The 44,853-nt window shown below is 70.3% G+C and carries 44 protein-coding genes and 1 riboswitch; of the genes, 14 read left to right on the top strand and 30 right to left on the bottom strand.

Annotated elements, in window-relative coordinates; translation table 11 throughout:
- Window positions 1-44: 44 nt before the first annotated feature.
- The 4 genes from cbiE to cobO form a co-directional block, all read right to left on the bottom strand.
- Complete coding sequence (gene cbiE, locus OU415_RS28755) at window positions 45-1,247, bottom strand: precorrin-6y C5,15-methyltransferase (decarboxylating) subunit CbiE (protein ID WP_270952475.1); 1,203 nt, start codon at window positions 1,245-1,247, stop codon at window positions 45-47.
- A gap of 207 nt (window positions 1,248-1,454) precedes the next feature.
- Entirely contained in the window at window positions 1,455-2,732 is a 1,278-nt protein-coding gene (locus OU415_RS28750; protein WP_270952474.1) for a cobalt-precorrin-4/precorrin-4 C(11)-methyltransferase, read from the bottom strand.
- A gap of 402 nt (window positions 2,733-3,134) precedes the next feature.
- The gene (locus OU415_RS28745) at window positions 3,135-4,499 is read right to left on the bottom strand and encodes a cobyrinate a,c-diamide synthase (RefSeq protein WP_270952473.1); all 1,365 of its coding nucleotides are present in this window, start codon (window positions 4,497-4,499) and stop codon (window positions 3,135-3,137) included.
- Window positions 4,493-5,107: a cob(I)yrinic acid a,c-diamide adenosyltransferase gene (gene cobO, locus OU415_RS28740; protein WP_270952472.1), complete on the bottom strand. Its 615-nt coding sequence runs from the start codon at window positions 5,105-5,107 to the stop codon at window positions 4,493-4,495. The genes OU415_RS28745 and cobO overlap by 7 nt, the downstream gene beginning before the upstream one ends.
- 124 nt (window positions 5,108-5,231) lie before the next feature.
- Here cobO and OU415_RS28735 point away from each other — a divergent pair, with 124 nt between their 5' ends.
- Window positions 5,232-6,389 carry an MFS transporter gene (locus OU415_RS28735; RefSeq protein WP_270952471.1) on the top strand — a complete coding sequence of 386 codons (1,158 nt, stop codon included), beginning with the start codon at window positions 5,232-5,234 and terminating at the stop codon, window positions 6,387-6,389.
- A gap of 57 nt (window positions 6,390-6,446) precedes the next feature.
- Here the strand turns inward: OU415_RS28735 and OU415_RS28730 are convergent, their stop codons facing one another.
- From OU415_RS28730 to OU415_RS28685, 10 genes are all read right to left on the bottom strand, one after another.
- On the bottom strand, window positions 6,447-7,721 hold the full coding sequence (locus tag OU415_RS28730) for a WXG100 family type VII secretion target (RefSeq protein ID WP_270952470.1): 1,275 nt from the start codon (window positions 7,719-7,721) through the stop codon (window positions 6,447-6,449).
- A 4-nt stretch (window positions 7,722-7,725) separates the two neighbouring features.
- Window positions 7,726-8,031 (bottom strand): type VII secretion target, encoded by a 306-nt coding sequence (locus OU415_RS28725; protein WP_270952468.1) that lies wholly within the window; start codon window positions 8,029-8,031, stop codon window positions 7,726-7,728.
- A 15-nt stretch (window positions 8,032-8,046) separates the two neighbouring features.
- On the bottom strand, window positions 8,047-8,466 hold the full coding sequence (locus OU415_RS28720; RefSeq protein WP_270952467.1) for a YbaB/EbfC family nucleoid-associated protein: 420 nt from the start codon (window positions 8,464-8,466) through the stop codon (window positions 8,047-8,049).
- A 20-nt stretch (window positions 8,467-8,486) separates the two neighbouring features.
- A complete protein-coding gene (locus OU415_RS28715) occupies window positions 8,487-9,515 on the bottom strand; it encodes a DUF6346 domain-containing protein (RefSeq protein ID WP_270952466.1) in 1,029 nt (342 codons plus the stop codon).
- Between the two features lie 266 nt (window positions 9,516-9,781).
- Window positions 9,782-11,800 carry a putative cobaltochelatase gene (locus OU415_RS28710; protein ID WP_270952465.1) on the bottom strand — a complete coding sequence of 673 codons (2,019 nt, stop codon included), beginning with the start codon at window positions 11,798-11,800 and terminating at the stop codon, window positions 9,782-9,784.
- A gap of 41 nt (window positions 11,801-11,841) precedes the next feature.
- Window positions 11,842-12,020, bottom strand: a riboswitch (cobalamin riboswitch).
- Between the two features lie 290 nt (window positions 12,021-12,310).
- Window positions 12,311-13,171, bottom strand: a complete 861-nt coding sequence (locus tag OU415_RS28705; protein ID WP_270952464.1) for a sugar phosphate isomerase/epimerase family protein — start codon at window positions 13,169-13,171, stop codon at window positions 12,311-12,313.
- A gap of 53 nt (window positions 13,172-13,224) precedes the next feature.
- Entirely contained in the window at window positions 13,225-14,475 is a 1,251-nt protein-coding gene (locus OU415_RS28700; protein WP_270952463.1) for an MFS transporter, read from the bottom strand.
- 172 nt (window positions 14,476-14,647) lie between these two features.
- Window positions 14,648-14,776, bottom strand: coding sequence for a hypothetical protein (locus tag OU415_RS28695; RefSeq protein WP_270952462.1), 129 nt, complete (start codon window positions 14,774-14,776; stop codon window positions 14,648-14,650).
- A gap of 80 nt (window positions 14,777-14,856) precedes the next feature.
- Window positions 14,857-15,324: a GNAT family N-acetyltransferase gene (locus tag OU415_RS28690; protein ID WP_270952461.1), complete on the bottom strand. Its 468-nt coding sequence runs from the start codon at window positions 15,322-15,324 to the stop codon at window positions 14,857-14,859.
- Between the two features lie 151 nt (window positions 15,325-15,475).
- Window positions 15,476-16,282 (bottom strand): S1 family peptidase, encoded by an 807-nt coding sequence (locus OU415_RS28685; RefSeq protein ID WP_270952460.1) that lies wholly within the window; start codon window positions 16,280-16,282, stop codon window positions 15,476-15,478.
- A 285-nt stretch (window positions 16,283-16,567) separates the two neighbouring features.
- On the opposite strand from OU415_RS28685, the gene OU415_RS28680 reads away from it, so the two are divergent.
- Window positions 16,568-17,200: a LysE family translocator gene (locus tag OU415_RS28680; protein ID WP_270952459.1), complete on the top strand. Its 633-nt coding sequence runs from the start codon at window positions 16,568-16,570 to the stop codon at window positions 17,198-17,200.
- On the opposite strand, the gene OU415_RS28675 is transcribed toward OU415_RS28680, so the two are convergent.
- A complete protein-coding gene (locus tag OU415_RS28675) occupies window positions 17,114-18,340 on the bottom strand; it encodes an MFS transporter (protein WP_270952458.1) in 1,227 nt (408 codons plus the stop codon). The two genes, OU415_RS28680 and OU415_RS28675, sit on opposite strands and share 87 nt — an antisense overlap.
- 129 nt (window positions 18,341-18,469) lie before the next feature.
- Here OU415_RS28675 and OU415_RS28670 point away from each other — a divergent pair, with 129 nt between their 5' ends.
- A complete protein-coding gene (locus OU415_RS28670) occupies window positions 18,470-19,369 on the top strand; it encodes a LysR family transcriptional regulator (RefSeq protein ID WP_270952457.1) in 900 nt (299 codons plus the stop codon).
- 275 nt (window positions 19,370-19,644) lie between these two features.
- Here OU415_RS28670 and OU415_RS28665 read toward each other — a convergent pair whose 3' ends face one another.
- The 4 genes from OU415_RS28665 to OU415_RS28650 all read right to left on the bottom strand — a co-directional run bounded on the left by OU415_RS28665 (window position 19,645) and on the right by OU415_RS28650 (window position 22,991).
- The gene (locus OU415_RS28665; RefSeq protein ID WP_270952456.1) at window positions 19,645-20,451 is read right to left on the bottom strand and encodes a S1 family peptidase; all 807 of its coding nucleotides are present in this window, start codon (window positions 20,449-20,451) and stop codon (window positions 19,645-19,647) included.
- A gap of 409 nt (window positions 20,452-20,860) precedes the next feature.
- Window positions 20,861-21,772, bottom strand: coding sequence for a D-isomer specific 2-hydroxyacid dehydrogenase family protein (locus tag OU415_RS28660; RefSeq protein WP_270952455.1), 912 nt, complete (start codon window positions 21,770-21,772; stop codon window positions 20,861-20,863).
- The gene (locus OU415_RS28655; protein ID WP_270952454.1) at window positions 21,769-22,029 is read right to left on the bottom strand and encodes a beta/alpha barrel domain-containing protein; all 261 of its coding nucleotides are present in this window, start codon (window positions 22,027-22,029) and stop codon (window positions 21,769-21,771) included. The genes OU415_RS28660 and OU415_RS28655 overlap by 4 nt, the downstream gene beginning before the upstream one ends.
- Window positions 22,026-22,991: a sugar kinase gene (locus tag OU415_RS28650; protein ID WP_270952453.1), complete on the bottom strand. Its 966-nt coding sequence runs from the start codon at window positions 22,989-22,991 to the stop codon at window positions 22,026-22,028. Before OU415_RS28650 ends, OU415_RS28655 begins: the two co-directional genes overlap by 4 nt.
- A gap of 200 nt (window positions 22,992-23,191) precedes the next feature.
- Between OU415_RS28650 and OU415_RS28645 the strand changes: the two genes are divergently transcribed.
- The 4 genes from OU415_RS28645 (at window position 23,192) to gdhA (ending at window position 27,869) form a co-directional block, all read left to right on the top strand.
- Window positions 23,192-23,737 carry a YbhB/YbcL family Raf kinase inhibitor-like protein gene (locus OU415_RS28645; protein ID WP_270952452.1) on the top strand — a complete coding sequence of 182 codons (546 nt, stop codon included), beginning with the start codon at window positions 23,192-23,194 and terminating at the stop codon, window positions 23,735-23,737.
- 211 nt (window positions 23,738-23,948) lie between these two features.
- Window positions 23,949-24,962, top strand: a complete 1,014-nt coding sequence (locus OU415_RS28640; RefSeq protein ID WP_270952451.1) for a VanZ family protein — start codon at window positions 23,949-23,951, stop codon at window positions 24,960-24,962.
- Between the two features lie 14 nt (window positions 24,963-24,976).
- A complete protein-coding gene (locus tag OU415_RS28635) occupies window positions 24,977-26,374 on the top strand; it encodes a mycothione reductase (RefSeq protein WP_270952450.1) in 1,398 nt (465 codons plus the stop codon).
- Window positions 26,375-26,528: 154 nt separating this feature from the next.
- Window positions 26,529-27,869: an NADP-specific glutamate dehydrogenase gene (gdhA, locus tag OU415_RS28630; protein WP_270952449.1), complete on the top strand. Its 1,341-nt coding sequence runs from the start codon at window positions 26,529-26,531 to the stop codon at window positions 27,867-27,869.
- Window positions 27,870-27,953: 84 nt separating this feature from the next.
- Here the strand turns inward: gdhA and OU415_RS28625 are convergent, their stop codons facing one another.
- A complete protein-coding gene (locus OU415_RS28625) occupies window positions 27,954-29,216 on the bottom strand; it encodes a CynX/NimT family MFS transporter (RefSeq protein ID WP_270952448.1) in 1,263 nt (420 codons plus the stop codon).
- An 88-nt stretch (window positions 29,217-29,304) separates the two neighbouring features.
- On the opposite strand from OU415_RS28625, the gene OU415_RS28620 reads away from it, so the two are divergent.
- Window positions 29,305-30,012 carry a FadR/GntR family transcriptional regulator gene (locus OU415_RS28620; protein WP_270952447.1) on the top strand — a complete coding sequence of 236 codons (708 nt, stop codon included), beginning with the start codon at window positions 29,305-29,307 and terminating at the stop codon, window positions 30,010-30,012.
- Window positions 30,013-30,193: 181 nt separating this feature from the next.
- Here the strand turns inward: OU415_RS28620 and OU415_RS28615 are convergent, their stop codons facing one another.
- Window positions 30,194-30,436, bottom strand: a complete 243-nt coding sequence (locus tag OU415_RS28615; RefSeq protein WP_270952446.1) for a type II toxin-antitoxin system Phd/YefM family antitoxin — start codon at window positions 30,434-30,436, stop codon at window positions 30,194-30,196.
- A 51-nt stretch (window positions 30,437-30,487) separates the two neighbouring features.
- A complete protein-coding gene (locus OU415_RS28610; protein WP_270952445.1) occupies window positions 30,488-32,008 on the bottom strand; it encodes a cobyric acid synthase in 1,521 nt (506 codons plus the stop codon).
- Between the two features lie 116 nt (window positions 32,009-32,124).
- Between OU415_RS28610 and OU415_RS28605 the strand changes: the two genes are divergently transcribed.
- Genes OU415_RS28605 through OU415_RS28590 form a run of 4 tightly spaced genes read left to right on the top strand, consistent with a single transcriptional unit; the run spans window position 32,125 to window position 34,623 of the window.
- Window positions 32,125-32,559 (top strand): YbaB/EbfC family nucleoid-associated protein, encoded by a 435-nt coding sequence (locus OU415_RS28605; protein WP_270952442.1) that lies wholly within the window; start codon window positions 32,125-32,127, stop codon window positions 32,557-32,559.
- Window positions 32,556-32,873, top strand: coding sequence for a type VII secretion target (locus tag OU415_RS28600; protein ID WP_270952441.1), 318 nt, complete (start codon window positions 32,556-32,558; stop codon window positions 32,871-32,873). The genes OU415_RS28605 and OU415_RS28600 overlap by 4 nt, the downstream gene beginning before the upstream one ends.
- Window positions 32,857-33,966: a WXG100 family type VII secretion target gene (locus OU415_RS28595; protein ID WP_270952440.1), complete on the top strand. Its 1,110-nt coding sequence runs from the start codon at window positions 32,857-32,859 to the stop codon at window positions 33,964-33,966. The genes OU415_RS28600 and OU415_RS28595 overlap by 17 nt, the downstream gene beginning before the upstream one ends.
- A 9-nt stretch (window positions 33,967-33,975) precedes the next feature.
- A complete protein-coding gene (locus OU415_RS28590; protein WP_270952439.1) occupies window positions 33,976-34,623 on the top strand; it encodes a DUF6346 domain-containing protein in 648 nt (215 codons plus the stop codon).
- Window positions 34,624-34,720: 97 nt separating this feature from the next.
- Here OU415_RS28590 and map read toward each other — a convergent pair whose 3' ends face one another.
- From map to dxr, 8 genes are all read right to left on the bottom strand, one after another.
- On the bottom strand, window positions 34,721-35,578 hold the full coding sequence (map, locus tag OU415_RS28585; RefSeq protein WP_270952437.1) for a type I methionyl aminopeptidase: 858 nt from the start codon (window positions 35,576-35,578) through the stop codon (window positions 34,721-34,723).
- An 89-nt stretch (window positions 35,579-35,667) separates the two neighbouring features.
- On the bottom strand, window positions 35,668-36,063 hold the full coding sequence (locus tag OU415_RS28580; RefSeq protein ID WP_270952435.1) for a type II toxin-antitoxin system VapC family toxin: 396 nt from the start codon (window positions 36,061-36,063) through the stop codon (window positions 35,668-35,670).
- Window positions 36,060-36,332 carry a type II toxin-antitoxin system Phd/YefM family antitoxin gene (locus tag OU415_RS28575; RefSeq protein WP_270952434.1) on the bottom strand — a complete coding sequence of 91 codons (273 nt, stop codon included), beginning with the start codon at window positions 36,330-36,332 and terminating at the stop codon, window positions 36,060-36,062. The genes OU415_RS28580 and OU415_RS28575 overlap by 4 nt, the downstream gene beginning before the upstream one ends.
- Window positions 36,333-36,603: 271 nt before the next feature.
- Entirely contained in the window at window positions 36,604-38,391 is a 1,788-nt protein-coding gene (locus tag OU415_RS28570; protein WP_270952432.1) for a penicillin-binding transpeptidase domain-containing protein, read from the bottom strand.
- A 232-nt stretch (window positions 38,392-38,623) separates the two neighbouring features.
- Window positions 38,624-39,460: a GNAT family N-acetyltransferase gene (locus OU415_RS28565; RefSeq protein ID WP_270952476.1), complete on the bottom strand. Its 837-nt coding sequence runs from the start codon at window positions 39,458-39,460 to the stop codon at window positions 38,624-38,626.
- Between the two features lie 192 nt (window positions 39,461-39,652).
- The gene (gene ispG, locus OU415_RS28560) at window positions 39,653-40,801 is read right to left on the bottom strand and encodes a flavodoxin-dependent (E)-4-hydroxy-3-methylbut-2-enyl-diphosphate synthase (protein ID WP_270952430.1); all 1,149 of its coding nucleotides are present in this window, start codon (window positions 40,799-40,801) and stop codon (window positions 39,653-39,655) included.
- Window positions 40,802-41,168: 367 nt separating this feature from the next.
- A complete protein-coding gene (locus OU415_RS28555) occupies window positions 41,169-42,452 on the bottom strand; it encodes a M50 family metallopeptidase (protein ID WP_270952429.1) in 1,284 nt (427 codons plus the stop codon).
- 3 nt (window positions 42,453-42,455) lie between these two features.
- Window positions 42,456-43,694 (bottom strand): 1-deoxy-D-xylulose-5-phosphate reductoisomerase, encoded by a 1,239-nt coding sequence (gene dxr, locus OU415_RS28550; protein ID WP_270952428.1) that lies wholly within the window; start codon window positions 43,692-43,694, stop codon window positions 42,456-42,458.
- A 99-nt stretch (window positions 43,695-43,793) separates the two neighbouring features.
- On the opposite strand from dxr, the gene OU415_RS28545 reads away from it, so the two are divergent.
- Entirely contained in the window at window positions 43,794-44,066 is a 273-nt protein-coding gene (locus tag OU415_RS28545; RefSeq protein ID WP_270952427.1) for a GlsB/YeaQ/YmgE family stress response membrane protein, read from the top strand.
- A gap of 185 nt (window positions 44,067-44,251) precedes the next feature.
- The gene (locus OU415_RS28540; protein WP_270952425.1) at window positions 44,252-44,536 is read left to right on the top strand and encodes a DUF2631 domain-containing protein; all 285 of its coding nucleotides are present in this window, start codon (window positions 44,252-44,254) and stop codon (window positions 44,534-44,536) included.
- Window positions 44,537-44,853 lie beyond the last annotated feature (317 nt).

Here is a 44,853-nt window from a genome sequence, read left to right as displayed (position 1 = left end):
CGATTTCAATGGAATTTGCGCCCCCGGGGAAGGAAGACGACGGGTCAGTGCTTCTTGTGGCCGGAGATGAGGACCACCGGGTTCGCTGATTCGAGGCGGGACGCTCCGTCCGAGAGCTCCGCGAGGCGGGACGCCGAGAGCTGGACGCCCTCGACCTCGTAGCCCGCGGTGCGCAGCGCGTCGCGGGTCGGGCCGATCCGGTCCAGCGCCGCCAGCGCGACCACGACGCGGGTCGCTCCCGCGTGCGCGCACGCCGTGACGACCTCGGTGCCGCCTGCTCCGACGAAGATCGAGTCCGGCCGGGGCAGGTTCCGCAGCGCCTGCGGCGCTTCGCCCTCCTCCACCCGGACGTCCACGCCGTGGCTGGCCGCGTTGGTGATCAAGCGCATCGCCTGCGCTTCGTCGGACTCCACCGCGATCGCCGCCGCGCCCAGCCGGGCGCACTCCACGGCCACCGAGCCGGAGCCCGCGCCGACGTCCCACACCAGGGCTCCCGGGCGCGGCGCGAGCTTGGCCAGCGCCACCGCCCGCACCTCGGCGCTGGTGATCACGCCGTCGCGGTGCGAGAACTCGTCCTCGGACAGCGCCCAGCCGGTGGCCGGCGGGACCGGCTCGCCGCCGACGATCCAGCCGCGGTGCGGCACGTCGTCCAGGTCGGCCAGGGACAGCACGATGTTCGGTTCGCGCCAGGTCCGCTTGGCCGCCTCCGCCGGGTCCACCGTGACCACCGATTCGTAGGCGCCGCCGAGGTCCTCGGCGACCACCATGGTGCGCCGCCAGCCGGTCAGCCCGGACCCGATCTGCGCGGGTCCGGCCTTCGGCGCGGTCGTCAGCACCGCCACGGCCGGGCGCGCGCGGCAGACGTTGATCGCCTTCGCCAGGTCCTGGCCGCTGGCGTTGACCACCACCACGTCGTCCCACGACCGGCCGACGCGGGCCATCAGCTGCTGCACGCTGGACGTCGACGGCAGCACCGTGCACCGGATGCCGCGCTCGCGCAGCGCGCGCACCGCGCCGAAGAAACCGGGGTCGCCGGAGGCGAGCACCACGCCGTGCTCCTCGCCGGACAGCGCGGACAGCGCGTTCAGCGCCGGTTCCAGCGGCCCCAGCTCGAACTTGCGCGCGTGCTCGGGCGCGTGCGCGTCCAGGTGCCGCTTGCCGCCCACCACGAGCCGCGCCGACTCCAGCTCCTGCGCAGCACCCCTGGGCAGGTCGCCGCCGTCGATCCCGATCACCGTGACTGCCACGTCACCCACCTCACCTCGGCGACCGCGACCGCGTGTTCCACCGGCACACCCCGAACACGCGACCGGCGGCCGCATTCCTCGCCGAACTGCTCCAATACTGCTGCCACCGGCTCCCGGAGCCGGTCCGCACACGCCGACGCGGTGCGCTGGTGGCGGCAGCGATCCCCCGACCGAGCCCCACCCCACGTCCACTTCGGACGGCCGGCATCACTCGCCGGGCTCGTCCGCCTTCGCCGTGGACTTCCGCTTCGCGGCGGGCTTCGCCTTGGCCGCCGTCCGCTTCGCGGCGGTCGTCTTCGCGCTGGTCGACTTCGCCGCAGCGGTCTTCTTGGCGGTGGTGCGCTTGGCCGGGGTCGCCTTCGCGGTGGCGCGGGTGGTCGTCCTGCTCGCCGCGGACGTCCTCTTCGGCGCCGCCTCGACGGCCTCCTCGACCGGACCGGGGACGGCGGACTCCTCCACGGCGGGGACGACCTCGGCGGGGACCGGCGCTTCGAGGGTGTCGACCGCCACCGGCTCGTCGACGAACAGCTGCGACTGCGCCTCGTCCACGCGCCGGGCCGACGCCGGACGGGTCGCCGCCACGCGCGCAGCTCCGCGCGCGCTCTCCTGCCAGTCGCGCACGGCCCACCAGGCCACGTCGGACTCCTTCACCCGCCCGTTGCCCGCCGCGGGCTCGGTGCTGCGGCGCCGCGATGCGCTGGGGCGCTCGGTCCGCACCGTGCGCCGGACCGCCGGTTCCGCACGGCGGTAGGTGTGGAAGTAGGGCTGCGGACGGCTTCCGCTGCCCTTGAGGCTCTTGCCGACGATGAACAGCAGGTTCCGCCAGAGCTTGCGCTGCTTGACGGTCTTCTCCAGCTCGCCGAGCGTGGTGCGCAGCAGCGTCTCGTCGGGCCAGCTGACCTTGTAGGCCACCAGCACCGGGGTGTCTTCCGGGTAGCCGCCGGCGCGCAGCTCCTCGACCAGCTGGCCGGTGCGCGAACCGGCGAGGGACAGCGCCATCGTGGTGCCGTGCTTGGCGAGCTCGCGCACCTCTTCACCCGCGGGCGTCGGCGCCTTGCTCTCCATCCGGGTCACCACCAGCGACTGGGCGACCTCCGAGGTCAGCTCGCGGCCGATCGCGGCGGCCGCCGCGGAGAAGGGCGCGACGCCGGGCACGATCTCGGTTTCCACGACCATCCGGGTGCAGGCGTCGTGCTGCTCCTGGACGGAGCTCCACATCGCCGGGTCACCGGAGTGCAGGCGGACGACCTTGAGCTTGTCCCGCTCGGCGCGGCGGTAGACCTCCAGCGCCTGCTCGTGGGTGAGGCGGGAGGAGTCGATCAGCTCGGCGTCGGTGCTCGCGTGCTCCTGGACGCACTCCGGCGCGACCAGGCTCGCGTCCCACAGCACGACGTCCGCCTCGGCGATCCGGCGCGCGCCGCGGACCGTGATCAGGTCGGCAGCGCCCGGACCGGCACCGATGAACGAGATCCGGCCAGTCACCATTGCTCTCCTCTTCCGCCTCGGGGTGGAAGTCCTACCACTGTGGACAGATGCGGCGCGTCGTCCACTTCGGACGCATCCGGCCGCTCGGCCGGTGCGCCCAGGTGCCCGGTGCGGACCGAGCGCCCCGGGGCTCCGCGTGCGGCGCGCGGTTCACCCGACCGGCGCCCGCCTGTGTAGGCAATGACCGTACCGCGTGACCGCACCACCTACGGAAGGGCGGTCACGTCCCGCACAGCGCCTGTCACCACCCGTGACGAACGGGATTCACCGGGCACCGCACGGGCCCGCGCGACGATCCACGACGCGCGGCACCGTGGCCAGCTCGATCTCGATCATCAGCGCGCGCGGGCCGACCGCGGAACCGCCGGACGTCGAGTGGCGAAGCCCACGCTGCCGCCCCGATCACGCGGTTCCCGCGCACCTGGCCGCGAACCGTCCGATCGAGCCGGGCTGCCCGGCGGGATGGGTGTGCAGGTAGGACGCGTGCACGCCGCCGACGACGAAGCCCTCGCGCTGGACGCCCTCGCTCCGCCAGATCCAAGCGGCCTGCTCACCACGAGCGGGCTCCAGCACGGTGCGGTGGAACTCGTGCCCGCTCACCCGCGATCCTTCGGGGAACAGCGCGGAATCGGTCGCGGCCACCGCATCCCGGTAACCGAGCGTCAAGCGCGAGGACATCCGCGCCTTCGCCGGGAGCACTCCGCACAACGGATGCCCGTCCAGTTCCTCGGCCAGGTACAGCAGTCCGCCGCACTCGGCGTGCACCGGCGCCCCGCTAGCGGCGAAGGCCGCGATCTCCCTGCGCAGCGCGGTGTTCGCGGACAGCGCGGCGGCGTGCTGCTCCGGGAACCCGCCCGGCAGCACCAAACCCGCGGTGCGCTCCGGCAGCCGTTCGTCGTTGAGCGGGTCCACGACGGCGACCTCGGCACCTGCGGCTTCGAGCAGCTCGACGTGCTCGGCGTAGGCGAAGGTGAACGCCGGTCCCCCGGCCACCGCGACCACCGGCGAGCCCTGCGGTTCGACCTCGTCCCGAGGGTTCCAAGTCGGCCCGGGGAGTTCCGGCGCCGAGCGCGCGAGAGCGGCGATCGCGTCGAGATCCACCGAGCCGGCAACGATTTCGGTCATCGCGTCCACCGCGCGGACCGCCTCGGAACCGTGCTCGACGGCGGTGACGAGACCGAGGTGCCGTGACGGAACGGCGAGGTCGTCGGCGCGCGGGATGGCGCCGAACACCGGCAACCCCGCGGCGTCCGCGGCATCGCGCAGCACCTGCTCGTGGCGCGGCGAACCGACGCGGTTCAGGATCACCCCGGCCACCCGGACTTCCGGCCGGTAGCTGCGGAAACCGTGCAGCAGCGCGGCGAGGCTGTGGCTCTGGCCCCTGGCGTCGACGACCAGCACGACCGGCGCGTCGAGCAGCTGCGCCACGTGCGCGGTGGAGCCGGTCGCCAAGCCCTCGCCGGGGCCGATGCGACCGTCGAACAGCCCCATCACGCCTTCCACCACGGACAGCTCCGCCGCCCCGTGCCGGAACAGCGGCGCGACCCGCTCCTCGCCGACCAGCACCGGGTCCAGGTTGCGCCCGGGCCTGCCTGCGGCGATCCGGTGGTAACCGGGGTCGATGTAGTCCGGACCGACCTTGAACGGCGCGACGTCGGTGCCGCGACGGCGCAGCGCTCCGAGCAGCCCGGTCGCCACCGTCGTCTTGCCCTGCCCGGAGGCCGGGGCCGCGATCACCACGCGGGCGTGCGAAGCGGACGTCACCACTCGATGCCCTTCTGGCCCTTCTGGCCGGCGTCCATCGGGTGCTTGACCTTGGTCGTCTCCATCACCAGGTCGGCGGCGTCGAGCAGCGCCTGCGGGGCGTAGCGGCCGGTGATCACGACGTGCTGGTGGCCGGGGCGGTCGCGCAGCGTCGCCACCACCTCGTCGACGTCGATCCACCCCCAGTGCAGCGGATAGGTGAACTCGTCCAGCACGTACATGCCGTGCTGCTGCTCGCCGATCCGCCGGGCGATCTCGCGCCACCCCTCCAGCGCGGCAGCGGCGTGGTCCTCCTCGGTGCCCTGCTTGCGGGCCCAGGACCAGCCCTCGCCCATCTTGTGCCACTCGACGGGGCCGCCCTCGCCGGTCTCCTCGTGCAACCGCCCCAGCGCGCGGAACGCGGATTCCTCGCCGACCCGCCACTTCGCGGACTTGACGAACTGGAACACGCCGATCGACCAGCCCTGGTTCCACCCGCGCAGCGCGAGTCCGAAAGCGGCTGTGGACTTGCCCTTCATCTCACCGGTGTGGACCACGACCAGCGGCCTGTTGCGGCGCTGGCGGGTCGTCAAACCATCGTTGGGCACGCTAGAAGGCTGTCCCTGAGGCATACCCGAACCCTATCCGCCGCCGCCCGGGGAGATCAGCTCCCGGGGACGGGTGGTCAACCTCACTGATCTCGGGACCGCGCGGTCGGCGAACATGGACGGGCGTCCCAGACCGCAGGAGCCGCTGATGCCGTCCACCAGGCCACCGCTGGTGCTGTCCGCCGCCACGCTGATCGCCAACTTCGACCGGTTCGCGGTCACGCCGATGCTGGTGCTCCTCGCGCTCGGGATGCAGGTCCCGCTCGCTTCGGCGGTGGCCGCTGCCAGCGGTTACTTCCTCGCTTACGGCCTCACCCAGCCGCTCTGGGGAATGCTGTCGGACCGGTTCGGGCGCATCGTCGTCATGCGCGGCACGCTGTTCGCCGCAGCGGCAGCAGGTCTGGTGTCCGCGCTGGCACCGAACCTGGCCGCGCTGATCGCCGCGCGCGTGATCACGGGCGCGTGCGTGGGCGCCATCGTCCCGGCTTCGCTGACCTACGTCGGCGACACGGTTCCCCCGGAGCAGCGGCAAGGCGCGCTGTCCGACCTCATGGCGGCATCGGCGATGGGCACCGCGCTGGCCACGGCCGTGGGCGGCGTGCTCGCGAGTTTCCTCGACTGGCGCGTGGTTTTCGCGCTCCCAGCGCTGTGCGCCGCGCTGTGCGCGATCGTGATCGGCAAGCTCCCGGAGCCGGAGCGCGCTCAGGTCGGCGGCGTGCGCGAGCACTTGGCGCTGGTGCTGACGAATCGCTGGGCGCTGCTGGTGTTCGGCCTGGTCTTCGTGGAAGGCGCGGTCCTGCTGGGCATCATGACGTTCCTCCCGTCCGCCCTGGTGCACCACGGCGTCGACGTCGCGGTCGCAGGCCTGGCCACCGCCACCTACGGCATCGGCGTGTGGTTGTTCTCCAGGCTGGTCAAGGCGTTGGGACGGCGGCTGGCGGTGTGGCAGCTGATCGCGATCGGCGGTACTTCGATGGCGCTCGGCTACCTGGTCGTGGCGCTGCGCACGGACATCGCCTCGGTGGTAATCACCGCGCTGCTGCTGGGCGGCGGCTGGTCGTTCATGCACTCGTCCCTGCAGACCTGGGCGACCTCGGTGGTCCCCGAGGCCCGGGGCCTGGCGGTGTCCCTGTTCGCGTCCGCCCTGTTCCTCGGCAGCGCGGCAGCATCGGCAGCGGCCGGTTACGCCGCGGACCGGGGCGAGTACACCACCCTCTTCACCATCGCCGCAGCGACCGCGATCCCGCTGCTGATCACAGCGTCCGCCTGCCGCTACCGCTACCAGTCCCGCACCGCACCCGTGTGAACGTCGTGCGCGGCGATGGCCGCTCTTGCCACCATCGCCGCTCACGACCGGAAGCGATTACTCGGGACGCGGCGCGTCGCGGTAGCCGTCCCGACCGTGGTCGCCGGTGTACTGACCACTGCCGTTGTAGCCGTCGTAGTACGAACCGGAGTCCTCGTCGTAGTTCTGCTCGTGGTACTGCTCGGCGCCGAGCCCACCACGGATGACCGCGCTCTCCGGCTTCGTCACGTTCGAAACCTGGTCCATGGCGTCCTCGTAAGCCCCGCGGTACCGGCCCTTCTCGATCGCGTTGCCGACGCCCTCCGCGGCCGACCGGCCGGCATCGTCAGCACCGTTCGCCCAGCGCAAGCCGGTGCCCGCCAGGTTCTCCGAACCGCGGGTGATGCCGGTGGCCGCGTCCGCGGTTCGCCCGGCCGCCCCGGTCAGGCCGTCCGCCGCACGGGTCATGCCGGAGGCCGCCGTCCCCAGGCCGTCCGCGCCCGCCGTCGCCGCGCGTCCGGCCGCATGCGTGGCGCCACCGAGCGCCGGGGATGCGGGGAACACCTTCGCGCCCGAAGTGACCAGGTCCGCACCGATCTTCGAGCCGACCTTGGCCATGTCGTCCAGTGCTCGCGCCATCAGCGCACCCGCCTTGCCGAGCTTGGCCAGCAGCTGGCTGATCTTGGCGGTGATCTTGCCGATGGTCATGCCGATCCGCCCGGCCGCGTAGGCCAGGTAACCGGCGACCGTCGCACCGAAGCTGACCACCGAACCGGCCAACGCCGCGAGCGCACCCTTGATCAGCTCCGCGACGATCGCGGCGATGATGTCGCGGATGATGCCGCGGCAGGTGGCCACCATCGTGCCTGCGGTGGCGATCGTCGCCGAAGCGCTACCGGCGCTGATCGACAGCGCCTGCAGACCGTCGGTGTACTCCTTGACCTGCCGCGAATACGCGTCCTTGGCCTGACCGGACCACTCGCTGGTCTGCTGCTCGGCCTGCCCGGGCAGCTCGTCGGCGAGCTGCTGCAGGTCCTCCTTGATGGCCTGCCAGGTGTCCGCGCCCTCCTTGATCGCGTTCGGATCACCGGCGACGAAGTCGAGCAGCTCGCGCAGCGGCGCGAGGTGCTCCATCAGCCAGCCGACGCCGGCGGCCAGCACGGATCCGACCGGGTCGATCGCCATCAGCAGCCCGTCGAGGGCGAGCACACCGCCGCTGGCTGCGAAGTCGCCCCAGTCGCCGCTCTGCACGGCATTGGCGGTGGCGCGGGCGGAGTCCACGAATCCCGCCCCAGCGCTCCAGGTACCCGATTCCAGGGACGGCGTCTCCGTATCGACGAACATCGACGACATCAGCTCACACCTCGATCTTTCCGATGGAATCGGCGTTGCGCTGGTCGTCGCCTTCGTAGTCGGCCGCGCACGCGTTGACGTTCTCGCCGAGCAGGTCGGTGTTCTGCGAGAAGGTGCGGATCTGCTCGGCCGCCTGTTGCGAGGTCTCCCGCGCCTGGGTGGCGAACATCTGGCCGACCAGGCCGAAGGAATCCACGCCGAAGCTGACCCCGCTGGCCTTGTCCGCGGCGGCCGAGATCTTCCCCGCGAGTTCCGACAGGTAGTCCGAATGCGACCGCAGCGCGGCGGGTTTCACGGCGAATTGCGACATCGTGCTTGCTCCTGGTCAGCGAAGGAAGGTCTGCGGCGGTTCGTCGTCGTAGTCGTCCGGCGCAGGGCGCCGGGTCGCGGCCGCTTCGGGCTCCGGCTCGGGCGGGAGCTGCGAACGCAGGAAGTCCATCCCGGCGGCGCCCGCCACCGGCTCCACCGCGCTGACCACGCGACCGGCCACCGCGGCCTGCGCCTGCCCGGCGAGCTGCAGGATCGTCGCCTGCAGCTCCGCCGCGCTCCGGCGCATCGCCCGCTGGTCGATCTGCAGATCCTTCAGCGCACCGTTGGCGCCGACCGTGACCGACACCGCACCATCGGGATCGCTCGCCGTCTCGGCCATTTCCTGCATCTGCTGCTGGATCTGCTCGGACTGGCGCACCATCTCGTCAGCCCGTTCCTGCATCATCGCCAACCACTGCTCCGGCGACTGCTCCACTGAATTTCCTCCCGTTGCCCCTACGACGTCCGGTTTGACGCAGTTTCCGCCAGGTCGGTTCCACCCGATCGCCGGTTCGCCACCAGACTCAGCCGCCATCCCACCGCGACCACGGCCAACGGCACCGCAACAGCGCTGATGACGTTCAACCACTCGGGGAAGGCCGTCACGGCGCTCAAGACGGCCGCCGCGCAGCCGAATATCACCAGCAAACGCCCGACCTTGCCGAACCGCCGCGTCTGGTCCGGCGGCAGCACTTTCGGCTCGAGGACGCCGTACTTCCGCCGCCCCTGCGATACGAACCAACCAGCGATGAGCGCAACGAAACCGAATACGATCACCAGCACCGAACGGCCCGTCGCGGCCGATGCCGTGCCCAGTCCACCCGCGACGACCAGGCCCCAGCCGATCGGCAACGCCAGCGGCTGCCACCACTGCAGACGGACCCGACGACGCCGTTCTGCACGTCGCTCAGCAGGCATCGGCGGCAAGCCGGGAATCCGCACCCCGTAGAAGGTCGCGAACACCAACGCGATGAACAGGGCGTAGCCCAGTCCGACGAACGGCATCGGCTTGTCGACCGCGATCTGGTCCGCCGAGTTCCGCACCTTCCGGTACACCACGGGCTCAGGCCGGGTCTCGTTCTCCGGCGTCAATTCCGAGTTCAGGAATTTCTTCCGCGTCTCCGTCCCGTCGGACCAGGTGATCTGCGCATCGCAGGCCCAGTACCAGCCCAAACCGGCTCGACTGACCGGACCGGTCGACTCGCAGTGGGTGGCCAGCGCAGTTCCCCGCTTCGCCACGGAACCGTCGGAGCTCAGCACTCCCGTGTTGGCGGCAACGGTGAGCAGCACCAGTGCAAGTAGTCCGCGCACCGCCACTTGCGAAACCACGTAGGCGATCCGCCAAAACCGCTCCTGCCCTGGCAGGTCTGCCCAACGCCCCACGCCGGGCAGGCTCGTCCACGGCTCCCGCCACGGCGGAGTGCGCGGGTTGCGGGCTGGTTCCCCCTTCAGGTCCGGAGCGTCAGCGGCCGACTTCGCGCCCATGTCCCTCCTGCGTTCAGCGTTGCCGAGCCCTTCGGCGAATGCATCCTCGCATTCCGAAACCCGGCAAATCACCCGCACCCGGGACACCGGCGGAGCGAGCCGCGCTGGGCGAAAAAGAGCCCCCGCACTCGACCGGCCTGGGGGTCGCCGGGAGCGCGGGGGCGCTTCGCAAGTCCACCCCTGGGGGTCAGGTGGACGGCAGTCACCGTACCAATCCGGGCAGTGGGCGGGTACGTGCAATCAAGAATCTCGTAACCAAAACGAGATCAAGCGGCATGCGGCCGTTCATCGCGGACCGCGCGCACCACACCGGCGACGTTCTCCGCCGACAGCTCCTCGAGCCGCAGGCACGGTCCGCCCAGAGCAGCGGCGATCCGGGCGGGCAGCCCGAGCCGGACCATCCCGTTCTCGCAGTCCACCACGATCGACGCCGCGCCGGTCCCGGCGACCAGACCCGCCGCGCGCAGCGCGTCCTCGACCGCGCGTTGGGCCCGATTTCGCCCGCTCAGCCCGGAATTCACCGCCACCGTGGCCTTCCCGTCGGTCAGCAGCACGACGAGCACCCGGCGCTGCGGGTCGCGCATCTGCTCGCGCCGCACCACCCGCTCGATCTTCAGCAGACCATCCGCGAGCGGCGTGCGACCTCCCGTGCGCAGCCCGCGCATCCGCGCCGCAGCGATGTCCACAGAGGACGTCGGAGGCAACGCGAGCTCCGCCGAGTCGCCCCGGAACGTGACCACACCGACCTTGTCGCGCCGCTGGTAGGCGTCCCTGAGCAGCGACAACACCGCACCGCTGACAGCCGACATCCGCTCCCGCGCAGCCATCGACCCGGACGCGTCCACCGCGAACAGCACCAGGTTCCCCTCGCGCCCCTCCCGAATACCGCGCCGCAGGTCATCCGACCGCAGGACCAACCCCGGGCCGCTGCGCCCGCGGGCGACCTGGTGCGGCGCCGCAGCGGCCAAGGTCGCCGCCACGTGCACGCCGTGACCCTCCACAGTGGACGACCGCGTCGTCCGGCCGCTCCGCGACCGCGACCGCGAGCGCCGTCCCGGCGCCCCGTCGCCGAGCCCCGGCACCTCCAGCAGCCGCGCCCGGAACGCCGGCGTCGGCGCCGCCGGCGCCTTGTCCGCCGGCGCCCGCCCGTCGCTGCGCTCCTCCTCGCGCTGCTCCCCGCCTCCGCCTGACGGCTCCGTCGGCTCGTCCGGCGTCCGACCGCCGCCTCCGGGGCCGTCCGGCCCCTCCGGCGGCTCGTCGTCCTCGGCGTGCTCCGCCGCCTCGGCGAGCGCTTGTTCCAGCTGCTCTTCAGCCATGCCCGGCTCGTCGAAGGGGTCCCGGCGCCGCCGGTGCGGCAGCGCGAGCCGGGCCGCCGCTTCGACATCGGCCTCGGCGACTTCGTCGGCTCCGCGCCAGGCCGCGTGCGCGATCGCGGTGCGGGCCAGGACGAGGTCGGCGCGCATCCCGTCGACGTCGAAAGACGCGCACAGCGCGGAGATCCGGCGGAGTTCGGAGTCCGGCAGCGCCACGTGCTCGACCCGGTCCCGCGCAGCGCGGATGCGCGCGGCCAGGGACGCGTCGGCGTCGGCCCACTTCGCGGCGAACCCGGCCGGGTCGGCTTCGAAGGCCAACCGGCGGCGCACCACTTCGGTGCGGGTCGCGACTTCCCGCGAGGCCGCGACGTGCACGGTGAGGCCGAACCGGTCGAGCAGCTGCGGCCGCAGCTCGCCCTCTTCCGGATTCATGGTCCCCACCAGCAAGAACGACGCCGCGTGCGAAACCGAGACGCCTTCCCGCTCGACGTGCGCGCGCCCCATCGCGGCGGCGTCCAGCAGCAGGTCGACCAGGTGGTCGTGCAGCAGGTTCACCTCGTCGACGTAGAGCACGCCGCGGTGCGCGGCGGCGAGCAGACCGGGCTGGAAAGCGCGGACGCCCTCGGTCAGCGCGCGTTCCAGGTCGAGCGAACCGATCAGGCGGTCTTCGGTGGCGCCGACCGGGAGCTCGACGAGCTGCGCCGGGCGCTGCACCGCGGTCGAGTCGTGCGGCCCGTCCGGGCACTGCGGGTCGGGGGCGCTCGGCGCGCACCCGAAGCGGCAGTCGGCGACCACGTCCAGCGCCGGCAGCAGCGATGCGAGCGCGCGCACCACGGTGGATTTCGCCGTGCCCTTCTCGCCGCGGACCAGCACCCCGCCGATGCGCGGGTGCACGGCGTTGAGCAGCAACGACAGCTGGAGGTCGTCGTGGCCGACGACGGCGGAGAAGGGGAAGCGCGGAGCGGCGGGCATGCCGGTGTTCCTTCCTCGGGGTGCGGACGCCCCGGTGGCGGGAACAAGGGATCGCAGTGTCCTGACTCCCGGATCACCGCGCCCCTCCGGCCTTCCCAGGTCTCCCCGGTGGCTCTCGGGGGAGGGCCGCTCCCCGGTCACAGTGGCGCCGACCGTGCCGGACTCGCACCGGCTTCCTGCCGCACCCCTTGCATTCGGATCATGGAGCATCGTCGCAGAACCGGGGCGGCGGACCAACCTTCCGCCGCCCCGTCGAGACCTGCGCCACTACCTCGATCCCGTCCGGCTCCCGCAACCGCGAAGGGCAACCGGCGCCGCGCGGCGACAGTCGCATGCGCCGCAGGCGCATAACCCACCCTCGCAACCCGCACCGCCGCGGGTTCTCAGACGTCGCCTGGCGAGGACAGCCCGTTTGCCGTGTATTGGCATACATAAAAACGGGATCCCGCAGCCAGGCGGCGTCTGAGGTTCCGCCACCCGCACCGCCACGCAAAAAGAGCCTGGAAAGCCTCATCTCCGCGCGGAGTGCAGCCCGTCGGTGATGAAGCGGTGGGCGTGCCGGGCGAGGTCCTCGTTGTCGTCCCAGAGGTTCCGCCACACCGCGAGGGTGTCCGACAGCGCCGGGTCCACCACCGCCGAGGAGAAGCTCTCGAAGGTGATCGGCCCGGTGTAGCCGATGTCCACCAGCGCGCGGAAGAACGCCGGGAAGTCGATCGTGCCCGACCCGAGGTAGCCGCGGTGGCTCTCCCCGACGTGCACGTACCCGAGCCGCTCTCCGGCCTCCTGCACCGGCCGAACGAAATCCGGCTCCTCGATGTTCATGTGGTACGTGTCGAGGTGGACGGTGACGTTGTCCGCGCCGACGTCGTCGAGGAATTCCAGCGCCTGCCGGGTGGTGTTGAGCAGGTTCGTCTCGTACCGGTTGAGGATCTCCAGGCCCAGCGCGATGCCGAGGTCGGCGGCCTGCGCCGCCAGGTCGCGGATCGCGGCGACGGCGTTGGCCCGCGCCTGCGGCGTGGCCGCCGCCGGGTACTTGCCGAGCGTCGAGTACAGGGCGCCGACCAGGTGCTTCGATCCGATCCGGTGCACCAGGTCGAGCGCGCCGCCGAGCTTGTCCCGCCCGCGCTGCACGACCGCCGGGTCGTCGTTGTTGACGTCGGCGTCGAAGGTCAGCCCGAGCGATGCCGAAGCCGCCAGCCCGTGCTCGTCGAGCAGCTGCCGCACCAGGTCGGTGTCGATCGCCGAGAAGTCCGTCGCGGTCAGCTCGATCAGGTCGTAGCCGGTCTCCTTCGCCTTGCCCAGCGCGAGCCGGGTCTCCTCCGGGCTCCAACCGCCGACCCACACCCCGGCGTGGATTCCGATCAGGTTCACTTGCCACTCCTCTCGAATCCCGCGAGCGCCCGCGCCCGCGGCTGCGGACGAAATCAGGCCCTGATCTGCTCAGCGGCCTGCGAGTTCGGCACCTTGAGCACCAGCGTGAGCAGTGCCGCGACCACGTAGAGCGCGGCGAAGACCCACATCACGCCGCCGACGCCGAACAGCGGCAGCGTGATCCCGACGATCGCCGGGCCGACAGCGGTGGCCAAGCCGGCACCGAGGTTCAACGCGGCCATCGCCGCGCCCCGCCGGTCGGGGGCCATGGTCGGCATCAGCGCGGACATCGGCACGAACCCGGCCAGCGTCGCGCCGTAGAGCACCGAGGTGATCAGCGCGGCGGCGTAGCTGTGCGTGGTCAGCGGCAGGTAGTGGAACAGCAGCGTGGTCACCGCGCAGCCGGCACCGCCCATCCAGCGCACCACCACCGCGAACCCGAAGCGGTCCCCGAGGATGCCGCTGACCAGGTTGAAGAAGATGTTGCTGACGAACATCACCGACGAGACCGTCAGCCACTGCGACAGCGTGAACCCGAGTTCGCGGGTGTAGAAGATCGGCATGAAGACGATGAACCCGTACTGCGGGATGCTGTTGATCATCCGCACCAGCATCCCGGCGGACATCCGCGGCCGCTGCCACAGGATCGTCAGCCCGGCCAGCAGGCTGCGCAGCGGTTTCTCGTCGACCGCCGACGTCGGCCGGTCCCCGTTCGGGTCGCGCACCAGCAGCATCAGCAGCGCGCCGGCGACGATCACCACCAGCCCGAGCCACAGGGTGCCCAGCTGGCCGATCAGCGGGATCGCGAGGTTGGCCAGCTGCGGGCCGAGCGCGGCGAACCCGGCGCTGTAGGCGAACCAGAACCACCCGGCCGCGGTGCCCAGCCGCCGGGTCTCGGTGCTCGCCGTGATCCACACCAGGAAGGCGTAGCCGAACAGCGGGTACCCGAACCCGCGGATCGCATAGCTGACCAGCAGCAGCGGGTAGTTGTGCGCCATGATCCCGCCGGCCACGAACAGCACGTGGAAGGCGATCCAGATCCCCGCGCCCAGGAACATCACCCGGCGCGGGCCCCAGATGTCCGACAGCGCCGCCGAGAACCAGTACGCGGCGGCCGCGGTGATGCCGTAGATGGTGAAGACCAGGGCGACGCGGCCTTCGCTGAAGCCCTGCTCCTCGACCAGGAACGCCGACAGGTACCCGGTTTCCACGCCGTCGCCGATCATGAAGACCAGCAGGCCGGCGAAGCCCCACTTCAACGTTGGTGGAATGCCGATCCGTTCCAGAAGCGGCGGTGCGGACATGGTTCTCCTCCTAGTGCACGGCGGTGTGCGCGAACCGGCGCGAACGCACGTGCAACCGGGATCGCGCCGGTGGTTCGGCTGTCCCGGTGAGGTGGAAAGAAGAGCGCGAGCAGGTCAGAGATCGCTCGCGGATGAGGGAGCGCGCAGGCGCGCCACCTGGGCCAGGACAGGCTCAGGCGGCGTCGGGGCCGGTCCGGGACCGGCAGAAGGGGTGCGCGCGGTTGACCCGGCCGCGAAGCGCCGGGTCCGGTGGGAGCGCGACGGCGCGCAGCGCGGCGAAAACGCCGACCGATGCGCCCATTCCGGCTCCTCCACGTCGTTGCTGAACGCGGTGGAGCGTGACACCCCGATCACGCGGGGTCAAGCTCGGAGTAGCGCCGATCACGCCCGGCGGCGCGGCTCGCGGCGCATGTCGACGTGCGGGATGCCGTCCTCGAGGTACTCGTCCCCGTCCTCGACGAAGCCGAAGGAGGCGTAGAAGTCCTTCGCGTAGACCTGGGCGGCGAGCACCGCGGGCGCGTGCTGAACCTCGGCGACGGCGGCGCGCATCAGCTTGCGGCCCAGCCCCATCCCGCGCGCGGACTTGGCGGTGCACACCCGGCCGATCCGGAACACGCCGTCGGGGTCTTCGAGCAGCCGCAGGTAACCCAGCACGTAACCGTCGGCGGAGTCGATCCAGAAGTGCCGGGTGGAGTCCTCCAGATCGCGACCGTCCAGCTCCGGGTAGGCGCATTCCTGCTCGACGACGAACACGTCGACGCGCAGGCGCAACATCCGGTAGAAGTCCTCGGCGTCCAGGTCCGCGGTGTAGGCGCGGTGGACGGCGGTCGCGAGCGGCTGCAGGGTCATCCCTACTTGGATATCACAACTGGGTCGCGAAACCCGCATTCACCTGCACCGGGAGTAGCCAACAACACTCTTCCCGGAACTCCGGCGTCTCGTTTCGCGGACCGGCGGAACCGCCGCTCGGCCGGCACGGGCCGGGCGGCGGTCCGGCGGGTCAGAGCTGCGCGGCGAGCTCGTTCGCGTAGCTGGACAGGCGGGTGTAGACGCCCGGGGTGTTCGGGCGACCGCAGCCGGTGCCGTAGGAGACGACCCCGATCAGGCGGTTGTCCGCCACGATCGGGCCGCCCGAGTCCCCGGCGCAGGCGTCGCGGCCGCCTTCCGGGACTCCGGCGCAGAACATGCTGCGCGGGTCGTAGTTCGAGTAGGCGCTGCGGCACGCGTCGTCGGTCGTGATCGGGACGTCCACCGAGCGCAGGGTCGTCGACGGCGAGCCCTGCTCGCTGGTCTTGCCCCAGCCGTAGACGCGGCCGACCGTGCCGGGCCGGTAGTGCTCGGTGTCGCCCTGGTCGACCACCGGCAGCTGCTTCTGCGACATCGGCTCGCGCAGCGTCAGGACCGCGAGGTCGTCACCGGTGGTGTAGCCGCGGAAACCCGGGTGCACCCAGATCCGGTCCACCTCCGCGACCGCGCCGTCCTCGGCGGTCAGGTCGGTGCGGCCCGAGATCGCGCGCACCTGCTGCGGGTCGCGCTGACCGCCGGTGAGCGGTTCGACCGTGCAGTGCGCGGCCGTGACGACCTTGATCGGCGTCACCAGCGTGCCGCCGCAGAACTGCCGGCCGTACTCGTCGGTCAGGGCCACCGCCCACGGGGCCTCCGCCGTCGTGGCCTCGGAGCCACCTAGCACGCGCGCCTGCGGTTCTTCCGCCGCGCTCGCCGTCGCGGGGTTCGTTCCGGCCAGCGCCACCACTGCGCCGGTGATCACGAGCCGCAGCACTGCGGTTCCGGTCCTGCCACGCGCCACGTCGCGCCTCCCACTGTCGCGGATCTTGCCGACGGCACACCGTAGTCACCCGGATACCGGAACATCACGAGGCGCAACTCACACGGCACCAGGAAAATATTTCGTTAAGATGGATTACGCCGGGAAATTTTACTGAGCGCGTCGACGATGACAGCTGCTCATCCTTCCCCTGTCGACACGGATCCGAAGCGTCTCTGCGCACGGGTCCGTGAACTGTGCCTGACCAGGTGACAGATCCAACCCGATCAAGTGATCAGTGCTGTGCGCTGTCGCGAAGGAGGAACCGTGCTCGTGGACCTGACCCCGTTGCCCGCCTTCCTGGTGGCGAGCGTGGTGGTCGTGCTCACCCCCGGCGTCGACGTCTTCCTGCTGCTGCGGACCTCGCTGAACCGCGGCCGCCGGGCCGGCATGCTCGCGCTCGCCGGGATCCACACCGCGAGCATCCTGCAGGTGGCGCTGGTGATCTCCGGGCTCGGCGCCCTGATCACCAGCCGCCCCGCCGTGCTGTCCGCGTTGAAGTGGGTCGGCGCCGCCTACCTGGTCTACCTGGCCGCGATGATCCTGCGCGGGCTGTGGCTGACCAGGAAGGAGACCGCCGACGGCGCGCTCACCGGGCCGCCCGTCGACAACTCCAACCCCTTCCTGCGCGGTCTGTTCAGCAACCTCACCAACCCGAAGATGCTGCTGTTCAGCCTCGCGTTCCTGCCGCAGTTCGTGGGTTCGGCCGCGCAGCCCGCGCTGCAGCTGGTGATGCTCGGCGTGGTCTTCCTGGTGCTGGCCCTGATCTGGGAGGCCTCGATGGTGCTCGGCGCCGCCAAGATCGCCGACCGGCTAAAGAACCCCCGCGTCGCGAAGTCGCTGGACATGATCAGCGCGGCGGCGTTCCTCACCATCTCGATCGGGCTGGTCGCCGGCTGACACCACCGCGCAGGTGACCAGCGCGAGGCCGACCAGCACCAGCAGCAGCACCCCCGCCGAGGCCACCGGGGCGAGCAGGCTGATCACGAACGGCGTGCAGAAGCCCAGGTAGGCGATGCACCAGAACACCGCGGTGAGCCGGGCCAGCGCGGCTGGTCCGGCGATCCGGCCGACCACGGTCAAGCAGAAGGTCACGCAGAACCCGTAACCGCCGCCCATCAGCAGGCAGGCCAGCAGCGCCAGCCACGGCAGCACCCACGTCACCGACACCGCGGCCAGCCCGAGCCCGGCCGCCAAGCCGAGGAGGCCGACGACGGCGGGAATCCGCTCGCCGCGCTGGGCGACCCGACGGGCGATCGGCTGCACGACGGCCCCGAAGCCCGGCGTGATCAGCGCGGCGATCCCGGCGTAGGCGATGTCGAAACCGTGCAGCTCGCTGGTCACCAAACCGGGCAACGTCCCGAACGAGATCGTCGGCCCGACGAACACCCACGGCGCGACCGGCAGCACGAGCCGCCGGAACCGCCGATCCCGGAGCGCGCTGCCGAGTCCCCCGGACTCGGCCCCCGCGGAGCGCGTCTCCGGGCACGACAGCGCGAGCCCCGAACCGGCCGCCGACAGCAGGAGATGCGGCACGTACGCGATGACCAGCGGATGCGGACCCCACTGCGCGATCAGCGCGGACACCAGACCGCTGATGCTGAACCCCATTGACAGCATCACCCCGGCCCGGCGGGCGCCAGCGCCGTCCTCGACCGCGGTGCCGAACGGCGGGTGGGACAGCTCCCGGACCCAAGCACTGCCCGCGGCCAAGGCCGCGCCCGTGCTCAACCCGGTCAGCAGCCGGCCCACCGCCAGCCAGAACGCCCCGCCGACACCGATCATGAGCGCGACGGTCGCCACGGCGTTGACCAGGACCGCGCCGAGAACGACGGGGCGCCGACCCCGGCGGTCTCCCAGCGGGCCGCCGAACAGCAGGCCCGGCAGCAGACCGGCCACGTAGAGCGCGAGCAGACCCGTCGTCGCCTGAGCCGACAGCCCCAGGTCGCGCTGGTACGCGCCGAGCAGCGGCGAGAACTGGTTCGCTCCCCACCCCGCGGCGGTCAACAGGAACGCGGCGGACAACCACTTCTTCTGCACAGCAGTCGTTCTATGCCGCCGGGAACCGGCACCGCACCGGCCGTTCAGGTTTCGTGAACGCGGCAGTGATCTCCGCCTCTCGCGAGCTCAGCGGGCGCCAGAGCTTCCCGAGCTTCGTACGCTGCGGGTATGGACCTGCGTCGGTTGACGTCCTTCCTGGCGGTCGCGGAGGAAGGACATTTCGGCAAGGCCGCCGAGCGGCTGTTCCGGTCGCCCGCGTCCGTCACCGCGCACATCAAGCAGCTGGAGCACGACCTCGGCGCCCAGCTCCTGGACCGCGCGCCCGTGCGCCTCACCCCGGCCGGCGAGCGGTTCGTCGGGCACGCGCGATCCCTGCTGGCCGCGCTGGACGCAGCGATCGAGGACGTGGCCGACGCTCCGTCGGAGCGAACGCTCCGGGTAGGCGTCATGAGCAACGGCTCCGCCGAGCTGACGCCCGCTGCGGTGCAGGCGTTCCAGCGGGCCTGCCCCGAAGTCTCGGTCGAGTTCGTCGCGCTGGACTTCACCGAGCACGTCTCTGCGCTGGTGCAGCACCGGGTCGACGTGGCGTTCGTGCGACCCGCCCCGGAGGACGAGCGGATCGCCGTGGACGTGGTGACCACCGAGCGGCGCATCATCGTCGTGCCCGCGTCGTGGGAGCTGGCCGACGCCCCGGCCGTGCGCCTGGACGACGTGCTCGAACTGCCCTTCATCAGCCTCCCCGAGCACACCCCGCGCCAGTTCAGCGACTACCTCTACTTCGCCGACGCCCTCGGCGGCCTGTCCCCGAACCGCAGCAGGTCCCACGCGGTGACGCCGCACGAGGTCCTGACCACCGCTGCCGCCGGCCGCGGCGCCGGATCGGCGCTGGAGTCCTTCCAGCGCTACTACCCGTGGCCGGGCACGGTCTGCATCCCGGTGATCGACGCACCGCCCGATCACAGCGTCCTGGCCACCCGCGCGGACGACCGCAACCCAGCGGTACGGAAATTCCGCTCCCTGACCACGAGCCTCGCCCGAGACCTCGGCCCCCGCCTACGACTCGCGTGAGCGCGGCTCTCGATCTGATCTTTTGCCTTTGATGCGCCGCAGGCGCATAACCCACGCACGCAACCGGCACCGCCGCGGGTTCTCAGAGGCTTTCTCGCGAGGACAGCCCGTTTGCCGTGTATTGGTCATACATAAAAGCGGGATCCCGCAGCGAGAAAGCCTCTGAGGTTCCGCCACCCGCACCGCCACGCAAAACGAGCCTGGAAACCCCTTAAGCCTGAACACGACTCGGCCGGGGCGCTCCCGCTACGCCCCGGCCGAGTCTCTTCGCTGGATCAGGAATCCAGCTGCTTCTGGACCTCGTCGTGGTAGGTGGCCACGCGGGTGTAGATGCCCGGTGCGTTGGGCCGTGCGCAGCCGTTGCCGGTGGAGACGATGCCCACCAGCTTGTTCTCCACCACCAGCGGTCCGCCCGAGTCGCCCTGGCAGGCGTCCACGCCGCCCTGCGGGAACCCGGCGCACACCATGGCTTCCGCGTTGTACTGCGAGTACGCCTTCTTGCAGTCGTCATCGCTGGTCAGCGGGACGTCCGCCTTCTGCAGGGTTTGCGATGCCTGGCCGCCTTCGGCGGTGGCCCCCCAGCCGAGCGTGGTGGCCGTCTTGCCCGCAGCGTAGAGCGCCGTGTCGTCCTTGGACGCCACCGCCAGCGGCTGCTGCTGCAGGTCCTGGGCGAGCGTGAGCACCGCGACGTCCGCACCGGTGTTGGCGTCCTGGTAGTTCGGGTTGACCCAGATCCCGCTCACCTTGACGACCGCGCCGTCGTTCTGCTGCTTGTCCTCCCGGCCGGCGACGACCTGGACCGACTCCGGTTTCTCCCCGCTGACGCAGTGCGCCGCGGTGATGATCTTGTTGGCCTTGGCGACCGTGCCACCGCAGAACTGGTTGCCCTGCGTGTCGGTCAGGTACACCACCCACGGGTAGTCGGTGATCTTGGCCTGCTGTCCCCCGACGATGGGGGGTGCCGCTGTCGACGCGGTCCCGGACTCCGCCGCCTCGGCCGCTGCGGTCAGCAGTCCCGACGACAGGGTCGCCGCTGCCAGCAGCCCGGCCACCGACCACACCCGGCTCCGTGTGTCCGCCATGTCGTGCCTCCTCCCCCGGAGCCTTCCGGCACGTCGCGTTTCGACCTGCCGCCTCCGGCTCGATTGAAGTGTCCATTAGAAAGAGGATCACGACCCGCTGTTGGATACAGAAGCAGCAATGAGCGCAACCCGTTCGAGTGGAAAACACCGCAATTTTCCACTCGATCGACTTACGCGCACTGTCCAAAAAGGACTGAAATACCCAAGGTTCTTCCACCGCCGGAAAATGCGTATTCGCACTCATGACACCGGACGATTGTCAATACTCCGATTAGTTCCCCAATTCCGATCGAGAAGCCCGCAATGCGGGTCCGACGCGGCGGGGCCGAGTCCAGAATGGACATACCAGGCGTGCGGGCGCGGTCGGGCACCGCGCCCGCACGAGACGACCTGCTGGAACGACTCGCGATCAGTAGCCGGCGGTGCGGTCCACGAGACCGAGCAGCGGCTCACCGGCGATACGGCGGCGGACGTTCTCCTCGACCCGGCGGGCCAGCGCCGGGATCAGCAGCGACTGGGGATTCGCCGCGTGCGGCGAGATGATCGCCCGCGGGTGCTGGAACAGCGGGTGGCCGTCGGGCAGCGGCTCCGGGTCCGTGACGTCCAGCGCCGCGCCGCCGATGCGCCCCGCATCCAGCGCCTCGACCAGCGCGTCGGTGTCGACCAGGGACCCGCGAGCCACGTTGACCAGCCACGATCCGGGCTTCATCCGGGACAGCGCCGCGGCGTCGATCAGCTTCGAGGTCTCGGCCGTGGCCGGCGCGGCGATGATCACGAAGTCCGACTCGGCGAGCAGCTCTGCAACGCCCTCAGCGTCATCGGAGCGCCAGGTCGCGGCCGCACCGTCGACGGGCTTGCCGGACCGGTTCACCGCCAGCACGCGCACCCCGAACGGCCGCAGCAGGTCGATCAGCGCCCGGCCGATGCCACCGGCGCCGATGATGCCGACGGTGGAACCGAAAACGCTGCGCTGCTCTTCCGGCTTCGACCAGCTGGTTTCCCGCGCCATCTGGTGCATCTGGCGCGCTCCGGCCAGCATCAGGCCCAAGGTGTGCTCGGCGACGGTCTGCGCGTAGGTGCCCGCTGCCGAGGTGAACGTCACGCCGTCGCGCAGCACGTCGGCCGACACCCAGGACTCGATCCCTGCCGAGGGCAGCTGCACCCACTCCAGCGCCGGGTGGTCGAGCTCGGCGAACTGCTCGGGCGACCCGCCGAACCAGACCAGCGCGCTGGCGTCGGCGGCGGAGCTGAGCTCGGCACCGGCCGCGACGACAGCCGCCTCCAGTTCGGGCAGGGCGACCGGACCAACGTGGACCTTCACGACTTCTCCATTCGGGAACGTTCGACCAACCCGGCCAGCGCGGGCAGCTGATCGGCATCCTCCAACGCCGATCCGACGGCGACCACGGCCGCCCCCGCCGACAGGAACTCCGCCGCGTTGCGCGCGTTCATCCCGCCGGTGGCGACCATCCGCAGACCGGGGAACGGGCCGCGCACCGCCTTGAACCAGCCAGCACCGAGTTCTGCCGCAGGGAACGCCTTGACCGGTCCGGTGAACAGCTCGTCGAAACCGATCACCGCTCACCGCCGAAGCTCAAGGCGTTCCAACCGGTTTCGTCGCAGTCGAGCCACCGCTCCAGGTCCGCGCGGTCCGGCGACGCGGTGTGGTCCTCGGTGCTGAGCAGGCTGTGCGCGGCCAGGACGTGCCCGAGCCGCAAGCAGCGCGTGACGTCCGCACCGCGCAGCACACCGGAGATGAATCCGGCGGCGAAAGCGTCGCCCGCTCCGACCGGCTCGACGACCTCGACCTTCGGCGCGGGCACGACCACCGTCTCGGCGCCCAGCGCGTATGCGGCGTTGGCGCCGTCCTTGACCACGACGACGCTCGGCCGGTTCAGCAGTTTCCGCACGTCCTCGGGGGTTTCGACGCCCCAGAGCGCGGTCGCCTCGTCCAGTCCGACGAACACGGTGTCGGCGAGCTGGGCGAGCTCGCGCAGCGTCGGACCGGCCTGCTCGACCGGCCACAGGGCCGGGCGGTAGTTCACGTCGAAGGTGATCCGGACGTCGCGGTCGCGGCTGAGCAGGTGGCGGATCAGCCGGTCGCAGCTCGCCGAGAGCGCGGGCGTGATCCCGGAGATGTGCAGCAGCTCCGGACCGTCGAGCAGGTCGTCCGGCAGGAAGTCCTCGTCCATCGTGGACGCCGCGGACCCGGCGCGGTAGTAGTGCACCCGCGTGCCGTCCGGAGTCGGGTCCTTGAAGTAGACGCCGGTGGGCGCGTCCGAGCGCACCTCGACCAGGTCGGTGTCCACGCCGGCTCCGGCGATGGTCGCGACGATCCGGCGGCCCAGCGGGTCGTCCCCGACCCGGCTCGCCCAGCCGACGCGGTGCCCCAGCGCGGCCAGGTGGATGGCGACGTTGGACTCGGCCCCACCTGCGGAGAGCGTGAAGACCGGGGCCTCCTCCAGGGGAACCGGGGACGCCGGGGACACCAGCGACATCGTCTCCCCCAAGCACAGCACCTCGGGGCCAGGCTCGGCCAAGTCCGCCTCCTCGTTCCGCCACGACGTCGCGCACACCCTATCGAGATCTGTGCGAAATACCCACCGCCATTGCACGTAGCGCAATACCACTGCCCGCGACCGGGTGAGGCGCTGGGATCCGGCCGCTCGCCCGGTCGCGGGAAGGTTCTTTAGGCTGACCCTTGATCGCCCTGAAGTCCCCAGGAATGGAGGTTGCTCGCATGAGTCTGGAGCGCCCGATCGACCCCGATCCGTATTCGCTGCTCCCCGCGGTCCCGAGCTTCGACGTCGTCTCCGACGACGTGGCCGACGGGCAGCAGATGCCGCAGGCCCACGCCTTCGACGGGATGGGTGCCGGTGGGCAGAACCACTCGCCGCACCTGCGCTGGTCGGGCTTCTCGGAGGCCACGAAGAGCTTCGTGGTCACCTGCTTCGACCCGGACGCGCCGATCCCGGGCGGCTTCTGGCACTGGGTGCTGGCCGACATCCCGGCCGACGTGACCGAGCTGGCCACCGACGCGGGCAACCGCAGCGGTGAAGGCATCCCGGCCGGGTCCTTCCACGTGGCCAACGACTTCGGCGAGCAGGCCTTCGGCGGCGCCGCCCCGCCGCCCGGCGACCGGCCGCACCGCTACTACTTCGTGGTGCACGCGGTGGACACCGACAAGCTCGGCCCGGACGCCACCGCCAGCCCCGCGGTGATCAGCTTCAACCTGGCGTTCCACACCCTCGCCCGCGCGATCATCACCCCCACCTACCAGCACTGACCAGATCCGCAGTTTCAATTGAAACTGCGGGGCCCGGGCACGGCTGAGCGCAGTTTCAATTGAAACTGCAGTTGCGAAAGAGCCGTGCCCGCTCTGGATTCCAGGCGGGCACGGCTCTTTCACGTTCGACGATCACTCGATCGAGATGTATCTGAATCGGCCCCTCGCTCCTCTTTATTACAGGGGGTTCTTCGGACGTCAGGAGATCGGGATGAGCGTGCTGCCCGCGTCGTTCGCCGTGCTCGCCGCCACCGGCCTGGCGGCGATGGCGTTCGCGCCGTTCGTCGCCGCCGAGCACCGGCGGCACGGCGAGCTCCGCGCGGGCGTCGCGCTGCTGCGCTTCGCCGCCCTGCTCTACGCGGTCGGTCTGGCCAGCTACGTGCTGCTGCCCTTCGCCGACGACCAGACCTGCTTCGAGCCGCAGTGGCAGCCCTTCGCGAGTTTCCGCAGCGTGCTGATGGTGGAGCAGTTCGCCTGCAACATCGCGCTGTTCGTCCCGCTCGGTGCGCTGCTGCGCCGCGGACCGGCCGCGGCTGCGCTGGTCGGAGCCGCCGTCTCGGTGTTCGTCGAGCTGACCCAGCTCACCGGGATGTGGTTCCTGCACCCGTGCCCGTACCGGGTGTTCGACGTCGACGACGTCATCGCCAACACCACCGGCGCAGCGCTCGGCGGTCTGCTCGCACCGCTGCTGCGCCGCGTGCCCACCGCCGCCCGCGATCGACCAGCGACACCGCGCCTGGTGACCGCACCGCGTCGACTGCTGGGCATGGCCTGCGACCTGCTCCTGCTCTGGTGGCTGGGCATCGCCTGCGCTCGCGGCGCCGAGCTCGTGCTCTGGCTGACCGGCACCTCCCCCGGCGCCTGGTGGGAAGCGTCGGCGCTGTGGTTCGCGCCCGCCGTGGTGCTGCTGATCCCGATGCTGCTCGGCGGCAATTCGCTCGGCCAGCACGCGGTCTGCCTGCGCGCCCGCGCGCCCACCCGGCCGAAGACCGCCGCGCTGCTGCGCTGGGCGCTCGGCATCGGCGGACTCGCCGCAGCTCAAGGCACGTGCACGGTCGTGCTCGGTGCACCGGATGCAGTGCTGGGGATGCTGTGGTGCACGGCGCACGCGTGCGGTGTGACGGTCACCCGAGATCATCGCGGAATCACCGGCCTGGTGGCCGGGTTGCAAGTGATCGACGCCAGACGAAGCCAGCGCGCCCCGACCGCGGCCCGCTCGACCTGAGGCAGGATGGACCAGTGCGGCATTACGACCTAGTGATCATCGGTTCCGGTTCCGGCAACTCGATCCTCGACGACCGGTTCGCCGACTGGGACGTCGCCATCGTCGAGAAGGGCATCGGCCCCAACGACGCCTACGGCGGCACCTGCCTGAACGTCGGCTGCATCCCGACGAAGATGTTCGTGCACACCGCGGACATCGCCGGCGCCCCCGGCAGCGGCAGGAAGCTCGGCGTCGACCTGGAGCTGCAGGGCGTGCGCTGGGCCGAGATCCGGGACCGGATCTTCGGCCGGATCGACCCGATCTCCGCGGGCGGTCGCCGCTACCGCGCCGAGGAGAACGAGAACGTCACCCTGTACCAGGGCCAGGCCCGGTTCACCGGCGTCAAGCAGCTGACCGTGCAGACCGCGGGCGGTCCGGAGACGATCACCGCGGACCGGTTCGTGGTGGCCGCCGGCGGGCGCCCGGCGATCCCGGAGATCCCCGGCCTCGACCAGGTCGACTTCCACACCAGCGACACCGTGATGCGGCTCGACCGGCTGCCCCGCCGGATGATCATCATGGGCACCGGGTTCATCGGCGCCGAGTTCGCGCACGTGTTCTCCGCGCTCGGCGTCGAGGTCACCATGATCGGCCGCTCCGGCCGGGTGCTGCGCAGCGAGGACACCGACGTCTCGGCCCGGTTCACCGAGATCGCCGACCGGAGCTGGGACCTGCGGCTCCACCGCAAGGAGATCTCCGTCGAGCAGGACGGCGAACTGGTCCGCCTGCACCTGGAGGGCCCGGACGGCGCCGAAGCGGTCGAGGCCGAAGCACTGCTGATCGCGGTCGGCCGGGTGCCCAACACCGACCTGCTCGACGCCGCCGGCGGCGGTCTGGAGCTCACCGACGGCGGCAAGATCAAGGTCGACGCGACCCAGCGGACCTCGGTCGACGGCGTGTGGGCGCTGGGCGACATCAGCTCCGACTACGAGCTCAAGCACGTCGCCAACCACGAGATGCGCGTCGTGCAGCACAACCTGCTGCACCCGGCGGAACCGATCGAGTCCGACCACCGGTTCGTCCCGCACGCGGTGTTCTCCTCGCCGCAGATCGCCTCGGTCGGCCTGACCGAGCAGCAGGCGCAGGAGCGCGGCGTCGAGTACGTGACCTCCACCCAGGACTACGCGGGCATCGCCTACGGCTGGGCGATGGAGGACACCACCGGCTTCGCCAAGCTGCTCGCCGACCCGAACACCGGGCAGCTGCTCGGCGCGCACATCATCGGCCCGCAGGCTCCGACGCTGATCCAGCCGCTGATCCAGGCGATGGAGTTCGGGCTGGACGCCCGCCGCATGGCCCGCGGCCAGTACTGGATCCACCCGGGCATGCCCGAACTGGTGGAGAACGCGCTGCTCAACCTGCCGCTGAACTGATCATCCGGACGCACCGCGCGGATTCCGCCACCCGCGTGGTGTGTCCGGCATCATCTTGATCCGTTCCAGATGCGGGGGTGTGCTGTAGCGAAAGTTGTGCTCTGGCCCTGGGGGTGCAACTCGATCCTGTGGCGCCGAACGAAGGAGTACCCCCGTGCTTCACGAACGTCTCGAGCCGGTCTACGACAACGTGGTCCAGCGCAACCGCGGCGAAACCGAGTTCCACCAGGCCGTCCGCGAGGTGCTGGAGAGCATCGGACCGGTTATCGACAAGCACCCCGAGTACGCCGAGCAGAAGATCATCGAGCGGATCTGCGAGCCGGAGCGCCAGATCACCTTCCGCGTGCCGTGGGAGGACGACAGCGGCGAGGTGCACATCAACCGCGGCTTCCGGGTCGAGTTCAACAGCGCCCTCGGACCGTACAAGGGCGGCCTGCGCTTCCACCCGTCGGTGTACCAGGGCATCGTGAAGTTCCTCGGCTTCGAGCAGATCTTCAAGAACGCCCTCACCGGGCTGCCCATCGGCGGCGGCAAGGGCGGCGCCGACTTCGACCCCAAGGGCCGCTCGGACCGCGAGATCATGCGGTTCTGCCAGAGCTTCATGACCGAGCTGCACCGGCACATCGGTGAGTACACCGACGTGCCGGCCGGTGACATCGGCGTCGGCGGCCGCGAGGTCGGCTACCTGTTCGGCCAGTACAAGCGGATCACCAACCGCTACGAGTCCGGCGTGCTGACCGGCAAGCACCTGTCCTTCGGCGGCGCCCGCGTCCGCACCGAGGCGACCGGCTACGGCTGCGCCTTCTTCGTGCAGGAGATGCTGGCGGCGCGCGGCGAGTCCTTCGAGGGCAAGCAGGTCGTGGTCTCCGGCTCCGGCAACGTCGCGATCTACACGATGGAGAAGGTCCACCAGCTCGGCGGCACCGTGGTCGCCTGCTCGGACTCCTCCGGTTACGTGCACGACGAGAACGGCATCGACGTCGAGCTGGTCAAGCAGCTCAAGGAGGTCGAGCGGACCCGGATCAGCGCCTACGTGGAGCGGCGGCCGGGCGCTAAGTTCGTCGCCGACCGCAGCGTCTGGGAGGTTCCCTGCCAGGTCGCGATGCCCTCGGCCACCCAGAACGAGCTCGACGCCGACGACGCCGCGACCTTGATCGCCAACGGCTGCGTGGCGGTCGGCGAGGGCGCGAACATGCCGACCACCCCGGACGCGGTGCGCAGCTTCCAGGAGGCGGGCGTCGCCTTCGGCCCCGGCAAGGCGGCGAACGCAGGTGGCGTGGCGACCTCGGCGCTGGAGATGCAGCAGAACGCGTCCCGCGCGAGCTGGAGCTTCGAGTTCACCGAGCAGCGCCTCGAGCAGATCATGAAGGACGTCCACGCACGCTGCTACGCCACGGCGGAGGAGTACGGCATGCCCGGCAACTACGTCGCCGGAGCCAACATCAACGGCTTCACCAACGTCGCAGACGCCATGCTCCGCCTCGGCTTGATCTGACGCCAGTGCCTTTCTGACGAGCCAGTTCGAAACTCGAAGGGCCCCTCCTACCAGTGGCAGGAGGGGCCCTTCGGGGTTCTGGGGTCAGACGTGGCGGGGGCGGCCCGCGATGACTCCGAAGACCGACTGGATCGCGACGATCGCCACCAGGACCGTCAGCGAGGCCGACCACGCGCCGGTCACGTCGTGCAGGACGCCGAACAGGAACGGCCCGAACGACGCGATCAGGTAGCCGATGCTCTGCGACATCGCCGACAGCGAGCCGGTGTCGGCGGCGTTGGCCGTGCGCAGCGAGATGAGCACCAGCGCCAGCGGGAACGCGCTCATGCCGATGCCGATCAGCAGCGCCCACACCACCGGCATGGTCAGCGGCGCGAGCAGCAGCCCGAGCAGGCCGGTGATGGTCAGCGCCGCCAGCCCGATCGCCCAGCCGGACTGGCTGCGCGTCTTGGTCACCAGCGGCGGCAGGATCATGTTGATCGGCACGCCGACCAGCAGCAACAGGCCGAGCAGCATGCCCGCGGTGGTGCCGTCGATCCCGACGCCCTTGAACACCTCGGGCAGCCAGCCCATCACGACGTAGGCGACCAGCGACTGCAGCGCGAAGTACCCGGTGATCACCCACGCCAGCGGGCTGCGCATCAGCGAGCGCCGCGGCCCGGACGACGCCGTCACCTGGCGCCCCGACGAGCGGCGCGCGGTCGCCGGAACCCACACGCACAGCGCGGCCAGCGCCACCACTGCCCAGGTCGCCAGCGCGAGCCGCCAGCTGCCGGTGGCCGAGTTCAAGTACGGCGTCAGCGCGGATCCGGTCGAGCCGCCGGCGGCCATCGCAGTCGTGTAGAGCGCGGTCGCCATCCCGACGCGGGTCGGGAACGACTCCTTGACCACCACCGGGATCAGCACGTTGCACATCGCGATCGCCGCGCACACCAGCACGGTCCCGCCGAGCACGGTCCACGTGCCGCCGACGGTCCGCAGCAGCATCGCGGCGGTCAGCACGGCCAGCGAGAGGCCGACGACCTTGTTGATGCCCATCCGCCGCGCCAGCAGCGGAGCACCGATGCCCGCCACGCCGAAGCACAGCGTGGGCACGGACGTCACGATGCTCGCCCAGGTGCTGGACGCGCCGAGCGAGTCCCGCACCTCACCGAGCACCGACGCCAGGCTCGTGACCGCGGGGCGCATGTTCGCCGCCGCGAGGGCCACACCGGCGAGCAGCAGGCCGCCGCCGGCCACCGCGAGGTGCCGGTTCGGTTCGACCGTTTCCGCGGCACCGTCGTTCTCGCGCGTGAGCGCGTCCGGGTGCACGTCGGCGGGGCGTCGGGTGGCATCCTGATCAGCCACGTGGTCGGGGGCAGGCTGGGTTCGTGACTCGGTGGACATCACGGACTAGTATGTCAAACGTAGGATGTTTGGACGAAAGGACCTGTCAGTGCCTTTGGTCACCGCCAAGCGGACCGGGCTGGTCGATCAGGTCATCGCCCAGATCCGCGAACTCGTGACGTCCGGGGAATGGCCGCTGGGCGAGAAGATCCCGCCGGAGGCCGAGTTGGTGGCAGCCCTCGGCGTCGGGCGCAACACCGTCCGCGAAGCGGTGCGCGCGCTCTCCCACGCGGGGTTGCTCGAGGTCCGGCAGGGCGATGGCACGTTCGTGCGCGCGACCAACGAGATCTCCGGCGCCGTCCGCAAGCTGTGCGGACCCGAGCTGCAGCAGGTCCTGGAGGTGCGGCGAGCGCTGGAGGTCGAGGGCGCGCGGCTGGCCGCCCGGGCGCGCACCGAGGGCGACCTGCGGGAGATGTCGGACTGCCTCAGCCAGCGGGACGCCGCCGTGCAGGACCGGGACAGCGCAGCGGTCATCACCACCGACGCCGAGTTCCACCGGCGCCTGGTCGCGGCCTCGCACAACCCGGTGCTGATCTCGCTCTACGCCGGGATCCACGAGGCGGTGACCTCCAGCGTGGCGACCACCTTCAACCCGGAGATCCCGCCGGAGCAGCACGTCTCGCACACGGCACTGCTCACCGCGGTGCGCGACGGCGACCCGCGGCGAGCAGCGGAAGAAGCGGGCGGGTTCCTGGACGAGCTGCTCGCCCAGATGAGCCCAGAGAATCTGTCGGCGAAGCCGTCCGCGCCTGAGTAAGCGGCGGCAGCCGCTTGGGCCACCCCAGCAAAGCAACCATTGGCGGGTTCTGAGTGGTTTCCTGGCGAGGACGGCCCCTCCGCCGTGTATCGGGCATACATCAGGAGGGGCACCCGCAGTCCAGGGAAGCACTCAGGTTCCGCTAAGCGACCACCCGAGCAAGACGACCACCAACAGGCATTCAGGCCGAGGGGTCCGGCCAGTAGTCGGTCCCGACGTCGAAGGCCTCCGCACCGGCGGGCACGACCCAGGAAGCTGCGATCACGCCGGCGGCGAAGCCGCCACCTGATCGGCCTTGCGCCGGCACCAGCTGGACCGACGGCGCGCCGAACCGGGTGATCACGATTTCCTCCCCGGACTCGGCGCGGTCCAGGAGCTCGACCAACCGCTCGCGGGCTTCGTCAACGCTGAACTCGGCAGCCATGCCGACGACGTTACCCGCGTCACACCGGAAAGGCCCGGATCCGCCGCGGTGTCAGTTCAGACCGTGGCGAACCGTCGGCAGCCCGGCGGGCACTCCCCCGTCCAGCAACCGGCGCAGGGCATCGGTGTCCAGGTGCTTCTCCACCAGGTCGCCGAGCAGGTCGAGCTGTCCGGCGCGGATGTCGGCGAACACCGTGTCGTCGGCCGGTTCGAAGCCGTCCCGCCCAGAACGCCGCGCCGCCCAGCGCAGGAACGCGCGCCGGAAGGCGTCGTTCTCGAACAGCCCGTGCCAGTGCGTGCCGAGCACGGATTCGGCGATCCCGCCCTCTGGCTGCCCGTCCGACGTGGTGACCAGCGGCTCGAGGTCGCCGCGGCGGCGAGGTGCGCCGTGGTGGATCTCGTAGCCCGAAACAGGTTCGCCGAACGCGTTCCCGCTGGGCCTCGCCAGCGTTTTCCGGATCTCGAACTCGATCTCCACGTCCAGCAGCCCGAGTCCGTCGACCGCGCCGGAGCCCGATTCGACCTCGTCGTGGATGCGCCGGGTCAGCATCTGGAAGCCGCCGCAGATCCCGGCCACCGGCAGCCCCGCGCGGGCGTGCGCGAGGATCGCGTCGGCCAGTCCGCTGCTGCGCAGCCAGGCCAGATCGGCGACGGTGGACTTGGATCCGGGCAGCACCACCAGGTCCGCGTCGGCCAGCCGGGAGGGCTCGGTGACGAACCGGACCGAAACACCCGGCTCGGCGGCCAGCGCTTCGACGTCCGTGGCGTTGGAGATCCGCGGCAACCGCGGGACCGCGACCCGCAACCACTGCTCACCGCGCGGAGGAGCGGGCCGTCCGACCACCCCGTCCGCGGCGTAGGACAGCGAGTCCTCGGCGTCCAGCCACAGGTCCTCGGCCCACGGCAGCACACCGTGCACCGGACGTCCGGTCAACGCCCGCAGCTGGTCCAGCCCGGGTTCCAGCAGCGCCGGATCCCCCCGGAACTTGTTGATCACGAACCCGCCGATCAGCGCCTGATCGGCCGCGTCCAGCAGCGCGAGAGTGCCGAAGAGCTGCGCGAACACGCCACCCCGGTCGATGTCGCCGACCACCAGCGCCGGCAATCCAGCGGCCTGCGCCAGCCCCATGTTCGCGATGTCGTTGGCCCGCAGGTTGATCTCGGCGGGCGAACCGGCCCCCTCGCAGATGACGTGGTCGAACTCGGCCCGCAGTTCCTCCAATGTGGACACGACGGTGTCCAGCAGCGCGGCCTTGCGAGCCCGGTACGACATCGCGGTCACCTCACCGGAAACCCGCCCGAGCACGACGACCTGCGAACTGCGATCGCTACCCGGCTTGAGCAGCACGGGGTTGAACCGCACGGAGGGCTCGAGCCCGCACGCCGCGGCCTGCACGGCCTGAGCCCGCCCGATCTCGCCGCCATCAGCGGTGACGACGGAGTTGTTGGACATGTTCTGCGCCTTGAACGGAGCAACCCGAGCCCCGCTCCGGGCCAACCACCGGCAAATCCCAGCGGTGACAACGCTCTTCCCGGCATCAGAAGTGGTCCCAGCCACCAACAACGCATTCACGAGTATTTCCTACCTGATCGCCCCAATTGCCCGCGCAAATGTCCGCGAAGTCGCATAATTCCGGAAGCACTCCTCTACCCTTCCCGCAACGCCCGGGCACGTCGAGTAGGGGAACGATGCATCCAGACGATTGGCTGACCCAGTACAACACCAAGCTGCAGCAGCTCAAGGAGGACACCGACCGCGCGAAGTCGGAACTGTCGCAACTCGGCGCCACCACGACGTCCCGCGACGGCCAGATCACGGTCCGGGTCAACAGCAGCGGTGCGCTGGAGGACATCGAGTTCAGCCGCGACTTCCCGCACCCCAAGCCCGACCAGGTCGCGGCGACGATCATGGAATGCGTCCGCCAGGCCCAGCGCCAGGCAGCGGGCCAGATGGTCGAGGTCATGCAGCAGTTCGTCGGTGACGGCACGGCGCTGGACTTCGTCAAGAGCAGCCTCCCGCACGGTTACACCGGCGACGGGACCGACCCGGACGAGGCTCCGAAGCGCCCGGCCCAACCCGACGAGGACGACGACTACGACAACGGCGGGAGCTTCCTGCGATGAGCGACGGCTTCAAGGCCGACGTGCCGGTGATCAAGGAGCACAGCAACCAGGTCCGGGGCTTCGCCGACCGCGTGAACGCAGCGCACGGCGCAGCTCAAACGACGATGGACAGCAACGCCTTCGGCATCTTCGGCCAATTCCTGGCGATGCAGTGCACCGCCCAGGGCGAAATCACCAAATCCGCCATCGAGACCGGCGGAAAAGCGCTGGAAGCGATCAAAACCGCGCTGGACGAGACCGCAGCCGAGTACGAGCGGACCGACCAGGAGAACAGCGACTTCATCAAGGGGGTGACCGTTGAGTTCGGAAAGTGATCTCGTCGTCACGGCCGACGAATCCTCGAAGGAATCCGAGGCGAAGGGGACCGCCAACCCCGCCAGCGGTGCCGGCGGCGTCGAGAACGTCATCGGCACCGTCCAGTCGATCCAGAACGGCGACTGGGACTCCGCAGGTCTGAACGCCCTCGGCGCCGGCGTCGATGCGGTGGGCCTCGCCGCGGATCCGCTCGCCACCCTGGCCAGCTGGGGTGTCGGCTGGCTGATGGAGAACGTCTCGTTCCTGCGGGAGCCGTTCGACGCGCTGATGGGCAACCCGGATGCCATCAGCGGCATGGCGAGCACCTGGGAGAACATCGGCAAGGAACTCAAGGAAACCGGCAAGGAGTACGGCCAATCCGCGGCGGGCACCACTGCGTGGGAGGGCAAGGCCGGAGACGCCTACCGCACCCTCGGCGAGGACACCGCCAAGACCATCGACGCGCTCGGTGAGGCCTGCAACGGCATGAAGGCCGCCGTGGACGGCGCGGGGGTCGTGGTCGGGGCCGTGCGCGGAATCGTCCGCGACCTCATCGCCGGGGCCATCGGCGAGATCATCTCCATCGTCCTCAAGTGGGGTGCCGCGGCCGTGGCCACCGCGGGCATCGCCGCTGGCGGGATGATCGCCGAAGCCGTCCAGACCGCGATCACCTGGGCGGGCAAGATCAAGGGCTGGATGGACAAGCTCGCCGACGTCCTGAAGAACCTGTCCAACGTCCTGAACAAGCTCGGCTCCGCCGGGCAGTCGCTCAAGACGAAGGTCGACGACTTCTTCAGCGGCCTCGCCAACGCGCCGAGCGCCAGCGTCGTCAACCCCAACGCCCAGAAGGCCGTCACCGGTCAAGGCGTGAAGGAGCTCGGGGAGGGCCTGCAGGGCTCGACGACCGGTCGGCTCAAAGACGCCTGGGCAGGTTTCAAGGCGGGCGGCGCCGAGTACAAGCCGTGGGCGCAGGGCGACCTCCTGCAGAAGCCGACCATCGACATGGGCCCGGACGGCGGTCGCGCGAAGACCACCTACGAGGTGGCCAAGGGTGCGGCCGCGCTGGACGACGGCAAGGACCTCGCCGCGGAGAACCAAGAGGAACAGAAGTAGGCGGTCGGAGTGTGGAAGTCGGACAACATCGCCATCCGGCTGGCGAAGATGCTCGGCGGGTTCGTCGTCGTGGCCACCATCGTCCTGTCGTGGTTGACGATCGTCTTCTCGTTCCCGGAGAAGCACGACCGCCCGAACGGCACGGCCTACGTGCAGTCCTGCGAGGACACCGGGCCGATCACGCGCCGCGGCTTCGGGCACAACTGGAGCTGCACGGCCACGATCCGGGACGACAAGACGGGGAACACCTGGACCCAGACCCTGGACATGAACTTCTTCTCACCCGATGACATCGGCAAGGAGAAGCGGCTGACCTGGGGTTACGGCGGCGGCCGCAGCAACATCAACACGGAGAAGCGGACGTACACCCCGGCGGAGGGCTACTCCACCGGTTTCACCACGACGATCTCCGTCGTTTCGTTCATCGTCCTGCTGCCGCCCGCGCTCTGGATGTTGGCCACATCCGTCGTGTGGAGCTTCTCCCAGGCCGAGCAGCGCAAGTTCTGGGAGAAGATCCACGGCACCCCGGAAGAACGAGCCGCGAAGAAGCGGAAGGAACTGGCGGAGCGCGAAGCCCGCCAGGCGTCGCGGCAGCGGTACGCCGCGATCAAGGAAGCCCGCCGCAAGGCGAAGGAAGAACGCCGGTCCAGCCGCTAGCGGACCAGCTGGAACTGCCCGGGTGCGCCACCGTTCGGTGGCCCACCCGGGCAGTTCCGGTTCAAGCCGAGGAGGACGAGCGCTCCTCCCCCGACGATCAGGGCAGCGTCAGGATCTCGTTGCCGTCTTCGGTGATCAGGATCGTGTGCTCGAACTGGGCCGTCCAGCTCTTGTCCTTGGTGGTGACCGTCCAGCCGTCGTCCCACATGTCGTACTCGTGGGTGCCGAGGGTGATCATCGGCTCGATGGTGAAGGTCATGCCCGGTTCGAGGACGGTCTGCACCGACGGCTCGTCGTAGTGCAGGATCACCAGTCCGCTGTGGAAGGAGCGGCCGATGCCGTGGCCGGTGAAGTCGCGGACCACGCCGTAGCCGAAGCGCTTGGCGTAGGACTCGATGACGCGGCCGATCACGTTGAGCTGGCGGCCGGGCTTGGCCGCCTTGATGCCGCGCATCAGGGCCTCGTGGGTGCGCTCGACCAGCAGGCGCACCTCTTCGGAGACCTCGCCCGCCATGAAGGTCGCGTTGGTGTCGCCGTGCACGCCGCCGACGAAGCCGGTCACGTCGACGTTGACGATGTCGCCTTCCTCGATGACCGTCGAGTCCGGGATGCCGTGGCAGATCACCTCGTTGAGCGAGGTGCAGGAGGACTTGGGGAAGCCCCGGTAGCCGAGCGTCGACGGGTACACGCCGTGGTCGCAGAAGAACTCGTGCACGACCGCGTCGACCTGGTCGGTGGTCGCGCCGGGCTGCACCGCCTTGCCCGCTTCGACCAGCGCCTGCGCGGCGAGCTTGCCAGCGACCCGCATCGCTTCGATGACCTCGGGCGGCTGCACGTCGGGGTCGGTGCCGCGCTTGGGGGCCGGCTTGTCGACGTACTCGGGACGCTCGATGTGCGCGGGGACTGGGCGGCGAGGCGTCTGCACGCCTGGCTGCAACGGAGCTCGAACCGGCATGTCCCCCACTCTAACCGCGCTGCTGGCGCCGAACTCCGGGCGGTGACCGCCGGATCACCCGCTCCGGCGGTGCGGCTGGGGCTGCCCGGTCAGTTCGCGCCTGGTGATGCGGTGGCCAGTCCCGCTTCCTCCGCCGCGGCCAGCAGGGCCGGGTCGTAGGAGAGATAGGCCACCAGGCCGTCCTTGATCTTGCAGGCCGAGGCCAGGTGGATCGCGTCGACCGGACCGACCCCGGCCTGCAGCTCGCTCGCCGCGTCCAGCACGTCCTGCTTGACCGGCAGGTGGTCGATCTTGGAGATGATGATCGAGGCCAGGTCCACCGCGTGCGGGCCGATCTCGCGGAAGGTCCGCAGCACGTCGACCTTGGACAGCGCGCTGGTGACCCTGGGGTGCTCCCAGCGCTCGCGCACCCACTGGCTCAGCGCTTTGCTCTCCGGTTCGGGGGCGATGAGCTTGATCAGCGCGGAGGAATCGAAGTAGATCAAAACCGCTCCTGTTCACGTCTGCGCAGCAGCCGGTCGGAGACGCTCGGGGTCGGCGCCGCGGGCAACGGGTCGGGCAGCTCGCCGCCATCGCCGGGCACCAGCTCCCCGGCCGCGACGAGCTCGTCGTACAGGGCTTGGTCACGAGTGGGCGGAGCAAGCACCGCGACGGTGCGGCCCCGGTCGGTGACCAGGATCGACTCGCCGGCGGCGACTCGTCTCAGGTACCGGCTGGCGTTCTGCCGCAGTTCGCGCACGCCGATCCGCTCCATGCGCTACAAAGTAGCACGTCGATCACCACCGGTGATCACCCGAACACGTGAAGCGATCTCAACACCTGCTTTTGATCTTTTGCTTTGATTCGCCGCCAGGCGAATAGCCCACCCTCGCAACCGGCACCGCCGCGGGTTCTCAGCGTTCGCCTGGCGAGGACGGCCCGACTGCCGTGTATTGGCATACATAAAGTCGGGCACCCGCAGTCCAGGCGGGCGCTGAGGTTCCGCCACCCGCACCGCCACGCAAAACGAGTTCAAAGACAGGAAATCAGCTCGCCGCGAGGAACCGCTTGGCCGCGTCGACCGCTGGGACGGACTTGCCCGCGTCGGTGACCAGCACCGCGAACGCCAGGTCGCCGCGGTAGCCGACGAACCAGCCGTGCGAGTGGGTGCCGTCGCCGAACTGGGCGGTCCCGGTCTTGCCCCGCACCTCACCGGAGTTGGCCAGCCCGGTCGCGGTTCCCTCGGTGACGACCTCGCGCATCATGCTCCGGAGCTGGTCGAGGGCCTGCGGCGACGGCGGCTGCGGGGTGTCGCTGGCCTTGGTCGGCATGCCCTCGATCAGCGTGGGCACCGGCATCCGGCCGTTGGCCACCGACGCGGTCACCAGCGCCATGCCGAACGGGCTGGCCAGCACCGTGCCCTGGCCGATGCCGTTCTCCGCGCGCTGCACCACGCTGTCGCCCGGCGGCACCTTGCCGGTGATGGTCGTCGCGCCCGGCATGTCGAAGTCCACGCCGAGGCCGTACTGGTGCGCGGTGTCGGTCAGCGCCTGCGCGGGCAGGTCGACCGCGAGCTGCGCGAACGTGGTGTTGCAGGACTTGGCGAAGGCCATGTGCAGCGGCACCCTGCCGAGGTCGAACTCGTCGTCGTTGGGCAGCACCCGGCCGTCGAAGACCTTCTTGCCGGGGCAGTCCACCGGGGTGTCGCGGTTGACCTTGCCCGCTTCCAGCCCGGCGGTCGCGGTGACCATCTTGAACGTCGAGCCGGGCGGGTACTGCCCGGACAGCGCCACCGGCCCTTCCGCGTCGGCGGCGGCGTTCTGCGCGACCGCGAGCACCTCACCGCTGGAGGGCTGCACGGCGACCAGCATCGACGCCTGCGGGATCTGGTCGATCGCCTGCTCGGCGGCCCGCTGGGTGCGGTCGCCGAGGGTCACGGTCATCGGCGGGACCGGCTTCTCGGCGACGCTGTGCAGCTCGGCGGCCTCGTTGCCCGCCTGGTCGACCGCGACGACCCGCCAACCCGCGTTGGCCTCGACCTGCTCGTCGGCCTTGCGGGCCACCCCGGCCAGCACCTGCGAGGCGTAGCCGCGGTCGCTGGCCACCAGCCGCGTCTTCGCCGGGAAGCTCACCCCGGGCAGCTCGTAGATCTGCGACTTGACCTTCTCGTAGTCGCCCTGCCGGAGGGTGACCACCGCGTACGGCTGGTCCTTCGGCGTCTTGCCGACGCCGTCCATGATCGTTTGCTGGGTGATCTCCGGTTCGATGGTGCTCAGCGCGCTCGCCAGCGAGGCGGCCACCTTCGGCACGTCCCCGGCGTCCTTCGCGGTCAGGCTGACCGTGACCAGCTGCTCCGGTCGCATCACCTCGGTGCCGTCGCGGTCGCGCACCGGCGCCGGGTCGGGGCGCTGCTCGCGGAACGCCAGGCTCTGGCCCGGCCCGAGCTTCGGGTGCAGCGCGCTCGGCGCCCAGCGGACCTTCCAGCCCTGCTCGCCCTCGACCAGCCCGAACTCGCCGGGGTACTCCCAGACCTTGCCCGCGCCGAAGTCCCAGGACATGTCGAACTTCGCGGTCGGCACGCCCTGCGGATCGTCGGCGACGCCCTGGACCGTCGCGTGCGCGGCCTGCGGGGACAGGTTGCGGTGCAGCGCCTCGAGCGCCTGCTTCGCCTGCCCGGGGTTGTCGGTCTGGTCGGCCGCACCCGCCGCGTCGCCGGCCGCCACGGCGTTCACGAAGGACGTGGCGACGTCCTCCTCGGACGGCCCGGTGCTGCAGGACGCCAACGGCACCAGCAGCAGAGCGGCGAGCCCGGCGAAGATCCGCGTGGAAACCATGTCCGCGAGTATGCCGAAACCCCCTGAAAGGTCCACCCTCTTTTCCACCGGGCTCCGAGGTGGGGATCAGGTCCGGATCGGGCACCAACGACGCCGGTCAAAGGCGTCCGGCGCGCAGATGTCGATCATGTCCGGACGGTCGCCGGGGACGGCCTCCGGCGGTCGGGGCGGTGAAAGATCCCACGATCTTCACCCCATCGTGTTCACCGCTCCACAGTGGACAAACCGCAGGTCAGAGCAGGACCGTGCTGAACGAGCCGATGCGGCGGAAGCCGACCTTCTCGTAGGCCAGCCGCGCGGCGACGTTGTAGTCGTTGACGTACAGGCTCGCGGTCCGACCGAGGCCGCGCACCAAGCGGTCGGCGACCGCAGCAGTACCGGCGGTGCCCAGCCCGGTGCTGCGCCGGTCCGGGTGCACCCAGACTCCCTGGATCTGGCCGACGGTCCGCGACAGCGCGCCGATCTCGGCCTTGAACACGACTTCGCCGTCCTCGAAGCGGGCGAACGCCCGGCCGCTGTTGATCAGGTCCGCCACCCGAGCCCGGTAGCTCGCCGCCCCGCCGTCGCTGCACGGATCCACGCCCACCTCTTCGGTGAACATCGCGATCGCCGCGGGCAGGTAGGTCTCCAGCTCGTTCAGCCGGACCTGGCGCACCAGCGGGTCCGGCACGACGTGCGGCGCCTCCGCCAGCACCATCAGCGGCTGGTCGGCGCGGATCTCCCTCGCCGGTCCCCACTGCGCGGCGACCTCGTCCCACAGCGCCAGCACCTGCTCGGACGGACCGACCAGCGAGGAGCACATCCGGCGGCGGCGCAGCGCCCGGTCGGCGAAAGCGCGCATCGCGTCCGGTCCGCCGCGCAGCGGGATCAGGTTCGCGCCCGAGAAGCACATGCCGGTCAGCTTGCTGCCATAACCCCAGAGCTCACCGCCGAGGCGCAGCGGGTGGACGCCCGCCTCCTCGACGCGCGCGGCGACCATGCAGGCCGCGACCGGAGCGGAGTCCAGCACGGAACGGACCAGCACCGAGTCCCGTTCCTCCAACAGCCGTGCACCGGCGAGCTTGAGCACCCGCCAAGACTGCCAGAAACGCGGGCTGCGCAACTCCCCTGGCGGCGGGGCACCACACCCGTAGATCTCGCGCTCACCCATTCGGACTAGCCCGGTGGGCGGAAAAGCTCGACACCCGGTCGTCCTGACGCACAGCGCTCATGACGCAGCCGATCGGCCGCCCCCGAACCGGGGACGGCCGATCTCGCGAACTCAACCGACCGAGACGGTCGGAGCGTCACCGTCGACGGGCTCCATGTCCTCGGCGATGCGCATGGCCTCTTCGATCAGCGTCTCGACGATCTTGTGCTCGGGCACGGTCTTGATGACCTCGCCCTTGACGAAGATCTGGCCCTTGCCGTTGCCCGACGCCACGCCCAGGTCCGCCTCGCGGGCCTCGCCCGGCCCGTTGACGACGCAGCCCATCACCGCGACGCGCAGCGGGACCTCCATGCCCTCCAGGCCGGCGGTCACCTCGTCGGCGAGCTTGTAGACGTCGACCTGCGCGCGACCGCAGGACGGGCAGGAGACGATCTCCAGCTTGCGCGGGCGCAGGTTCAGCGACTGCAGGATCTGCGCGCCGACCTTGATCTCCTCCACCGGCGGCGCGGACAGCGAGACCCGGATGGTGTCGCCGATGCCCTGCCGCAGCAGCGCGCCGAAGGCGACCGCGGACTTGATCGTGCCCTGGAACGCCGGACCGGCCTCGGTCACACCGAGGTGCAGCGGGTAGTCGCACTGCTCGGCCAGGATCTCGTAGGCGCGCACCATCACGACCGGGTCGTTGTGCTTCACCGAGATCTTCAGGTCGTGGAAGTCGTGTTCGGCGAACAGGCTCGCCTCCCACAGCGCCGACTCGGCCAGCGCCTCCGGGGTGGCCTTGCCGTGCTTCTGCATCAGCCGCGGGTCCAGCGAGCCGGCGTTGACGCCGATCCGGATCGGCGTGCCGTGGTCCTTGGCGGCCTGCGCGATCTCCTTGACCTTGTCGTCGAACTTCTTGATGTTGCCCGGGTTCACCCGCACCGCGGCGCAGCCGGCCTCGATCGCCGCGAAGACGTACTTCGGCTGGAAGTGGATGTCGGCGATGACGGGGATCTTGGACTTCTGCGCGATCGCGGGCAGCGCCTCGGCGTCGTCCGCGCTCGGGCAGGCCACCCGCACGATGTCGCAGCCGGCCGCGGTGAGCTCCGCGATCTGCTGCAGCGTGCTGTTGATGTCCGCGGTGACGGTCGTGGTCATGCTCTGCACGGAGATGGGGGACTCGCTGCCCACTCCGACCGCCCCGACCTGCAACTGCCTGGTCTTGCGCCGCTCCGCGAGCACCGGAGCAGGGGCCGCGGGCATGCCCAGATCGACGGTCATCGAAACCTCTCCACCTCTTCTGGTGTTCTTCCGGCGGCTGCCACCGCCTGCGCACCACGATACCGGCGAGCCTTCATCCGGCTGGACGTCGTGGGGGGTACGCCAGATCACGTTGGGTGATCGTTTCGGTCGGGCAAGGCCGCGTTCAGCCCAGCGACACCCCTCGCTCGTCACCTGTTCGCGCAAGTCCGGGGGCCTCCGACCGAAACTCGATCACCCCCGCTGAGCGACCTTCTGCCCCACCGCACGCGCTCGCCCATCCGGGCCCAATCGCCCCCCTCCCGGACGCGAAAAAGGTCCCGTGAGTCTTTTGGGCCGTCATAGCAGCCCAAAAGACTCACGGGACCTGACCAGCTGTAACGCCGCGCTAGAAGAGCTTGACCGGGTTCACCACGTCGGCGACTAGGACCAGCAGCGAGTACGCGATGAACACCAGGCTGATCGCGTAGGCCAGCGGCATCAGCCGCGCCGTGTCGAATGGGCCCGGGTCCGGGCGCCGCACCAGCTTGGCGAAGCCGCGCCGGATCGACTCCCACAGCGCACCCGCGATGTGACCGCCGTCCAGCGGCAGCAGCGGCAGCATGTTGAACACGAACAGCGAGAGGTTCACCCCGGCCAGCAGGTTGAACATCAGCATGATCCGGGCGTCCACGCCGATGTTGTCCGAGGCCAGCACCTCGCCGCCCAACCGGCTGGCACCGACGATGCCGACCGGCGAGTCCGCGTGCCGCTCGCCGCCGAAGATGGCCGACACCAGGTCCGGCACCCGCTGCGGCAGCTCGATGACCTTCTGCGCGGTGAGGCTGACGAACCCGCCGATGGTGCTGACCACGCCACCGATGTCCTGCTTGACCAGCACCTGCGTCGGGGTCAGCCCGAGGAAGCCGACCGTCTCGTACTCGCTGGTCGAGTTCAGCTTCGGCATCTGGTTCTGCATCAGGCTCGGGGTCAGCGTGACCTGCTGCCCCTGGCGCTCGACGACCACCGGCACCGGCCCGGTCGACTGGCGGATGGCCAGCTGCAGGTCTTCCCAGGTGGTGTAGGGCTTGCCGTTGAACTCGAGGATCCGGTCGCCGGGGAGGAACCCGGCCTCCGCGGCCGGGGAGGGCTTCGCGCCTGCCGGGCAGACGTCCTTGTTCGGCGCGTCGGCGGGCAGCACGCACTCGCTGACCGAGGCGACCGTGGTGGTCGCGGTCATGATGCCGTGGCCCATCAGGATCGCGGCGAAGATGCCGACCGCCAGGATGAGGTTCATCACCGGCCCGGCCATCATCACGATGATCCGCTTCCAGGGGCTGCGCTGGTAGAACTGCCGGTGCGCGTCCTCGGGGGTGATCTCCTCGGCGGACATCTGCCGGGCGTCCTCGATCATCGCCCGGATCGGGGTGGAGGAGACGGTGCGCCCGTACTCCTCGTCCTTCTTCGGCGGGAACATCCCGATCATCCGGATGTAGCCGCCGAACGGGATCAGCTTGACGCCGTACTCGGTGTCGCCCTTCTTGCGCGACCAGATGGTGCGGCCGAAGCCGACCATGTACTGGGTGACCTTGACCCCGAACAGCTTCGCGGCCGCCAGGTGGCCCAGCTCGTGCCACGCGATGGAGAACAGCAGCCCGAAGAAGAAGATCAGGATGCCAACGACGACCAGCATCTACTACTCCGCCTTCCCTGCGGCCACCAGTTCGTTGGCCTTGGCCCGCGCCCAGTCCTCGGCCGCGAAGACCTCGTCCAAGCTCGCCGGCTCGGACCGCCACTGGTCGGCCCCGGCGAGCACATCACCCACAGTCTGCACGATTCCGGTGAACCCGAGTCGGCCTCGCACGAAAGCCGCCAGCGCTTCTTCGTTGGCCGCGTTGTAGATCGCGGGCAGGCACCCGCCGCCGGAACCGGCCGCGCGAGCCAGCTCGATCGCCGGGAACGCCTCGTCGTCGACCGGTTCGAAGGTCCACTCCTGCGCCTTCGAGAAGTCCAGCGCGGGGGCGGCCCCGGGCACCCGGCGCGGCCACTCCAGGCTCATCGCGATCGGGATCCGCATGTTCGGCGGGCTGGCCTGGGCGATCGTCGAACCGTCCACGTAGGTGACCATCGAGTGCACGATGGACTGCGGGTGGACGGTCACGTCGATGCGGTCGTAGCCGATGCCGAACAGCAGGTGCGCCTCGATCAGCTCCAGGCCCTTGTTCACCAGGGTCGCCGAGTTGATGGTCACCACGTTGCCCATCGACCAGGTCGGGTGCGCGAGCGCCTGCTGCACCGTGACGTCGACCAGCTCTTCGCGCTTGCGGCCGCGGAAGGGCCCGCCGGAGGCGGTCAGCACCAGCTTCTCGACGGAGTCGGGATCGGCGCCGAGCAGGCACTGAGCCAGCGCGGAGTGCTCGGAGTCGACCGGCACGATCTGCCCGGGCTTGGCCTTGTCCAGCACCAGCGAACCGCCCGCGACCAGCGATTCCTTGTTCGCCAGCGCCAGCTGGGAGCCGGTCTCCAGCGCGGCCAGGGTGGGCTTGAGGCCCCGGGAGCCGTCGATGCCGTTGATGATCACGTCGGCGGGGACGGACTCGATGAGGTCGGTCGCCACGTCCGGCCCGGTCCGCACGTCCGGCATCTCGGAGAGCAGACCCCGCGACTCGGCGTGGTGCCGGATGGCGAGCTGGACGCCCTCGACTTCGCTCTCCTTGGCCACCCCGACGTTCGGGACCTGGAACTCCATCGCTTGCGCGGCCAGGCCGAGCGGATCGCTGCCGCTCGCGGCCAGGCCCACGACCCGGAACCGGTCCGGGTTCTCCCGGATCACGTCCAGTGCCTGTTTGCCAATGGACCCGGTCGAGCCGAGCACCAGGACGGTGCGGGGGCCGGGCGCGCTCTGTTTCGGGGTGTCGGCGTGCATCACCGCCATTGTCCCCGAAGGAGCGAGGGGGAGGTCGCTCGCGGTGCACAAATCACGATCGGGGGTCACGATCAGGAGCATCGGTCGCGGCACCGGAGGAGGTCGGTCATGGGAATCATCGGATGGATCGTTCTCGGTCTCGTCGTGGGCGCGCTGGCCAAGGCGATCATGCCCGGCAAGGACGGCGGCGGGATCCTCGTCACCATGCTGCTCGGAGTGGTCGGCGCCTTCGTCGGCGGCCTGATCGGCAACTGGATCTTCGGCGTGGGCATCGACCGGTTCTGGTCCCTGAGCACCTGGATCCTGGCCGTCGTGGGATCGCTGATCGTGCTGGGCGTTTACCGGGCGATCGTCGGCCGCAAGGCGGTATCGCGAGGCTGATCACACCGGGGGGTGTTGCGGAAGGCGCTTCCGCAACACCCTTTTCGCTGCTCGCGGGTAGATGGGCGGGCGCCGGGGCATCGATGGCGTGTGCGAAGATGGGCGTGTGGATCGCCGATCGGCGGTTCGCACTTCGAGCATCATCTTCCGGTCCGGGCGGCCGGGCGTGGCACCAGGAGGGGAACGTGGCGAGCACCGAGCTGGAGAAGAAGCCCAGCCAGGCCGTCGACCCGGCCGAAGAGCCGTCGGCCGAGTGGGGCTGGCACGGCGGGTTCCCGAAGGCGACCCAGTTCGCCGGTTGGTTCTCCGTCTTCGCGTGCCTGGTCATGCTGATCGGCAACCACCAGGGCATCCTCAGCGGCGGCGACCACTTCAAGACCGAGGACTACTTCCTGGTCATCACCGCGATCGTCCTGGTCATCGGACTGCTGGTGGACCTGCGCCGCAAGAAGACCGCCTGGCGCGGCTGACCCCAAGAGCACGAGAACGCCGCTTCCGGAATCCCGGAGGCGGCGTTCTTCGTTCTCGGGGGCGGTGAACCTCCCGGCCCCCGCGGTCCGTGCTGGTGGTGTCGTGAGTGCGCAACCGCGCCCACCCGCACTCACGACACCAAAACTTCGAGGTCCCACACTCCGGCCCTGACCTCGGTCTTGAGCTTGCCTTTGATTCGCCGCGAGGCGAATAACCCACCCTGGCAACCGGCACCGTCGCGGGTTCTCAGACGTCGCCTGGCGAGGACAGCCCGTTTGCCGTGTATTGGCATACATAAAAACGGGATCCCGCAGCC

Source organism: Saccharopolyspora oryzae (genome assembly GCF_027853915.1).
GTDB classification, from domain to species: domain Bacteria; phylum Actinomycetota; class Actinomycetes; order Mycobacteriales; family Pseudonocardiaceae; genus Saccharopolyspora; species Saccharopolyspora oryzae.
The sequence above is the reverse complement of the archived record's forward strand: the minus strand, read 5'-3'. Positions and strand labels throughout refer to the sequence as shown.

Bases quoted from the DNA above. Each gene is read 5' to 3' on its own strand.
- OU415_RS28710 (WP_270952465.1), bottom strand. From the start codon at position 11,800: ATGCCCGCCGCTCCGCGCTTCCCCTTCTCCGCCGTCGTCGGCCACGAC.
- OU415_RS28700 (WP_270952463.1), bottom strand. From the start codon at position 14,475: ATGTCCGCACCGCCGCTTCTGGAACGGATCGGCATTCCACCAACGTTG.
- OU415_RS28670 (WP_270952457.1), top strand. From the start codon at position 18,470: ATGGACCTGCGTCGGTTGACGTCCTTCCTGGCGGTCGCGGAGGAAGGA.
- OU415_RS28735 (WP_270952471.1), top strand. From the start codon at position 5,232: ATGCCGTCCACCAGGCCACCGCTGGTGCTGTCCGCCGCCACGCTGATC.
- OU415_RS28640 (WP_270952451.1), top strand. From the start codon at position 23,949: ATGAGCGTGCTGCCCGCGTCGTTCGCCGTGCTCGCCGCCACCGGCCTG.
- OU415_RS28730 (WP_270952470.1), bottom strand. From the start codon at position 7,721: ATGTCGTCGATGTTCGTCGATACGGAGACGCCGTCCCTGGAATCGGGT.
- OU415_RS28695 (WP_270952462.1), bottom strand. From the start codon at position 14,776: ATGGGCGCATCGGTCGGCGTTTTCGCCGCGCTGCGCGCCGTCGCGCTC.
- OU415_RS28690 (WP_270952461.1), bottom strand. From the start codon at position 15,324: ATGACCCTGCAGCCGCTCGCGACCGCCGTCCACCGCGCCTACACCGCG.
- OU415_RS28750 (WP_270952474.1), bottom strand. From the start codon at position 2,732: ATGGTGACTGGCCGGATCTCGTTCATCGGTGCCGGTCCGGGCGCTGCC.
- OU415_RS28725 (WP_270952468.1), bottom strand. From the start codon at position 8,031: ATGTCGCAATTCGCCGTGAAACCCGCCGCGCTGCGGTCGCATTCGGAC.
- OU415_RS28570 (WP_270952432.1), bottom strand. From the start codon at position 38,391: ATGGTTTCCACGCGGATCTTCGCCGGGCTCGCCGCTCTGCTGCTGGTG.
- cobO (WP_270952472.1), bottom strand. From the start codon at position 5,107: ATGCCTCAGGGACAGCCTTCTAGCGTGCCCAACGATGGTTTGACGACC.
- dxr (WP_270952428.1), bottom strand. From the start codon at position 43,694: ATGGCGGTGATGCACGCCGACACCCCGAAACAGAGCGCGCCCGGCCCC.
- OU415_RS28645 (WP_270952452.1), top strand. From the start codon at position 23,192: ATGAGTCTGGAGCGCCCGATCGACCCCGATCCGTATTCGCTGCTCCCC.
- map (WP_270952437.1), bottom strand. From the start codon at position 35,578: ATGCCGGTTCGAGCTCCGTTGCAGCCAGGCGTGCAGACGCCTCGCCGC.
- OU415_RS28665 (WP_270952456.1), bottom strand. From the start codon at position 20,451: ATGGCGGACACACGGAGCCGGGTGTGGTCGGTGGCCGGGCTGCTGGCA.
- OU415_RS28555 (WP_270952429.1), bottom strand. From the start codon at position 42,452: ATGCTGGTCGTCGTTGGCATCCTGATCTTCTTCTTCGGGCTGCTGTTC.
- OU415_RS28545 (WP_270952427.1), top strand. From the start codon at position 43,794: ATGGGAATCATCGGATGGATCGTTCTCGGTCTCGTCGTGGGCGCGCTG.
- OU415_RS28615 (WP_270952446.1), bottom strand. From the start codon at position 30,436: ATGGCTGCCGAGTTCAGCGTTGACGAAGCCCGCGAGCGGTTGGTCGAG.
- OU415_RS28715 (WP_270952466.1), bottom strand. From the start codon at position 9,515: ATGGGCGCGAAGTCGGCCGCTGACGCTCCGGACCTGAAGGGGGAACCA.
- OU415_RS28605 (WP_270952442.1), top strand. From the start codon at position 32,125: ATGCATCCAGACGATTGGCTGACCCAGTACAACACCAAGCTGCAGCAG.
- ispG (WP_270952430.1), bottom strand. From the start codon at position 40,801: ATGACCGTCGATCTGGGCATGCCCGCGGCCCCTGCTCCGGTGCTCGCG.
- OU415_RS28575 (WP_270952434.1), bottom strand. From the start codon at position 36,332: ATGGAGCGGATCGGCGTGCGCGAACTGCGGCAGAACGCCAGCCGGTAC.
- OU415_RS28600 (WP_270952441.1), top strand. From the start codon at position 32,556: ATGAGCGACGGCTTCAAGGCCGACGTGCCGGTGATCAAGGAGCACAGC.